Raw genomic sequence first — 57,671 nt, 5'->3', positions numbered from 1 at the left:
CATCAAATCATTGCTGGGTCGTCAAGATCATGGACGCGGTGTTGAGTTATCCGTTGAAGGTAATCAGATCAACGCTGATGTTTATGTCTATCTTAATTACGGCGTTTCTGTACCTAAAGTGGCCCTGGCAATGCAAGAGTTGCTGAAGGAACAGCTGTATTACATGACCGATCTTCAACTAAACGAAGTTAATATTCACGTCGATGGTATCATTCCAGAAAAAGCAGAGAAGATCGATCCTAGCACCTTTTTTGCGGATGCCATTAATGACCAGAAGAATCAAAAAGCCGCTGAACAAACGGCGGGTGAATAACTGATGCAATTAGATCGACATCAAGCACGCGCAATTGCGTTTCAAGCGTTATTTATTCTGACCAGTAATCCTGAACAATCCGCAACTGCAGCCATTCAGACGGCTCTGAGTGCCAATGTGAAGACGGTCAATTTGAAAGACGAGCCGCTCATTGAATTAAATGCCAACGATCCGAATCAAGTTTACGCCGAACAATTGGTGCGTGGTGTGACGGAAGAAGAGGCAGTCTTAGATGCGGCAATCGCACCGAAACTCAAGGGTGGCTGGACGTTGAAGCGTCTTTCAAAAACTGATCTTTTGATTTTACGTTTAGGTCTATATGAGATTCGTCACAGCAATGTCCCTGATTCCGTTGCTATCAATGAAGCTATTCAACTCGCTAAAGAGTTTAGTGACGAGCAGTCGGCTAAGTTTATCAACGGTGTGTTGGCGACTTTCTTGAGTACGACTAGTTCTAAATAAACATTTCACAGATAACTGCCACAATTTGGCTAGTGTAGACTTTTACGTTTACTGCGCTGAAGCGGCAGTTTTTATTTTTTAAGTAGAGGAATGAGCGTCATGAGTACGATTCTAGATGGCAAAAAAGTGGCGGCTGCTTGGCGATTGGAAACGCAAATTCGCGTCAGCCAACTGCTTGAACATCAAGTAGTTCCTGGATTAGCGGTTGTTTTAGTCGGACATGATCCTGCAAGCGAGATTTATGTTCGCAATAAAGTAAAACAAGCGACTAAAATCGGCATTTATTCGGTGGTCAAACGCTTGCCCGAAGACACCAGCGAAGTGGCATTACTCCAGGTGATTCGCGAGCTTAATGCGGATCCGGAAATCGATGGGATCTTAGTACAATTACCTTTACCGGATCAGATCGATGAAGAGACAATTTTACTTGCGGTGGATCCGAATAAAGACGTTGATGGGTTTCATCCCTACAACTTTGGCCGATTATGGTCAGGGCAACGCGGACTGGTTCCGGCAACTGCTGCTGGAATCATGAAGTTGCTGGCAGACTACCGGATTTCCGTTGCAGGCAAAAACGCCTTGGTGATTGGTCGTAGTTTGATTGTTGGTCGACCATTAGCTGCGTTATTATTAGCAGCCAATGCGACTGTGACGATTGCCCATTCTCAGACTCAAAACGTTGCCCAGCTGGCGCAGCAAGCCGATATTGTTGTTGCAGCTTTGGGCGTGCCTAAGTATGTGACGAGTGACTTCATTAAACCGGGTGCTGTTGTGATCGACGTCGGTACTAATCGTGTAGACGGCAAGCTGGTTGGTGATGTTGACTTCGATTCGGTCGCATCGAAAGCGGCTTTCATCACACCAGTACCAGGTGGCGTTGGTCCGATGACAATTGCGGCCTTACTGAGCCAGACGGTTGATCTAGCTCAGAAGCGCCAATGATTGTGTTTAAACCAGTGACATGGACAATGATATAATTTGGCGAGAAGAGGCGACAACTTATGGTGACTGATGATGAGTTTCTAACGGTCACGCAATTAACGACTTATTTGAAGCGTAAGTTTGATTTTGATCCTTATCTTCAGAGGGTCTATTTAACTGGCGAATTATCTAACTTTCGTCTACGGCCGAACAGTCACCAGTATTTCTCATTGAAAGATGAGCATGCAAAAATCAACGCAATTATGTTTAAATCAGCGTTTCAGAAGGTTAAATTCACGCCCGAAGAAGGTATGAAGGTTCAAGTTGTGGGTCGCTTAGGACTATATGAAGCTTCAGGTAGCTATCAAATCTACGTTGAGCGAATGGAACCCTTAGGTGTTGGTGCACTCTATCAAGCCTACGAACAATTAAAGAAGAAACTGGCCGCTGAAGGACTCTTCGACGTAAATAAGCGGCTATTATCCAATTATCCCCAACGGATTGCTGTGGTGACCAGTCGTTCAGGTGCGGTCATTCGCGATATTGTCACGACATCTCATCGACGCGATCCAAAAGTCCAACTTGTTTTGTTTCCAGCAGTTGTGCAAGGGGATGCGGCAGCACAATCTTTAGTTGACCGATTACACCAAATTTACCAATTAGGTGGATTTGATACGATTATCATTGGTCGTGGCGGTGGTTCAATTGAGGATTTATGGCCATTCAACGAAGAAAAAGTTGCGCGAGCAATCGTCGAGAGTCCAGTCCCAATTATTTCCTCAGTCGGTCATGAAACGGATACCACGATCGCAGACTTAGTTGCAGATGTTCGAGCTGCAACGCCGACTGCAGCTGCAGAATTAGCAACACCACAACTTAGTGAGCTATTATTGTCGATTCAACAACAGCGCTTTCGACTAATTCATAGTTTTCAACGTTCATTGCGTCTTTGGCGGCAACGGCTCACTCAACAACAGCAAAGTTTTCTATTTCAACATCCTGAGCGATTATATCAAGGCTATGCACAGCAACTGGATTTATTACAGCAACGTTTCGTTCGTGCGCAAGTCGATTATTTGCGAACACGGCAGCAACAACTTCAGCAAGTTCAACAGCGCTTGTTACGGCAAACGCCGGTCAATCGCGTCACTAATCTAACGTTACAAGTTGATAACTTGCAACAACGATTACTGCGGAGTTTTAAGACGGGCCTGCAACAGAAACGGCAAGACATTCAGCATCAAGTTGCTGCGTTGGATCAATTGAGTCCACTGAAGACCTTGGCACGCGGCTACACGTATGCAACCGACAATGAGGCACAGCCATTGACTAAGCGTGCTGACTTTGAGGTCAATCAGGAATTCCAGCTACATTTGCAAGATGGTAAGCTTCTAGCCAAAGTCGTCGAAAAAAACGACTGATAATTGAGTAAATGGCCAGTAATGGCCCTAATTTGAAGAGGTGTCGATCATGGCAACAAAACAACCAAATTTTGAAACAGACTTGGCAACATTGACGCAACTTGTCAATGAGCTAGAACAGGGCAATGTTCCGCTAGAAACTGCGCTAACAAAGTTTAAAGAAGGCATCGCACTATCGCAATCGTTAGAAAAGACGTTGAAACAAGCGGAGGACACCTTGACTAAAGTGGTCAATGAGCAAGGCGATGAATCATTGTTGGATGAGCAATCGTTACCTACCAGCGATGAAAATTAGTTCTGTTTAAGCCTTGAGGAGAGATAGCATGGATGAAAAGTTAACGCGGTTTGTACAGGCGCAGCGTCCTGTTCTCAATCAATTCTTGGAGGATCAATTAACACGTGATGTGGCTCAACCCACGCTTGCACGTAGCATGAGCTATTCGCTTTTGGCGGGTGGCAAACGTTTACGGCCACTCTTATACTTAGCAACAATCTTTTCCTTTGATCAGTCTGTTGATTTGACCCAGGAGTTGCCTATTGCTGGTGCCATCGAACTGATCCATACTTATTCATTGATCCATGATGATTTACCTGCGATGGATAACGATGATTATCGCCGTGGCCGCCTTACCAATCATAAGAAGTTCGGAGAGGCGATGGCTATTTTGGCCGGTGATGGTCTACTGACATTGGCATTTGAATGGGTCGCTAAATCACCAGTGGATCCTCTAGTGTTATCAGAAATGATTCGGGTGTTGGCGCAAGCAAGCGGACCTTCAGGGATGGTGGCAGGTCAAGCCATCGATATCGAACAGACAGGTCACCCTTTACATGAATTGGCTGCCATACAACAGCTTGACGCACTGAAAACTGGCCGGTTACTCACTGCACCGCTACAGATGGCATCGATCAAGCTCAAGCTCGACGAGCGATTGCGGCAGGCACTGGTCGAATTTGGCCAACATTTCGGAGTTGCTTTTCAAATTTACGATGATCTACTAGATTTGACGAGTACCCGAGCGGCTCAAGGTAAACAGGTTCACAAAGATGAGGCAGCGGGAAAGAATACTTATCCAGAACTTCTCGGAATTCCCCAAGCACGGCAGCAATTGCAAACGGAGCTGGACCAAGCACATTTAAGTTTAACTGCAGTTACTGAAGGAACGTCGTTTAATCCAGAATTATTGTTAAGCTTCTTAAGTTATTTTGATGAGGAACGTGAATCGTGAAAAAAGAACGTGTCGATATTTTACTCGTCCAGCAAGGTCTCTTTACATCGCGCGAACAAGCCAAACGTGCTGTGATGGCAGGACAAGTAGTTGGTAAAAATGAAGAACGACTGGATAAACCAGGAGAAAAAATTGATCCTGAAATTCGTCTGCGGGTTAAAGGTCAAGTCAACCCCTATGTTTCGCGGGGTGGGTTTAAATTAGCGAAGGCTTTAGATGTCTTCAAAATTAATCTCAAGGATCTATTAGTTCTTGATATTGGCGCGTCAACCGGTGGTTTCACAGATGTTTCACTTCAGCATGGTGCACGGATGGTCTATGCGCTTGACGTCGGTTATAATCAACTTGCGTGGAAATTACGCGAGGACGACCGAGTTAAGGTCATGGAGCGGGTAAATTTTCGGTATAGTCAGCCACAAGATTTCGACGAGGGGTTGCCGGATTTTGCGGTCACTGATGTCTCGTTTATTTCGTTGAAGTTAATTTTGCCACCATTGACGAAAGTCTTAAAACCTGACGGCGGGCTCGTTGCCTTGATTAAGCCTCAATTTGAAGCGGGTCGGGAAGCGGTCGGCAAGCATGGCATTGTTCGTGATCGTAGGGTGCACGAGTCGGTTTTGAATGAAATACTAACTTTTGCCGAGACAACCGGCTTTAAGGTTTGTGGACTGGATTTTTCACCCATCACTGGGGGCTCGGGAAATATCGAGTTTTTAGCGTACTTTAAACTGGAGCCACAAGCAATCGTGCAGAGATCGTTCGATGCGGAAATCAAACAAGTCGTTGATGAAGCTTGGCAAGTTCTCTTAGCAAAGTAATTGGAGTAGGTTATGGATAAAAAATTACGACATCAGCTGATCAAACAGGCCATTCGTGAGGAAGCGGTTAATAGTCAAAGCGACTTGGTTGATTATCTTGCCAAGCGCGGCTATCAGATCACACAAGCGACAATTTCGCGAGATATGCAAGAATTACATGTCGTGAAAACGACTCAAGACGATCAATTTATTTATCGACTACCAGAGCAACGACCAGAACAACAGGATAATGATAGCTTTCAGACGGTATTGAGAGAGGCACATGCTCGAATCGATCGCCAAGATAACTTGATCAATGTCGAGACATTACCGGGCAGTGGTAGCGTGATTGCAGATGCGATCAAACAGCGTCATTGGCCTGAAATTTTCTCCGTGATTCCAACAGATGATAGCGTGTTGTTGATTTTAAAACGGAAGCCAGCTGCGGTTGAAACGGTTTGGGAACGTTTGACGGAGATCTTGAAGTAAGGAGGGCCATTATGTTAGCGAGTCTTGTCATTAAAGATTTTGCGATTATTGAGCACTTAGAGGTTAACTTTGAACGTGGGATGACGGTTCTAACCGGAGAGACAGGTGCAGGAAAGTCAATTATTATCGACGCGCTCGGACTTTTAGTGGGTGGTCGTGGCTCAGCCGATTTCATTCGAACCGGTGTTAAGAAGACGGATGTTCAAGGCCTTTTTGTGGTGCAGAAGAATCCACACCTCATGGCACTGCTGACTGACAATGATATCGATCTGGATGGCGAGAATATTTTATTGGAACGCGAATTGAGCCATAACGGTCGTAATGTATGTCGCGTGAATAATAAAATTGTCACTACAACGATTCTGCGTCGCATTGGCGAACAACTTGTTGATATTCACGGTCAGAACGAACATCAAGAACTCATGAACGCCGAACATCATTTAAATATTCTCGATCAATACGGTCAAAAAACAGTTGCGACTAAATTTGCGTCCTATCAAGAAACTTATCGACAATATCGTCATTTAAACAAACAGTTAACCGATAAAAATGCCAATGAACAGGCTTACGCTCAACGACTCGATATGTTAAAATTTCAAATCGAAGAAATTAGTGCGGCCAACCTCAAGGCGAATGAAGATGAGCAACTCGAGCAAGAACGCGATAGACTAAGTAATTTTCAGCGAATCAATCAGGCCTTACAAAAAGCGTTGACTGTTCTAAGTGAAGATGATCCTAATGCCTTGGACCTCACGGGGATCGCGATGACGGAGTTAGAAAATATCGCGACACTCAGCCCCGATTACCAATCCATCTCTGAAAATGTGAATAGTGCTTATTACACTTTACAAGACGTGATTTCAAATACACAAGATCAGCTTGATATCTTGGAATACGATGATGCCAGATTAAATGAGATTGAACAGCGTCTGGAAATTCTTGGCAACTTGAAGCGGAAATATGGTCCGGACTTGGCAGACGTTTTAGCTTATTTTGATAAAATTTCGGCAGAGTACGACGAAATGACCCAGTTGACCGACGAATCTGATCAGATAGAAGCCGAGTTCGAGGCGGTTAAACAGCAGCTTGCAGACAAAGCGACTGAACTGACAAAGGCACGTCAAAAAGTTGCGCGCCAGTTAGAACAAAAAGTCCATGAACAATTAAAATCATTGTACATGGACAAAGCCGTTTTTCAGGTTGATTTTAAAACGCAAACCAGTGGTTTTACTCAATCCGGCCAAGATCAAGTCGCGTTTTATCTGCAGACCAATCCCGGCGAATCCTTGAAGCCATTAGTCAAAATTGCTTCCGGTGGTGAGCTTTCACGAATCATGCTGGCGATTAAAACAATTATTGCCCAGGGCGAAGGTGTGACCAGCATTATTTTTGACGAAGTCGATACCGGGGTAAGTGGTCGGGTTGCACAAGCTATTGCTGATAAAATCAGTGTGATTGCACGTCGTTCGCAGGTGCTATGCATCACACATTTACCACAGGTCGCTGCAATGAGTGATCATCAATATTTGATTGAAAAACGCGTTCACGATGGGCGAACGACGACTTCAGTTTCACCGGTAGCTGGTTCCGCGCGTGTGCTGGTGATTGCCAAGATGATTGCAGGTAAAGAAGTGACGCAACTGGCTGAAGAGCACGCGGCAGAATTACTTGCGCAGGCAGAAGAAACCAAGAAGAAATAATTGATTCATTCTCAGATTGAAAGTAACCGCCAATGACTAGTAAATCAAAAAATGGGTTCATTGAAATTAAGCTTAATTTCAATGGACCCGTTGATGTTTAGTTTTAGTTAAGACTGAACCAATCGAGTGTCTGTCGCAACAATTAAGCGGCTATTTTGACGATCTGGTCGACGTGGATCATTTGTATCATATTGCTGTGACTGAGTTCGAAAATAAAGGTATGATGATTGGCGGTTCGCTTGAAACGACCAATCAGAAAACGAGTTGTGTTGTCTTTTGAGGTAGGGTCTTTAATTTGAATAGAAACGATTTGATTAGTGCTTTGAAGTTGGCTGATTTCACGTTCCAAAACGGCACGGTCGAATTCTGCAAATTCTGAGTCTGACTGCGTTTCTGACGTTGCGAAATCTATATCGAAGAATGATTTTAACTGGTTAGTTAAGTGGTGACTCAATTGTTTCATAACTGTCATTTTATTTTCCTCCGAACATCTGTTTGCATCTCTTATTATACGAACATCTGTTCAAATTGCAAGAAAAATTAAAAAAATTCTCAAAAGATTCTTCTCAATCTTGTCGTTAATTGAGGCAAGACTGGTTCTAAATTGAGATAAGACTTGAAAAAAGTTCCAAAAAAAGGCATTATATATCTATTAAGTGATTTGTTTAGGAGCTTTTTCATGTCGGAAAAAGGAATGTTGATTGTTTTATCTGGACCCTCTGGTGTTGGCAAGGGAACGGTTCGCCAAGCTATGGTTAAAAAATATGGGCAACAATTTAAGTACTCGATCTCAATGACAACTCGTCAGCCACGTGCACGCGAGGTCAATGGGGTTGACTATTACTTCGTTAGTAAGGATGAATTCGAGCACGAAATCGCCAATGGTGGTATGCTTGAGTATGCCCAATACGTTGATAATTACTATGGTACACCTCTGAAGTATGTCAATCAGATGCTTGATAACGGTCAAGATGTCTTGTTGGAGATTGAAGTAAAGGGTGCCATGCAAGTTCGGAGTAAAGTTAGCAATGGCGTCTTTATTTTCTTAGCGCCACCTGATTTGCATAGTCTGCAACAACGAATCGAGAAACGTGGTACCGATGATTCAGAGACGATCAAGAAACGCATGATTAAAGCGCGTGAGGAAATCAATCTGATGACCAACTATGATTATGTGGTCGTGAATGACAAGGTTGATCTTGCTGTTCAGCGTATTGAGCAGATCATTGCCAGTGAGCATTTACGTGTTGCTCGCGTTTTGAGCTCTTACCAAAAGATGTTAGGAGATAACTAGAATGATTTCATACCCATCGATCGATAAACTATTATCCAAGGTTGACTCACGTTATTCATTGGCGATTCTTGCCGCGAAGCGTGCGCACCAGATTGAAACCGGCTCGTTTGAAATGCTAGATGATTATAAGTCATCAAAAACGGTTGGTATGGCTCTTGAAGAAATTTCAGCTGGTAAGATCACAATTGACCCACATTCTGATTTAAAGGAAGCTGAAGCCGAAGCCATCGACCAAAAGGCACAAGAAGACGAAGCAATTCAGGCAGATCGTGATGCCAAACAGAAAAAGCAAGCGTCAGATGATTCACAAGCAAACGAATAAATTTTGAGCCTTCTCAACTCGTTGCGAGTTTTCAGAAGGCTATTTTTTCATTGAGGTGATGACATGTTTTCTGGCAAAAAAGTGTTATTGATTGTGACCGGTGGCATTGCGGCATACAAAATGCCCCAGTTGGTTCGTTTACTGATCAAAGCTGGTGCAGAAGTTAAAGTCGTGATGACCGCTAACGCAACTGCATTTGTGACGGCTAAGACGTTGGCGACGGTCAGTCAGAATCCTGTTTATGGCGATGACTATTTAACCGAGAATCAAACTGAATTAAGTCATCTCGACTTACCTCTGTGGGCAGATTTGGTGATCGTCGCGCCAGTAACCGCAAACACAATTGCAAAGATTGCGATGGGGATGGCCGATAATTTAGCGACCACGGCGGTTTTGGCATCAGATAAACCTGTCTATCTTTTTCCTGCGATGAATGATGTGATGTATCGTCAACACGCCACTCAGCGCAATCTTTATCAGTTGAAAGAGAGCGGCTTTCAAGTTTTCGCACCGGAAGTGGGTCCGTTGGCTGAAGGCTACGAGGCGAAAGGACGCTTACCCGAACCCGAAACAATCGTGAAACTAGTTGGTGAAGCTTATTATCGTTTTTCCCATCCACAAGTTTTAGCGGGGAAACAAGTGATCGTTACGGCGGGTGGGACCCAAGAGGCTATTGATCCGGTTCGCTACATTAGCAATCGTTCCTCAGGTAAGATGGGGACCGAGCTTGCCAATGCCGCGAGTCTGCTTGGTGCAACAGTTACCCTGGTGACGACTCGGCCGGAGGTACAGCCGTTGCCTGGCATAGACGTTGTAAGCGTCATGACAGTTAGCCAATTACAAGAAGCAGTTGAATCACGCTTTGCTACCGCAGATGTTGTGATTATGGCTGCAGCACCTTCGGATTTTCGTGTTGCTAAACCTGCAACACAGAAGATCAAGAAGGTGGCAGGTCAAGATGAATTAACGTTACAACTCGTGAAGAATCCAGACATCTTAGCCGGATTAGGACAACACAAGAAACGACAATTCGTTGCAGGCTTTGCCGCCGAAACGGAGTCGTTGCAGGTCAACGCCGCTAAAAAATTGAACGCTAAGAATGTCGATCTGATTGTGGCAAATCAGGTGGGTCAACCGACGAGCGGATTTAATTCGAACAATAATGCCGGAACCATGTTCTTTAAGGATGGTCAGGTGATTGAGTTACCATTGATGACAAAATCGCAAATGGCGCTAAAAATCGTTCAAGAGATCGGTGAACGTCTGCAGTAAATGAAGTTTGGAGGGTTTATATGGCAGTTGCACAGGTCATCATTGATATTCCTGCACAGCAAACAAATCGCCCTTTTGATTATGAAATACCAGAAGAATTAAGTGATATCGCCGTCCCTGGTGTACGTGTTCTGGTGCCTTTTGGGCGTTCTGGACACTTGCGTCAAGGATTTATTTGGCGTACCCAAGACAAGTCGGAATTTGCGGGACGCCTGAAACCAATCGCACAGATTCTCGACCTCGATCCTGTACTCAACGCTGAAATGTTGGGTTTAGCAAGTTGGTTGGCTGAGGACACGTTCTCATTCCTGATCAGTTGTCTGCAAACGATGCTGCCGAGTGCATTACGGGCTAATTATCAACGCCGCTTTTATCTGACAGCACCTTTGGCAGAAAATGACCCAGTCAATCAGCTACTGGATCACGAGGCAAGTGGCTTGATTCCGGACAAGATTGATTCGGCTTTGTTAGCGCATCTTAAACGACTGGAGCAGTCTCAACAATTGCGGATTGAGTATCAAATCAAGCAAAAAACTAAAATTAAGCAAGAAAAGCAGTACTCAGGATGTTTGCAAATGACTGAGTATCAGGATCTTTTTAATCAGGCACGAGCTAATGCAGTCCAGCAACGGCAATTATTACAATTATTGGTCGCAGAACCTTCCTTTGCAGGCAATGTTAAAACTTGGCAGGCACAATTGCCTGAATTGAAGTCGTCAACATTGACTCAAGCCGTTCAAAAGGGCTGGCTTAAAGAGGCACTGGTTGAAGTTTACCGGCAACCAGAAGTTGAATCCGTCACGACGACTAAACAGCAGTTAACCGATGAACAACAGGCGGCATATGAAGCCATTATTGCGGCAATTAGCGATGCACAGAATCAGACCTTTTTGTTGGAGGGCGTTACTGGGAGTGGCAAGACTGAAGTTTATTTAGATGCGATCGCTTATGCACGGCAACAGGGGAAAACAGCGTTGATGTTGGTACCGGAAATATCGTTAACGCCACAGATGGTCGAGCGTGTTCAAAGCCGCTTTCCACATGAGGTGGCAGTATTACATAGTGGCTTGTCCATTGGTGAGCGCTATGATGAATGGCGACGCATCGAACGAGGTGAGGCACAAGTGGTTGTGGGCGCTCGTTCGGCAGCATTTGCACCGTTAAAGAATATTGGCGTACTGATTATGGACGAGGAGCACGAAGGAAGTTATAAGCAAGACGATATGCCTCGCTATCATGCCCGTGATGTGATTCTGAAGCGTGCAGAGACTTATCATTGTCCTGTTATCCTAGGAAGTGCCACGCCATCATTGGAGTCACGTGCCCGCGCACAAAAGGGACGTTACCAGTTGTTGAAGCTGACGAAACGGCCTAACCAGATCCAGATGCCTACGGTTAATGTCGTTGATATGCGCCAAGCTGAAAAAGTCGCGGGTAAGTCGGATTTTTCATTGCAATTGATCACTGAAGTCAAGAAACGACTTGAGCGTCACGAACAAAGTGTCTTATTACTTAATCGGCGTGGTTATGCAAACTTCATCATGTGTCGCGATTGCGGTCATGTGATTAAGTGTCCGAATTGCGATATCTCATTGACGCTGCATCGTGATATTCAAGCATTGAAGTGTCATTATTGTGATCATCAAGAACCAATTCCAGCGACTTGCCCAGCATGTCATAGTTCAAAGATTCGGGATTATGGTGTGGGAACACAAAAAATCGAGCAGCAGTTGCAGGAACTCTTCCCAGAAGCGCGCTTATTGCGAATGGATGTCGATACAACCTCTCGAAAGGGTGGTCATCAACGGATCATTCGTCAATTCGGACGTCATGAGGCAGACATCCTTTTGGGCACGCAAATGATTGCCAAGGGACTCGATTTTCCAGAGGTGACACTGGTTGGTGTGATCAATGCGGATACGTCATTGAGTTTACCAGATTTTCGTGCAAGTGAACGTACTTTTCAGCTGTTGACTCAGGTCAGCGGGCGTGCCGGGCGTGCGGCTAAATCCGGGCAAGTCTTCATTCAGACTTATAATCCGGATAATTACGCAATTCAACTTGCAGCCAAGCAAGACTATGAGACGTTTTACCAGACTGAGATGAGATTACGTCATCAGGGAGGCTATCCGCCGTATTTTTATACAGTTTTGATTTCGGTGAACCATGCGCAAGAAGATCAGGCCGTCAAAAAAGTTTACCAGATCCAGCGTTGGTTGCAGCCAAAATTATCGCCACAAGCCATTGTCTTAGGGCCGACGCCACGTATGATCACGCGCGTTAACAACCAATACTATTACCAATTGATCATCAAATATAAAAACGAACCGCGTTTGCTCATAGCCCTGCAGACCCTTATAATGAACATGCAAGGCAAAAACAATCGAGGGTTTCAATTACGCATCGATCGTGAACCGCTACAGTTTATGTAATTCGATTAAGGAGTTAAAACATGACAACAATCCTATTTATGGGTACCCCACAATTTGCTGTTCCAATTTTACGAGCACTGGACGGCAATCCAGACTATCAAGTCTTGGCGGTTGTGACCCAACCGGATAAACCGGTTGGCCGCAAGCGTACGTTGACGGCTTCACCAGTTAAATTAGCGGCACAGGAATTAAAATTACCTGTTTATCAACCTGAGAAGTTAACTAAAAGTCCAGAACTCGCACAATTAATCGCATTGGCACCGGATTTGATCGTCACTGCTGCTTTTGGCCAATTTTTACCTAAGTCACTCTTAGCTGCAGCGAAGATCATGCCTGTTAATGTGCATGGATCGTTGTTACCTCAGTATCGTGGTGGTGCGCCAATTCAGCGTGCAATCATGAATGGAGATACCGAAACTGGTGTAACGATCATGGAAATGGTCTCTAAGATGGATGCTGGCGATATGTTTAGCCAAGTTAAAGTTCCAATCGCACCGAGAGACACTAGTGAGGATGTCTTTGCTAAGTTGAGTCTTGCTGGACGCGATCTCTTGCTTGAAACGTTGCCTAAAATTATTTCAGGTTCAATCGTTAAGGTGCCGCAGGATCCTGAGAAGGTGACGATCGCACCGAATATTGCACCAGAAGAAGAACAGCTTGACTTGAATTTAACGGCGTTACAGTTGACAAATAAAGTTCGTGCTCTGAACCCAGATCCCGTGGCTTATCTTGCCATAGGCGACCAGCGAATCAAGATTTGGGCGAGTCACCAGGCTGACTTGTCAACGAGTTTGGAGCCCGGTCATGTGGTGAAGGCTGATAAGAAGAACTTGTGGTTAGCCGCAGGTTCAGGCTCTGTTTGGGCAATCGATCGACTACAATTGGCAGGCAAGAAAGAAATGTCTATTAATGACTTTATGAATGGGAATGGCCGCGAATTAGTCGCCGGCCAGAAGGTGATTGAAGCTTAATGCAAAAAAAATCAGCACGATATTTAGCCGTAACTTTACTTGAAGGAATTGAAAAACAGCATCGTTACGCAAACCTAAGTCTGAATCATCTCTTACAAAATGAAGATCTATCGGAAGTTGATCGTCATTTGGTCACGCGATTGGTTTATGGAACGATCCAATGGCAGCTGCGTCTTGACTATAATTGGGAGTCTTTTGTCAAAAGGTCAGAAGATTTGCCGCTATGGATCAAAGTGTTACTGCGTGTTTCACTTTATCAACTCTTTTTCCTCGACAAGGTGCCAGCACATGCAATTCTTAATGAAGCTAATGAAATCGCAAAGACGCGTGATCATGGGCGTTACACGAAATTAGTGAACGCCGTCTTACGTCACGTTCAGCGTCACGGCGAACAAGATTATCAACAAATTACCGACACGGAGCAGCGACTCGCAATCACGCATAGCATGCCCTTGTGGCTGACGCACCGTTTAATTGAACAATACGGAGCTGAAAAGACGGAATCCATGTTGGCACAAGTTAATCAGCCACCACGCGCATCTGCCCGAGTTAATACGGTTAAAGTGACACGTGACGACTTATTGACATCACTGGGTGAGGAACTTCCTGATTTAGCTACAAGTCGCCTCAGTCCAGTCGGGATCACGGCGGAGGGGGGCAACTTTGCCCAGCTCATTCAATTTCAGCAAGGTCAATTGACGGTTCAGGATGAAAGTTCAATGCTGGTTGCGCCAAGTTTGCAGCTGCGCCCCGGTGATCAAGTCCTCGATGCGTGTTCTGCGCCCGGGGGTAAAACCACGCACATTGCCAGTTACTTAGATCCACATTCTGGTGGCCGTGTGATTGCACTCGATATTCATCAACACAAACTTGATTTGGTCGATGATAATGCACGTCGATTGGGTGTTTCGGACCGGGTCGTGACGAAGGAATTGGATGCCAGACGTGTCGATAAGGAATTTAAAGATGCCTATTTTGATCGTATTCTCGTGGATGCACCTTGTTCAGGGCTCGGATTAATGAGACGTAAACCAGAAATTCGTTATGCCAAACATGAACAAGATATTGCAAACTTGCCCAAGATCCAATTAGACATTCTGTCTGCAGTCGCTCGTAAAGTTAAGGTTAATGGCTTAGTCGTGTATAGTACCTGCACGATTTTAGCTGCTGAAAACCAAGATGTGATTCAAGCGTTTTTGCAGAAACACACTAACTTTGAGTTGGTGCCAGTTAAGGCCGCGCAAGATATTCAGTGGTCCGGCGATCAAAAACAATTTCAGCTATTGATGGATGATTACCAAACAGACGGATTTTTCATAGCTTGTTTAAAACGAATAAACTGAGTGGTGCAAAAAATGGATATTGTATATTTAACAGATATTGGCAAGCGTCGTGCGAATAACCAGGATTTCGTCGCTGCTTTTAAAAATCAAGCTGATGTCATCTTTGCAGTTGTTGCAGATGGCATGGGAGGTCATCTCGGCGGCGATGTCGCTTCAGAAATGGCCGTCTCACAGATTGGCCATGACTTCACGCAGACCGATATTTCGACGGTTTTTGATCTCAAGGATTGGTTGCTTAAGGAACTGACCAACGAGAATAATCGCATCATTGAAGTCTCGAGTAAATTCTCGGATTTAACAGGGATGGGCACGACGTTTGTAGCGTTGATGATTAGTGGCAATCGATACGTGATCACGAATATTGGTGATAGTCGTGGTTATTTGTTGCGTCACGGTGAATTGCACCAGATCACCGAGGATCATTCACTGGTCAACGAGCTGGTCAAGTACGGCAAAATCAGCCCAGAGGAAGCACGCAGTCATCCGCAAAAAAATGTCATTACACGAACATTGGGCGTTTCTAAAGATGTCCAACCTGACTCGAATAATGATGTTTGGCATCAAGATGATTTGTTTCTACTCTGTAGTGACGGCTTGACGAACATGGTAACTGATGAGGTCATTCGAGAAATCTTGGTGACCGAAAATGTTTCGTTGAAGGAGCGTGCACAACGTTTGATCGTTCAGGCTAACGCCAATGGCGGCCGCGATAATATTAGCGTGTTATTACTGCAGCCTGGGGCACAATCAACGGAGGGACAAGACCAATGATGGAACGCGGCTATTTGGTTTCTGGCCGTTATGAAATCTTGGATACGCTTGGTGAAGGCGGGATGGCTAATGTTTATTTGGCTGAAGACACGATCCTTCACCGGCAAGTTGCTGTTAAAGTTTTGCGAATGGACTTACAGCATGATCAAGCGACAATTCGAAGATTTCAACGGGAAGCATCGGCGACTTGTGAACTTTCACATCCTAATATTGTCAGTGTTTACGACGTCGGCGAAGACCGTGGCATCCAGTATATTGTCATGGAATATATTGCAGGTAGTAATCTTAAGGCCTACATTGAGAAACATTATCCCTTCCCCTTGACCAAAGTAATCGAGATTATGACACAGATTTTATCTGCGGTTCAACTGGCTCATAGTAAGGGAATTATTCATCGAGATTTGAAGCCGCAGAATATATTGATGACTGAGGACGGGCAGAGTAAGATTGCTGACTTTGGGATTGCCGTCGCGTTAAGTGAGGAATCGGTGACGCAGACAAATTCAATGCTAGGGTCGGTGCATTATATTTCGCCTGAGCAAGCACGTGGCAGTTTACCGACGCCACAATCAGATATTTATGCGTTGGGTATTATTTTGTACGAGTTACTCGTCGGGAAAGTGCCGTTTGCCGGCGATTCAGCGGTCACAATCGCCTTGAAACACTTTCATGAAGATATCCCTTCGATTCGTGAAACGAATCCAGTAATTCCACAAGCGTTAGAAAATGTCGTCCTCAAAGCGACTGCGAAAGATCCTAAGCAACGTTTTCAATCGGCAGATGAAATGTCCGCAAGCTTGCGCACGTCACTAGATCCGGCTCGTAGGAATGAACCTAAGTTTGTGCCAATCGTCGACCAAGATCTTTTAGGCGAGACCAAGATCATGCCGAGTCATCTGGACGACACACGACCAATTCCGAAGACGAATCATGCGACGCAATCCGCGACATCTGCGCCCGCAGAAGAAGTTGCGCCACCTAAGAAGTTACCAAAGCCAAAACGTAAAATGCGCTGGCCACTTTTGGTTGGGATTGGCGTGTTGTTAATTGCGGTCATTGGTATTTTCGTCGCATTGATTGTGACCAATCGTGATGTGAAGGTACCAGACATGTCAGGCATGACGCAAAGTGAGGCTAGAGCTGCCCTAGAAAAGAGTGATCTCGAGCTAGGAACTTTGCGCTATGAATATAGTCAAAAAGTAGCTAAAGACCTAGTGATCCGTAGTTTGCCGGTTGAGAGTAGTTCTGTCAAGAATGGTTCAAAAGTCGGTTTAGTCATTAGTGAAGGTGCCAAAACTTATACGATTGGAAATTACAAGGGTAAGAATTATGATACTGTTGCGGAGAAGCTGGGGAATCTCGGATTCTTTGTGAAACGAAAAGAGCAGACTTCTGAAACAGTTCCTGCAGGTGAAATTATCAAGCAAAGCCTGAAGAAGGGGAAGAAGGTCGTTCCGAAAGATACGACGATCACCTTAACCGTTAGTACGGGACTACCAACGATGGTCCTAGAAGATTATCGCAATCAAGACTATGAAACTGTTGCGGCTTTGCTTCGTCAAAAGGGGCTGACGGTCGTTAAAAAGACAACCAGTTCGACAACTGTTGATACAGGCAAGATTGTCGAACAGAGCCCAGCAGCGGGCGAGGAAGTTGTCGTGTCTGAAACAACGATCACCTTAACCGTTAGCACGGGTCGTCCGAATGTTGAATTAGCAGATATGGTGGCCGGAAAATATAATCAAGAGAAGGCTAAGAGTTATGCGGATGAGCATAATTTGAAGTTGGTCGTCGAAAATGATTATTCTGATACGGTCGCGAGTGGGTTAGTGATGTCACAGTCTCCGGCAGCTGGCACGGCGATGAAATCAGGCGATACGTTAACAATTACGCTGTCTAAAGGTTCCGATCCAAATAAGGAAACGAGCTTCTCAAAGACAATCACGATTCCATACTTGGCTGCCAGCCAATCCTCAAGCTCGAACACGAGCTCATCAGCTACTAATACAGTTCAAGTTTATATCGGCGATGCGAAAAACAATATTAACAGTCTTTACCAAACGTTGACGATCAGTCATGATACTTCTCTGACTTTGCATTTTACCGTCAAAGATAATCAATCGGCACAATATCGTATCGTGCGGGATGGCACTCAAATTGCACAAGAAAGTGTTTCTAACTAATGCGGGTAAATTATGCAATCAGGTAAAATTATTAAGTCAATCAGCGGTTTTTATGATGTTCAACTTGCCTCAGGTGAAGTTGTGCGAACACGAGCGCGAGGAAATTTCCGAAAGCAAAAAATTAAACCGATCGTTGGCGATCTGGTTGAATTTGAATCGGCTTACTTATTGGCAGTCAAACCTCGACAAAACGCGCTTGTGAGGCCACCTGTAGCTAATCTCGACTTAGCAATCGTTGTGATGAGCGCAGTTGAACCGGATTTTTCGACAAATTTACTCGATCGCTACTTGGTTTATCTCGCCGAGAATCAGATCGAGGCTGTTATTTATTTGAGTAAGACAGATTTATTATCAGACTCACAACGTGCAGCAATCGAAGATAGGTTGGCCGTCTATCGACAAATTGGTTATACCGTTTGTCAAAATGATGGTTACGACCGTTCACAATTAGAGGCATTGGCAAGTCAGCAGACTTTAATCGTCATGGGCCAATCGGGTGCGGGTAAGTCGACCCTACTCAACCGGTTAATGCCTCAGCTCGCCTTAGAGACGGCTCAGATTTCGTCAAGTTTGAATCGTGGCAAGCACACGACACGAACCGTCACACTATATCCATTTGGTGCAGATGGTCTAATTGCAGATACGCCCGGTTTCTCTTCACTAGATTTGAGTGAGATCGACCCGATAACATTGGCGGATGACTTTTTGGAGTTTGCTCAAATTGCGGTCAATTGCCGATTTCGCGGGTGTCAACATCTGCAAGAACCTGATTGTGCAGTTAAAGCGGCGGTGGCAACGGGAGAAATCGCGCAGTTTCGTTACGATAATTATGTTCAGATCTCTCAGGAACTCAGTCATTTGCGCCCCGTTTATCGTAAATCTTCTAAACCAAATTGAGGTGTTATCATGCGTCAACGCGTCGTTAATCTGTGTCTCGGTGGGCCGGTGGATCGATTACCAATCGAGGAAATGAACCATCGTCACGATGAAATTTGGTTAGGTGTCGATCATGGCAATATCGTGCTCCTGGATCATCAAATCGTGCCAGCAATTGCTGTGGGCGATTATGATTCATTGTCACCAGTGGACCGTCGTCGTGTTGAGTCGACGGTTGCTGATATTCGATACGCCCAGGCGGAGAAGGATTTTACCGATTCTCAATGGGCAGTTGAAACGGCTTTTCGTGATTTGAATGCCACACAAGTCAATGTTTATGGTGCGACCGGTGGACGGCTTGATCACGAATTAGTCAATCTCTTCATGATGACCGATCCACACATGCATGCTTGGATTCGGCAAGTGCGAATCATCGACCAACAGAACCAGATTGACTTTTACGAGGCAGGAAGCTATGAATTACCTTTTCAACCGGATTTTAGCTATCTAGCCTTCGTCAATTTAACAACGGTCAAAAATTTAAATCTATGGCAACTCAAATATCCCTTATCGGATTTTTCGGCGCCGTATCCGGTATCGTGGTCGAGCAACGAATTTATCCCTGGTCAGTCCGCACACTTCAGTTTTGAACAGGGGATAATCGCTGTTATCTATAGTCGTGACGCGATCGAAGAATGACAGGCAATATTTTGCCAGTGGGCGTTTGAACCAGCTATTTTAAGCTCGGATTTAACTAATTCCAGATTTATCATGATTAAACTTCAAGTTTGGCTTGTAAAATGTGATTATCTATGATAAATTAATTCAGTGAGATTTATTAAGAAAACATAACCAAAGGAGGTTCACAAATGGCTAAGGATTTTATTACAGGACGTAAGACAAGTTTTGGTAACAAGCGTTCACACGCTTTAAACTCATCTCGCCGTACTTGGAAGCCAAACCTTCAAAAGGTTCGTATTTTAGTTGACGGCAAGCCTAAGCGCGTTTGGGTTTCAGCACGCGCACTTAAATCAGGTAAAGTTACCCGCGTCTAATAATTTGAACAACTTTGAACAGTGAAAAGATCAGCCAGGTTGAATGGTTGATCTTTTTTGGCGTTTAGGGCAGGGGACATGACTGTCGACGTTGGTTGCTGAAGTGTTAGTTTACCTTCGTTCGGGAATTGGTTGGGTGAGATTTGACCGACTGATTCGTACTCTTATTTTGAAATCTCTTTTTTCTATGCTAAAATAAATGAAATAGATAGATTTGTTACTGAATTGCTAATAGGAGGCCACTCATGGCAGTTAAAATTAAATCAAAGTATGGCGAGATTGACATCGCAAATAATGTCATCGCCACGGTTGTTGGTGGTGCAGCGACGGATATTTATGGCATCGTCGGAATGGCTAGCAAGAATCAAATACGTGATAACCTAAATGAGATTTTGAGACGTGAGCACTATTCGCGCGGCGTCGTAGTACGGCAAGAGGATTCAGGTGTCGCTGTCGACGTTTATATTATTATTGCGTATGGAACGAAGATTTCTGAAATTTGTCGTAATGTTCAAGACAAAGTGAAATACAATCTTGAGTCGATGTTAGGTATGGCAGCAAACTCAGTCAATGTATTTGTACAAGGTGTTAAGGTGATTGGTGAGCTAGACTAGCCATTATCAGCAAATTGTCCTCAGGAGGAATTAATTATCGTGGAGTTAAAAGAAATTCAAGGCAAACAATTTCAAGATATGATCAGAGTTGCGGCGCATCGTTTGGGTCGTAATGCTGAATTCGTCAATTCATTAAATGTTTTTCCCGTTCCAGACGGGGATACTGGGACCAACATGAATTTAACCGTTAAGTCCGGCGCCAAAGCCGTTAACGAAACAACGAGTGATGATGTTGGTCAGTTGACCAAGAAGTTTGCAAAAGGATTGTTGATGGGGGCGCGGGGTAACTCAGGCGTCATCACCTCACAACTTTTCCGTGGATTTGCCAAAAGTACTGATGGAAAAAAACAACTCGATGCCAAAGAACTTGCCGGTGCATTCACTGGTGGTGTTGAGACGGCTTATCAAGCGGTTATGAAACCTGTTGAAGGGACAATTTTGACGGTAGCCCGAGAAGCAGCCAAGGCGGCATTGCTAAAAGCCAATGATTCCGATGACATCATTGAAGTCGTTCGCGCGTTAGTCGAAGCTTCGAAGAAGGCACTGGCTTCGACACCAGATCTACTTCCTGTTTTGAAAGAGGTCGGTGTCGTCGATTCTGGAGGCCAAGGGCTCGTTTTTATTTATGAAGGGTTCCTGGAAGGACTCACTGGTGAGACGTCTGAGAAGGATGTTTACGTGCCAGATGAGAGCGAAATGGATGAGATGGTCAATGCGACACATCATCAATCTGTTCAAAGTCAATTGTCGACGGCGGATATCCAATTCGGATATTGCACCGAAATGATGGTGGAATTAGGACAAGGTGTAAAGCCGACTGAGAAATTTGATTATCAGACCTTCCGCAATCATCTCAGTGACTTGGGTGATTCGTTATTGGTTGTGGCCGATGATGAAGTCGTCAAGGTGCATGTGCATACCGAACATCCCGGCCAAGTTTTAGGTTATGGGCAGAAGTTTGGTGCGCTTGCTAAAATCAAGATCGATAACATGCGTATCCAACACGAGAGCATTATTGAAAAAGATGAGCCGAAGCCTGATGAAGGACCGAAAGAATGGGGTATTGTGGCAATTGCTTCTGGCGAAGGTATTGCTGAATTGTTCCGTAGCTTAGGTGTGACTTATGTTTTGAGTGGTGGTCAGACCATGAATCCAAGTACCCAAGACATTGCTGAAGCAATTAAGGCAACGAATGCGAAAAAAGTTTTAGTTTTACCAAATAATGGCAATATCTTGCTAGCCGCTAAGCAGGCACAAGAAGTCGTTGACCAAGAAGTGGGTATTGTACCAAGTAAGTCAATTTCTCAAGGGATGACGGCGTTATTGTCATTCAATCCAGAGTCTGATGTTGAAGCAAACGTTGCTGAGATGACAGATGCCTTAACTCTGGTGAAGAGCGGCCAAATCACGGAAGCTATTCGCGATACTGAAATTGACGGCTTACAGATTCACGAAGGTCACTTCATGGGTATTGTTGACGGTAAGATTTTGGTTGATCATGAAGATCGATTGCAAGCTGCCATAGAAACCGTGACAAAGATGCTCGATGATGATAGTGAGATCGTCACGATTATTATCGGTCAGTCCGGCAACGAGCAAGAAGCTCAACAAATCGCAGATGCTGTGAGTGCGGTTGACGACGAGATCGAAGTTGAGATACATCAGGGTGATCAACCGGTATATCCATATCTAATTGCCGTAGAATAAGTGATTAAGTGATGCAACTATGATCAGGGTAGGGACAGCAAACATGAGTTAAATGCTGTTCTGCCCTGTTTTTTTGGAGGTGAGTCTATGCAGCTGAATGATTCGGTTGGAACGCTTGCTGGCGTCGGGCCCAAAACCGCAACCGGATTAAATGCGCTCGGCATCTTTTCAATTCGGGATTTACTGTTCTACTTTCCCTTTCGCTATGATGACTTGCAGGTGCGGCCACTTGCAACGCTGGCCGACCAAGAGAAGGCAATGTTTAAGGGTACCGTGATTAGTCCGCCGGTCGTTAGTTACTTCGGCCCACATAAAGTGCGGCTGAATGTGCGCTTGCTGATTGAACAAACCGTCGTCATCGTCACGTTCTTTAATCAACCTTGGTTGAAGGACAAGTTTGTTCAAGATGAAGAAATTGCCGTTTATGGGAAGTGGGACCACGCACGAAAGAACGTCGTGGGTATGAAGGTGCTCATGCAAAATACTGCCAATGACTTAGACCCGATTTATTCAGTGAACAAACAGATTCGTCAAAAAAAGTTGATCGAACTGATTCATACCGCCTTCGAGACGACAGGAGATCAGCTACAAGAAGTGATTCCGGCACCAATTCGAAATCATTATCGTCTCTTGACTGATCATGATTTGGTGCAACAGATGCATTTTCCCAAGACAATTCAAGAGAGCGATGCGGCAAGACGAACCGCAATTTTTCGTGAGTTCTTCTTATTCGAGGCAAAGATCCAGCGACTGCGGCAGGATAATACGCAGGCCGGGGATGGCTTGCAGCTGAGTTATGATCTGTCCGCACTAAAGTCATTTATCTTGACTTTGCCGTTCGCCTTAACCACGGCTCAGAAACGCGTCGTCAATGAGATTTGTGCGGATCTGAAGTCACCACAACATATGAATCGTCTCCTGCAAGGTGATGTGGGTTCGGGAAAAACAATCGTTGCTGCAATTGCAATGTTTGCGGCTGTGACAGCAGGTTACCAAGCTGCCTTGATGGTGCCAACAGAAATCCTGGCCGAGCAACACGCCAAAAAATTGACTAAATTATTTACGGTGATGCAGGTTCGAGTCACACTATTGACCGGCTCGATGACGGGTGCAGCACGCCGAGAAGCTCTGTCGGAGATTGAGGGCGGTCGTGCGAACATTGTGATTGGTACCCACGCACTCATTCAAGATGCCATCAATTTTGCCAAGTTGGGCTTTATCGTCATCGATGAGCAACATCGATTTGGCGTTAATCAACGTCGAGCCCTGCGTGAAAAGGGGCTTAATCCCGATTTACTGGCGATGACGGCCACGCCGATTCCGAGAACGCTTGCCATCACAACTTATGGTGAAATGGCGATTTCAACCATCGACGAGTTACCTGCGGGCAGGCGTCCAATTGAGACGAGTTGGTTGAAGATCAATCAAGCAGATAAGGCTCTCGCCTTGACTCGAGATCAGCTTAGTCACGGTGATCAGGCATTTGTGGTTGCTCCCATGATCAGCGAATCAGATCAGATGAGCTTAAAAAATGTCGAAGATCTCTATGAACAACTCGCTGGTTATTTTGAGCCTAATTATCATGTTGCCTTATTGCATGGTCAGATGACATCAGATGAAAAAGCGGCGACGATGGCGGCATTCAATCGGAATGAAATTCAAGTTTTGGTCGCAACGACAGTCGTGGAAGTCGGTGTAGATGTGCCGAATGCGAATATCATGTTGATCTACAATGCGGATCGGTTCGGACTTGCTACGCTACATCAACTACGTGGCCGCGTCGGACGGGGTGATCGTCAAGCTTATTGTTTCCTGATTGCCGATCCACAAAATGAAGTTGCCGTTAAGCGAATGGAAATCATGACTCAGACGAACGATGGGTTTAAGCTCGCGGATGCCGACTTGAAATTACGCGGACAAGGTGATATTTTTGGAGATAAGCAGTCTGGTTTGCCAGACTTCAAGATTGGTGATCCTGTCAGTGACAACAATAGTTTGGTCACTGCTCATCAAGTTGCGCTTGACTTGTTTCGCGTTGACCCACAGTTGGCAGCCCCCGAAAACTTACCGCTGAAACGATATTTAGCAACGTTACAAGATTCAGAAAATTTTGATTAGGAGATTACAAATATGAAGATTGCAGTAGATGCCATGGGTGGCGATCATGCCCCCAAAGTTGTGGTCGAGGGTGTTATGAAGGCACGCGATCAATGGCCTGATCTTGAATTTATGATGTTTGGTGATCGCGAAAAAGTGGCACCTTATCTGACAGACGAAACTCGAATCGAATTTATCCAAGCGAATAGCGTCATTACTAACGAAGATGAACCAGTCAAAGCCGTGCGTCAAAAGAAAGATTCTTCAATGGTGATGGCTGCTCAAGCAGTTAAAGCAGGGCAAGCCGAGGCACTTTTTTCCTTGGGGAATACCGGCGCATTATTGGCGACGGGTATCTTCGTAATCGGCCGGATCAAGGGGATTGAACGTCCCGCGTTGATGCCAACTTTACCGACGGTTAACGCAGGGCGCGTTGTGAATTTGCTCGACTGCGGCGCCAACGCAGAGAGTAAAGCAAGCTATCTTGAACAGTGGGCAATTATGGGATCGATTTACGCGCGTGATATTCGCCAAATCGCGTCTCCACGCGTCGCACTTTTGAACAACGGCACCGAGTTTGATAAAGGCGACCCGTTACACCAGGAAGTTTATCAACGACTTCAAAATAACCCAGCTTTGAATTTTATCGGCAACATTGAAGCGGGTAACTTACTGCAAGATCAGGCTGATGTCATCGTATCAGATGGTTTTACTGGGAATGCCGTCTTGAAAGCAACTGAAGGAATGGCCAGCCTATTATTAAACCTAATCAAAAGTACTTTATTAAGTGGTGGTTTTAGTGTTAAACTAGGTGCTGCCATGATTAAACCTGCTTTAGGGGAAATCAAGGGCCGTTTCAGTACTTCAGATAATGGTGGCGCCGTGTTATTAGGCGTTAATGCACCAGTCATCAAGACACACGGTGGTTCGGACGAAGACGCGGTTATCTCGACAATTGTTCAGATTCGTGAGATGTTAGCTAAACAGACGATTCCACAAGTGATTGATTATTTGAAGACGCATGACATCAAGTAAATGAACGGGCACAGAGCTGATGATTGTTGATTGCTTGGCCGATTTCAGGAGGAAAATATGACAGAAACAGAAGTATTTGAGAAAATTGCTGGCTTGATTGCCGATCGTTTCGACGTTGAACAAAGTACGATCACACGCGAAACGAATATTAAGAATGATCTTTCGGCGGATTCAATTGATTTAGTTGAATTTGTCCTGGAATTAGAAGATACATTCGATGATGAAATTCCGGATGATGATGCTGAAAAAATCGTCACAGTGGGCGATGCAGTTGACTATATCAACGCTCATCAGGATAAATAATAATAATCATTGCAAGAATCAAATCGCGCACTGGCTTGTCGAATTTCTAGAGACGTTAGGGTTTCATTTCAACTTCTCGCTGAGTTCGTTCAAGCAAGTGCGCTTTTTGTTTTGGTAAATGAAAATTGCTCGATTTTTAGCCATGAGAATTTGCCAAACTGGCTCAGGGAAGTTTGTTAACTGGCCTGTTTTTGCGGTATAATGTTATTTGTAGTATTTTGCATTTAAACTGCATCAATGTGATTGAACTCGATGTCTAAGTGATTAGTTCGAGATATTAATAAATTTAGCCATGGCTTTCAATTGCGTTCGATAGCTTAATTTAGGAGATGACCAACTTGGTAGCAGCAGAATTTGTGAGTGACTTACGCGCAAAATATGGCGTTGAGTTTAAGAACCTCGCTTTGTTAGATGCCGCATTCACACACGCCTCATTTGCCAATGAGAACAAGGAACTGGGCTACGGGAACTATGAACGGCTAGAATTTCTCGGTGATGCCGTTTTAGAGTTAGCTGTTTCTGACTATTTATTTGAGAATTACAAGCATCTTCCAGAGGGTAAGTTGACTCGTTTACGGGCAGCAATCGTGAAGTCCTCAAGCTTTTGTCAATTATCGATCGATTCAGGATTCCAACCTTACATTCGTTTGGGTGTTGGAGAAGAAAAAATGGGGGCGCGTTCACGAGCCGGTTTGCTTGAAGATATTTTTGAAGCCTTCAACGGTGCACTCTACTTAGATCAAGGAATGCCGGCTGTTGTTTCATTTTTGCAGAAGGTTTTGTTTCCAAAAATCGATGCTGGTCAATATTCCTATGATACGGATCATAAAACCAGATTGCAGGAATATTTACAACGTAATGGTGAACGGAAGATCGAATATGTGGTTCTGAAGTCAGATGGCACCTCCAGTGAGCGTGACTTCTTGGTTGAGTTACGGGTCGATGATGAGCCACTTTCGCAAGGAATTGGACGCAATAAGAAGGCTGCGGAGAAGAATGCAGCTGAAAAAGCGTTGAAGAGTTTACAAGAACATGAGAATGGGTAGGAAAATCAATGCCGTTAAAATCACTGACGATCAACGGATTTAAATCATTTGCAGATAAGACGACGATTGAATTCACAACCGGAATCACGGGTATTGTCGGTCCAAATGGCAGTGGTAAGAGTAACATCACTGAAGCAATCCGCTGGGTGATGGGGGAGCAATCGGCGAAAAGTTTACGCGGCAGTCACATGCCTGACATTATTTTTGCCGGGAGTGCATTGCGCCCTGCGTTGAATCGTGCCGAGGTCAAACTGGTTTTCGACAATCATGATCATGCGTTGAAAACAGCGCAGGATGTCGTTGAGATTTCCAGACGATTATTTCGTGATGGCACCAGTGATTTCTTGCTGAATCATCATAATTGCCGTTTGCGCGACATTAGCAATCTTTTCTTGGACTCGGGTCTTGGCAAAGAAGCTTTCGCGATTATTTCTCAGGGACGAGTTGAACAAGTCTTCAACAGCAAACCCGAAGATCGCCGAACAATCATCGAAGAAGCTGCGGGTGTTTTTAAATTCAAGCAACAGAAAAAGCAGGCTGAAGCTGAACTTGCGGTGACGAATGATAATTTGAATCGAATCGCGGATATTGTTTCTGAACTTGGCGGGCGTGTGGAGCCATTACGCAAACAAGCTAGCTTAGCAAGAGACTATCAGCAACAAAAAGCAAAATATGATGGCTTGAATCAACAAATTTTAGCCTTAGAATTGGCCGATCTGCAACAACAGCATGATCAGCACGTTGAACATCAAAATGAGCTCCATGAGATCTCAGAACGAATTGACCAGCAAACTGCCGAGGTCAGTGAGCAACTTAAGTCTACACGACGCGAATCTGATCAAATCGATCAAACCATCGAGCAACGTCAGAATGATTTGGTGAAACTCACTCGCGAGCAAGAAACATTAAATGGTCAGATCTCGCTTTCCAAAGAACGTAAATCATACCATCAAGCTAACGAATCTGCCTTAACACAGCAATTAACCGAGAATGAAACTGCGATTGGTCAACAACAAGAAGTTTTGGCGGCGACTGAGGCTAAATTAGCACAAATTCAGGCGGAGAATCAGCAATTAGCTAAACAATTGGCAAACTTAGAAGCACAACAGGGTGAAAATCCGGAAGATCTTGCCAAGCAAGTCAATGATTTAAGAGCTGATTATATTGAGCAATTACAACGACAAGCGACGGTGCGTAATGAACTCGTTTTTGGGCAAGAAAACCTCAATAAATTGATGGCGCAACAAGGCCAAGCTGAGGAACAGCTGACGAAGCTGCAAATGCAACAGCAAGCGATTCAGACGAAGGTGCACGAGCTTCAGTCGATCGCCCATCAACGTGCTGACGAGTTACAAGTTCAACAGAATCAATTGCATGCGAATGATCAACAGGCGGCTGAATGGCGACAAAAAATTACCGATCAAGAGCAAGCTTGGTACCAAGAGCTCGAACGTTTTCAACAACAAAAAGCGCGCTATCAAAGTTTGAAAGAGTTGACTGAAGATCATAGTGGCTTTTACCAAGGCGTTAGAGCAGTCTTGAATGCGAAACCAGCATTGCCGGGCTTGATTGGTGCAGTGGCAGACCTATTGAAAGTGCCAGCTAAATTGCAATTTGCGATTGAACAAGTTCTTGGTTCACAGTTGCAACAGATCGTCAGCGAAGACACACAGAGTGCGGAACAAGCCATTAATTATTTAAAAACCAAGCGCTTAGGTCGGGCAACTTTCTTGCCATTAACAACGATTCGACCGTATCATTTAGATCGGCAAGTTTTACAGACTGCCCAGCAAGCCCCTGGTTTTGTTGGGGTCGCCTCAGAACTAATCGAATTTGAACCCCGGGTCAAGAATGTCATCGATCATTTATTAGGCAACATTTTGATCATGGATCAATTGCCACAGGCGACACAGCTTGCAAAACAAATCCATTATCAAACCCGAATTGTGACACTCGACGGCGATATTTTGACACCAGGTGGCGCGATGACTGGTGGGAAAACAAAGCAACAACATCAAAGCTTACTCAGTCGTCAACAAGAGTTGACTCAGTTACAAGTGACCATCAAAAAACAACAAGTCAGTTTAAACACAATGCAAGCCGCAATTACTGAGGGCAAAGAGGCCACGAAACAACTCAGCTCACAACGTGTTCAGCTCGAGAAAACTGTTCAAGCGGCTGCAGATAACGCCAATCAAGCGAAACAAGATGTTGCGGCTCAGACGCAAAATTTGCAACGCTTGGAACGTCAGCTTCAAGCCGAGCAACTCGAGCAAACACGTCATCAGTCTGAAGTCGCCGATCTGCAAAAGCAGCTTCAACAGAAAACACAAGAGCAGCAGTCTTTGAGTAAGCACATTGATCAACAGAAGGCTTCCATCGCAGCACTTCAAGAGCGTCTCACCCATTTCACGACACAACGGGATCTTCTGACTGGTCAAGTTAGTGAGCTCAAGACCAAAGTGGCGGTTGCACAAGCTTCATTGACGAATGCAATGGATCAGAAAAAACGTCAACAACGTGAACTGGAAACATTACAGGCGCAACAAGCAAATCTCCAGACCACGCTAAAAAAATTGGAAGCAGATCAACAATCTACCCAATTGGACGAGCACCAAGTGACTGCACAGCTCGAAAGGTTGAGTACACAGTTGGCCGAATTAACGGCAACCATGGCAACACTGAAGGAGAAACGACAGGCCTTAAGTCAAAAAATTGAGGAACTTGAGCCTCAGACTCAGCGACAGTATCAATTGCAGAAGCAAACCGCCAAGGAACAAGAGCAAGTTGCCGTCGCGTTGAACTCGTTGAAGTCAGAAATGGCGTCACGTTTAACGGCCCTACGAGAAGATTATCAACTGACTTTTGAAGCCGCCTATCAGAATTTACCGACAGACCATCCGTCGCTGGAGTCGTTGCAATCCGCTTTGAAATTAGTGCGGATGGCGTTGCGTGATATTGGTTCTGTTAACTTAGATGCAATTGCGGAATTTGATGAAGTGAATGAGCGCTACGAATTTTTGTCAAAACAGCAAGATGATCTCATTACTGCACGCACCGAATTATTGAAGACAATGTCAAAAATGGATCAGGAAGTTTCCCAACGTTTTGCGACCACATTCAAAGCGGTCGATCAAGCGTTCACTCAGATTTTTCCGAAGATGTTTGGTGGTGGTCAGGCTAAGCTTGAACTTACCGATCCTGATAACTGGTTGACAACTGGCATTGAGATCAACGCACAGCCGCCTGGTAAGAAATTACAGAGCTTAAGTTTGCTCTCTGGTGGGGAACGGGCATTGACCGCAATCACGTTGCTGTTCGCGATTTTGAAGGTAAAACCGGCACCATTTAGTATTTTGGACGAAGTTGAAGCTTCATTGGATGATGCGAATGTTGACCGTTTTGCTAATTATTTACGGCATTATGAAGACCAGACGCAATTCATCGTGATCACGCACCGTAAGGGGACAATGATGCAAGTTGATCGGCTTTATGGTGTGACGATGCAGGAATCTGGTGTCTCTAAGATGATCAGCGTCTCGTTGACCGATGTTGATCAAGAGAAACTCGTCTCCGGTCAATAATCGTCATCAGATGATCCAATAGCCAGCTAGATCGAGCATGATTAAACATACAAGGAGGTCTATCGATGGGATTTTTTGATCGAGTGAAAAAAGCCTTCGGTGTCAAACCAAAGACACCGGAAGAACAGGCAGCAGAAGAAACTGCTAACCAAACAAAAAAAGACCAGGATGAAGTTGCCGAATCATCGGCAGTGACAGCACCCAGCGAGAATGACTCACGAAACACGTCGGAAACGCCAGACATCGAACCACAATCGCAATCAGTGCAAACAGACGAATCGGAGCATGCTGCGGTTCTCTCAGAAGAAGTCGTTCAGAAGCAAGCAACGCCAATCCAAGAATCTGAGAATCATGCAAATGATGACACTAACTCGGTAGCTGAAACTGATCAAACAGACACGCTCGAGTCAACCTCAGTAGCGGATCAAGCATCACGTTCAACCCTCTCAGCCAAAACTAAAACTGATATTGAGTCTGAGGTCACCACACCGGATGATCAAGCTCAAAAATTGGCTTCAACTTTCACAGAGGACTCATCGATGAGCGACGTTACTTCGAGCGAAAGTACGGCTGCCGAAACCCGTCGAGCGATTCCAGCGCAAGTCACTGACCAGGATGCCACATCACCTGAGTCTGATCAATCTGCAGATACGGCTGCCGTCGCTGAATACGATCAAGGTTTAGCGAAGAGCCGAACGGGGTTTGCTGCACGGCTGAATCGCTTCTTGGCAAATTTTCGGGCAGTGGACGAAGATTTCTTCGAAGATCTTGAAGAGATGCTCATTGAAGCCGATGTTGGGTTTGAAACCGCAATGCAGATCAGCGAGCAGTTGCGTGAAGAAGTTAAACTGCAGAATGCCAAGTCTAAGAAGCAGATCGGTCAAGTCATCGTCGAAAAAATGGTCGATATTTATGGCGAGGCGGGTGAGCAAGAGGATAATAGTCTGCATCTATCTGAAAACACCGATCCAACCGTTTATCTGTTTGTTGGCGTCAATGGAGCCGGTAAAACCACGACGATCGGTAAATTGGCGGCACGCTATCATCAAGCTGGTCAGAAGGTGCTTTTGGCTGCCGGCGATACTTTCCGCGCGGGTGCTATCGAACAGCTTGCAGAGTGGGCACGGCGGACGAACACAGACGTAGTGACTTCTAAGGCTGGCGCTGACCCGGCATCAGTTGTCTTCGAAGCCGTCAAAAAAGCAAAGGCAGAACATTACGACATTTTATTAGTTGATACCGCCGGTCGACTACAGAATAACGTTAATTTGATGAATGAGTTGGCAAAAATCAAGCGAGTCATCGTTCGCGAATTACCGAGTGCGCCACAGGAAGTTCTGTTAGTTTTAGATGCCTCAACGGGACAAAATGCGCTTAATCAAGCCAAACAATTTAGTCAAACCACGGATGTGACTGGTTTGATTTTGACAAAGCTCGACGGCAGTTCTAAAGGTGGCATCGTGATTGCGATTCGTAATGAGTTGCATTTGCCGGTCAAATTAGTTGGACTTGGCGAAAAAGTCACGGATCTCCAAGACTTCGATGCTGCCAAATTTGTCTATGGCCTCTTCAAAGATTTGATTGAAGCATAATGGATAAACGAGGGGTAAGTCATGGCAATTGAATTAAACGAACAAATCAATGAGTTGTATGATTTTTATCATCAGCTGCTCACGAAGAAGCAGGCGACTTATCTGGATCTTTATTATAGTGAAGATTATTCACTCGGTGAGATTGCTGAACAGTTCAACGTGAGTCGACAAGCCGTCTATGATAATATTAAGCGGACTGAGAAAACATTGATCAAATACGAGGAAAAATTACAATTGATTGCTCATTTCAAGCGAGAATTAGCGTTGGTTAATCAATTGAATGATTTGGTCGCACAGTGCTATTCAGATGATTCAGAACTCAATCAATTAGTCGCTGAATTTGAAAATTTAGTAGATGCCCAATAAGGATGGTAGAAAATGGCTTTTGAAGGTTTAACACAACGACTGCAAAATGCGTTCAACGGTTTGAGACGCAAGGGAAAAGTTAGCGAGAGTGACGTTCGCGATGCAATGCGCGAAATTCGTTTGGCTTTACTCGAAGCCGACGTCAACTTTGATGTGGTCAAACAATTTGTTAAAACGGTTCGCAAGCAAGCAATTGGTAGCGAAGTCCTGAATAGTTTGACACCAGCACAACAGATCATCAAGATCGTCAATGATGAGTTAGTTAAGGTGATGGGAGATGCGGCCGTCCCACTGAACAAATCCGCTCATATTCCAACGATTATCATGATGGTTGGTTTGCAAGGTGCCGGCAAAACCACGACAGCGGGTAAATTAGCTAAACGTTTAATTGCCCAAGAAAAAGCACGCCCATTAATGATCGCGGCCGACGTTTATCGCCCAGCCGCAGTTGATCAATTGGTGACAATTGGGAAACAGTTGGAAGTCCCTGTTTTCGAGATGGGCACCGATCATGATCCTGTTGACATCGTTAAAGCTGGACTTGCGGAAGCAGCCGAGCACAAGAATGATTATGTGATCATCGATACGGCCGGACGCCTTGAAATTGATGAGCAACTCATGCAAGAGTTGAGTCGAATCAAGGCTTTGGCACAACCAGACGAAATTTTGCTGGTCGTTGATGCAATGACCGGTCAAGTGGCGACTCAAGTAGCTGAAGGTTTTAATCAGCAGCTTGATCTCACTGGTGTTGTCTTGACGAAGTTAGATGGGGATACTCGTGGTGGTGCCGCACTGTCGATCCGAACGGTCACAGGTAAGCCAATCAAGTTTGTTGGTCAAGGCGAAAAGCTAGATCAATTGGATGTCTTCTACCCTGATCGTATGGCCAACCGAATCTTGGGTATGGGCGATATGATGACCCTGATCGAGAAGGCACAGACTGATTATGACGAACAGCAAGCTGAAAAAATGGCGCGCAAGATTCAAGAGAACAGTTTTGACTTTAATGATTTCGTCGATCAGATGAGTCAGATTCAAAACATGGGTCCACTGGATGAATTGATGAAGATGATTCCAGGCATGGCCAATAATCCAGAACTTAAAAACGTCAAGATGAATCCCAAAGACATTGACCACCTGAAGGCGATCGTTTATTCGATGACACCAAAAGAGCGGGAAGATCCCGACTTGTTGAATCCAAGTCGTCGCCGTCGGATTGCTGCTGGTTCTGGACGTAGCGTCCAAGAAGTCAACCGTATGATCAAACAATTCAAGCAGTCACGCGAGATGATGACGAAGATGTCGAAGGGTAATTTCAACGGCATGGAGAATATGTTTGGAAATGGAATCCAAGGCAAAATGGGTAAGATGGCGATGAATCAGATGGTTCGCAAACAAAAGAAGAATAAGAAAAAGCGTCTGAAGAACGCCAAACATTTTCATGGGTAGACTGATTTCGAAGACTGTAAAGAAAAAAGTCTTTACATTCATTTGCAATGCTGGTATATTATTTATGTTAGTTATTTTTAGGAGGAAATTTATTTATGGCAGTTAAAATTCGTATGCGTCGCATGGGTTCAAAACGTAAACCTTTCTACCGTCTTGTTGTTGCTGATTCTCGCGCACCTCGTGATGGCCGTTTCATTCAAGAAGTTGGTTACTACAACCCAATCAGTGATCCTATCCAATTAAAGTTAGACGAAGATGTTATTCTTGACTGGTTACAAAAAGGGGCACAACCTTCTGATACTGTTCGTAACTTACTCTCTTCGAAAGGCATTATGAAGAAGTATCACGAATCACGTTTCGAGAAGAAGTAGTCGACCATGAAGTCAGCAGATGTCAGTGAATTAATCGGCGCAATCGTCAAGCCACTGATCACGATGCCGAATGAATTGGCCATCAATACCGTTGAGGATGAGCGATTTACGACTTTTAATCTCTCACTTGATCGTAAAGATATTGGCCGAATTATCGGCAAACAGGGACGAGTCGCTCAAGCTATTCGTACTTTGATTTACGGCATTCGTTTAGATAATGGCAAGCGGATTCGCTTAAACATTGTAGACAAGTAAGATTCTAGGGCTCATCTCGGTATGAGTCCTTTTATTATGGTGAGGTTTAAAATGGAGAATTATGATGAAGTTGGTCAAGTCGTCACTACCCACGGTCTTAAAGGTGAGGTCAAGGTGATGGTGACAACCGATTTTCCGAAGGAACGTTTCAAGAAGGGCGCCACATTATTCGTGAAGCGTCCGGATGGTTGGCAGCCGTTGCATGTTGCCTCAGCACGTGTCCATAAGGGCATGTATCTGCTGACGTTTACGGAGTATACAGATATTGATGAGGTACAATTCCTACGGCAACAGAAGTTATGGGTCAACGAATCTGACCAACATGAGCTTGCGGCTGGGGAGTATTATTATCGAGATATTGTGGGCATGACGATTATTGATCAGGCGACGAATGAGGCCATTGGTAAAGTTCGTGAGATTTTATCGCCAGGTGCGAATGATGTTTGGGTCGTTGCGCGTCCAGGACAGAAAGATCTCTTATTACCATTTCTAAAGACCGTCATGTTGAAAATTGATGTTGAACACCAAACCACATTAGTAGATATTCCTGAAGGATTAGATGATTGATCATGCAAATCGATATTTTAAGTTTATTTCCAGAAATGTTCGACGCGATGAACTATTCTTTGATTGGCCGTGCTCAAGAAAAAAAACTGCTCAACATTGATGTCACGAACTTTCGTGATTTCACTAAGCGTAAACATCATAGTGTTGATGATACGCCATATGGTGGTGGTGCCGGGATGTTGTTGCAGGTGCAACCAATTGCGGATGCTTTGGCTCATGTTGAAGCATTGCATGGTCAGGCGGAACGAACAATTATTCTGGATCCTGGTGGTCGTCCATTTGATCATCAATACGCGGTTGAGTTAGCTCAGTGCCAGCATCTGACATTTATTTGTGGGCATTACGAAGGTTTCGATCAACGCGTGTATCAGATGGCGACCGATCAAATTTCGTTAGGCGATTATGTCTTAACCGGTGGGGAACTACCTGCAATGGTGATGATTGATGCCATTAGCCGCCAGATTCCTGGTGTTTTAGGTAGTCAAGAGTCTGCGGCCACTGATTCGTTTGCCCAAGGTTTGTTAGAGTATCCCCAATATACGCGTCCAGCGGATTATCAGGGTCAACAGGTGCCTGAGGTATTGACCAATGGCAATCATCAGTTGATTGCTGAATGGCGTTTAAAGGCGGCCGTTTGGCGAACACTTCAACAGCGCCCGGATTTATTGGATCAGATTGAACAAACACCGGAAATTAAACGTCTGGTTCGTGAATTGAATGCGCGTGAGGACTTGTCAGACTTCACCGATCTGTGATAAAATATATTCTTGGAACTGCTGTCGACTGACTTTGCTGTCGGTGGCAGTTCCATAACAACGGTATTCCGCTGTGTTGACCTCATTGCAACATATGAATATCAGTGAAAGAGGAGAAATGATATGAATCCATTGATTCAAGAAATTACCAAGTCACAATTACGTACAGACATCCCAGATTTTCGCCCTGGCGATTCTCTTCGGGTACACGCACGGGTTGTCGAAGGTACGCGTGAACGTATCCAGATTTTCGAAGGCGTTGTGATTAAGCGTCACGGTACCGGCATTAGCCAAACATATACAGTTCGTAAAATCAGTAATGGTGTCGGCGTTGAACGTACTTTCCCAGTTCATAGCCCACGTGTTGCTGAAATTGAAGTGACTCGTCATGGTCGTGTACGTCGTGCAAAATTGTACTACTTACGCGCATTACGAGGCAAGGCAGCTCGTATCAAGGAAGCACGGCGTTAATTCGTCTGCGCCGAAATGGCCTGTCAGGACTGAATCCAATTTTTGGGTTCGGTTTTTTTTTGTTTGAATTGTTTTCATTGGAGATTGCTTGACGCTGAAGATTAGCTACTTGGCGGAAAGTTCGTTATAATTAACAACATGAGACACCAGAGAAGAAACATACTGTGAGGGATTCGATTGAGTTATTCTGAAGAAATGTTAGCCGCCTTGGATGATCAAGATTTAGTTGAGGCTAAGAAGAAATTTGCTTCTGCATTACGTTACGATGATGATGAAACGTTATTTAGCTTGGCTGAAGAGTTGCAAGCTTTGGGGTTTAGTCAGCAGACGCGCCGAATCGCGGACAAGCTGCTCGCAAAATATCCTGATGCAGATGATGTGCGCTTAATTTTGGCAGAGTTGGATATTAGTGATGGTCAAACAGATCAGGCACTCTTGAGATTGGATCAGATTTCGGAGGAGTCGGCGGTTTATCCGCAGAGTTTGTTAAGTGCTGCTGATTTATATCAGTCGATCAACCTGCCAGAAGTTAGTGAACGAAAACTGTTGGAAGCCAAGGTGCTACTCCCAGATGAGCCTGTCGTCGATTTTGCGCTAGGTGAGTTGTATTTGAATCAGGGACGCTATCAAGAGGCCTTAAGTTACTATCAGTCGCTAACAACGCAAGGCGTGGACTTTTTAGCACAAGTCTCGATTCAGCAACGGACAGCAGAAGCTTTGTCTGGGCTGGGTGATTATGAAGAAGCGATTGCCATTGATGAGAAACTGACCGAGAGTATTGCGACGGATGAACAGCTCTTCGAATTGGGAGTGCTCTATCAGCAAACTCATCAAGACGATAAAGCCATCCAGACTTTGACACGTTTACAACAACAAAATTCAGATTACAGTGCACTGTATCGGCCATTGGTACAAAGTCAATCTGAGCTTGGTCGTTACCAACAGGCATTACAAACCGCGCAAGTCGGATTAGGTTATGATGAATTTAACCTTGATCTCTATCGCCTTGGTGCCCAAGCTGCGTTGAAGGTAGGCGCCAAGCATCAAGCAGAAGCGTTACTCAAAAAAGGATTGCAACTCGATCCCGAGGCACAATCCTTACGATTAATGTTAGCACAACATGAACTTGAAACGGGGCAAGACCAAGAAAGCGTTGATTTGTTAGCCGCATTAGCTGATCAAGATGAAGCAGATCCGCAGGTCAACTGGCTTTTAGCACAAGCGTATGATCATCTTGACCAACCAGATCTAGCGAAGCAGAACTACTTCGCCGCTTATCCTAACCTGAAGGATAATTCGCAGTTTATGCGGCAGATGGCAATTTTCTTGCAATCGCAGGCAATGATTCCTGAATTAAAACTTGCCTTGAAGCAATATCTGAAGTTAGTCCCAGATGATGCTGATTTTGAGGTGCTGCTACTCGATCTTGAAGCCGATGATCCTCAGGATTAGTCAGCCTATTTATTGCGTCGTAAGCCTAGGAGATTCCGAGTAGGTTTGCGCAGATACGTGAAGCCTTCACCAACGGCCTCGTGGACCTCATGTATCGAAATGAAGGCATGTGGATCGAGTTTCATGATAATCTTTTTAGCTTGGATCAATTCACTCGGGGCGACGACACAATAAACCACAAGGCGCTTGTCGTGTTGATAGGCGCCCTCTGCGTTTAGAAACGTCGCGCCACGTTCTAGTTCGTTCATTAGTTGTTTCGCAATCGCCTCGGATTGGTCGCTGATGATCAGCATTCCTTTTGCTGAGTAGCTTCCGTCTTGCGTGGCGTCAACGATCCTTGAGAAAACAAAGGATGAGAGCAGGGTGTACATCATGTGCTCAATGTCGAGATAAGTTAATGAAGTTAGCAACACGATCACGTCGATGGCAAGCAATGTTTTACCCATTGGGATACCACGTTCTAGCTCGAGAATGCGAGCAATGACGTCGCTTCCGCCAGTGGTGCCACCGAAGCGATAAATTAAGCCAGAACCAAAGCCGCCAAAGATACCGGCTAGGACGCCCGCAATGAACAGATCATTATGCAGATTAAGTGTTTGGGTAAAGTTAACGCGCTGCCAGATCCAAAGTGAAGCGGAGAGCGCTAGTGTACCATAGATGGTATAGATTAGGCCCTTGCGTCCGAGGAAATGATAACCTAAGATAATCAGTGGGATGTTTAGAATAAGGGTCGAGTAAGCTGGATCAAAATGCCACCAGGCGCGCAAAATCAGAGTAACCCCGGTCATACCGCCTTCAGCCAAATTATTTTTAATATTTACGGCAACTAAACCGAAACCGTAGATCAAAGCCCCTAACGTGATCATGATGAACTCTTTAATTGTCGTGGGCCAATCGAATTTTTCGACGTCAACTTTTTGCATCAGTGTTACCCCTTAATCGTTCGTTGATTTGGCGAAGATCGCCATGAGTTTCAAGAAGCTATTTTCAAGATAATTTTAAAGAAATAGGTGTTCGAATGTATTTACAAGAATTTCCGTCAGAGTTTCAACAAGCCTTACCCATTCTACAGCAGATCGAAGCGCATGGATATGAAGCCTATTTTGTGGGTGGCTCTGTCCGTGATTTCTTATTGGGCAAGGCAATTGCAGATGTCGATATTGCCACTAGCGCCTTTCCAGCTGAAATCAAACAGATTTTTCCAAAGACGATCGATACTGGAATCAAGCATGGTACCGTGACCGTTCTCGTCGATGGCATCGGTTATGAGGTCACGACGTTTAGAACAGAATCTGGTTATCAAGACTTTCGACGACCCGATCACGTGACATTTGTGCGTTCACTTCAACAAGACCTGCAACGACGGGATTTCACTATTAATGCATTAGCAGTGCGTGCAGATGGTCTAATCATCGATGATTATCACGGTCTGAATGATCTTGCAGCCCAAGAAATTCGTGCAGTTGGAATCGCCGATGAACGCTTTCACGAAGATGCCTTGCGAATGATGAGAGCGGTTCGATTTGCAAGCCAACTAGGGTTTACGATTACTGCAGATACTTATACCAGCTTACTACATAATGCGCCATTATTGCAAAAAATCGCAGTCGAGCGCATCCATACGGAATTTGTTAAAATGATGTTGGGCAAAGATTGGCGAATTGGCTGGCAATTATTTGTCGACAGCGGATTGATCAAGCAAACGCCGTTCTTTAAGGCAAATGAGCTGAAGTTCCCACGGTTCACAACGTCGAAATCGACATTAAAACTGCTTGATGAGCCGGCAATTTGGGTCTTATTGGCAGAAGGGTTAAACTTAACATCAACACAACTTAAACAGTTACTCCTCGGATGGAAGTCCGCAAATGATGTTATTGCGGAGAGTTTAAGGACGTTAACGTTTAGTCGCCAATTGCAGGTAACGACCGCATTAACGGCTAAGCAGCTTTATCAGGCAGATACGCAGATCATCGAACGGGCCGCAACAATTTGGCCGCTATTGCAATGGTCCGCCGACTTTGATCAGATTGCGCTTGATTATCAGCAATTACCAATCAAGAATCGGCATGAATTACAGCTGAACGGCGTTGATTTGATTCAAAAAGTGAAGCTCAATCCTGGGCCACAAATTGGGGACTGGCTAGATCGAGCTGAAACTGCAGTGGTTGAAGGACGGATTGAAAACCAGAACGCAACGCTTATTCAATGGGTCCAGCAGCAAAGCCGTTGACTCTTATCAATTATTCTGCAGCAGTCATCGTTTACATTAAAAGGTGGAACAACAAATGACAATCAACACGAACGAAGAAACCTATCTTCATTTTATGAAGACGGTTTTGGAAAAAGGACATCAAAAGAACGATCGCACGCAGACAGGGACTTATAGTCTGTTCGGCTATCAAATGAGATTTAATTTGCAAGCAGGGTTCCCATTGTTAACGACCAAACGTGTGCCTTTTGGCTTGATCAAAAGTGAATTGTTATGGTTCTTACGTGGGGATACCAATATTCGTTTCTTACTCGAGCATCATAATCACATTTGGGATGAATGGGCGTTTCAACAATATGTGCGTTCAACTGAGTATCAAGGGCCAGACATGACGGATTTCGGTCATCGTGCCCTGCGTGACCCTCAATTTGCAGCTGCCTATCAAGAACAGCACGAGCTATTCTGTCAACGTATCCTGACAGATGACCAATTTGCAGCCAAATACGGCGAATTGGGTCCAATCTATGGACGACAGTGGCGTGCATGGCGGACCTCACAGCAGCAAACGATTGATCAGTTACAAGGTGTGATCGACCAAATTAAAACTAATCCTGATTCACGCCGCTTGATTGTTTCGGCTTGGAATCCAGAAGATATTCCCACGATGGCCTTACCGCCTTGCCATACGCTCTTTCAATTCTATGTGAATGATGGTCGACTATCCCTGCAATTGTACCAACGAAGTGCAGATATTTTTCTAGGCGTGCCCTTTAATATCGCAAGCTATGCCTTATTGACGCACCTGGTCGCAAAACAAACCGGTTTAGAGGTCGGTGAGTTTATTCACACATTTGGAGATGCGCATATTTACGATAATCACGTTGAACAAGTGAAGCTTCAATTAGAACGTCCGATCCATGCCGCGCCTAGACTGCAGCTGACTTCAGAAGTGCGCAGTGACCTTAGTGACTATCAAATGAAGGACATTCAACTCTTAGACTATCAACCCGAATCTAGCATTAAGGCGCCGATTGCCGTTTAGTTGTGCAGACTTCTCGGAGTCGGATGATCAGCGAAAGTGAGTGGATGAAACGATGTTAAGTTATATTTGGGCCGAAGATCGAACAGGCGTCATCGGTGATCGTGGCCGATTACCGTGGCACCTCCCAACGGAAATGCATCATTTTACGGTCTTAACAACAGGTCACCCAATCATTATGGGAGCTAGAACGTTTCGTTCTTTTCCAAAAGGGCCGTTGCCGAATCGACGTAATCTTGTTCTGACGCATCAACCCGCGCATCTTCTTGGTCAGGGGATTGAAGTGATTCATGATGTCGAGTCAATTTATCGCATGATAGATGCCGAACCGGCGGAAGAATTTTTTGTGATCGGGGGGAATTCGTTGTTTGAATCGCTGCTGCCATTGGTGGATAAACTCTATCAAACCCAAATTGACCACGATTACCGTGGTGATGTGCGCATGATACCGATTCCTTGGAATCAGTTCGAACTCGTGAGACAAAGACAATTGCCAGCCGATGGACAGACACCAGCCCTTACTTTTAACGAGTATCGACGGATCAAAGGTAAAAGCAAAGTCGAACTTTAAAAATCGTCAACTGATTTTTTTGTGGGGAATTTCTAATGTCCATGTTATAATGAGAAATGTTACCGATTTTAATTGAATATAGCAGGTACGTTTAGGCGTGATAATTATCGTTGTTAGGGGAAGTACGAGGGAGTTTTGACAACGTCACCAACAACTTGATCGTGAACGTACATGGCGCTTTGAACAAGTGAATATTTAGGTATTTCGATCCAACTTATCGGAAGGAAGTCTAGGCATGACAAGCAAAATCAAAATCGTGACCGATTCGTCGGTGCAATTATCTGCAGAAGAAATTAAACAATATGAGATTCATATCGTTCCGCTGACGATTGTGATTGATAAAATGATTTATACAGATGGCGTCAACCTGACGCGGCCAGAATTTATGTCAAAGATGGCGGCGGCTAAAAACTTGCCACAGACAAGTCAGCCTTCAATTGGCACGTTCATGGATATGTACGATGAGCTCTCGGCAGATGGCAGTGAAATTTTGTCGATCCATATGTCTAAGACCTTAAGTGGCACCGTTAACGCAGCCCGCCAAGCGGCACAGATTTCTAAGGCAAAAGTCACGGTAGTCGATAGTGAGTTCATCGATCGTGCGACGGCATTTCAGGTGATGGTTGCCGCGCAATTAGCTCAAGCGGGCAAATCTGTCGATGAAATTATTGCAGCCATGCAAGAGGTTAAAAACCACACTCAATTGTATCTTTCTGTCACCAATTTAACGAACTTAGTTAAGGGTGGTCGTCTTAGTCGGGTTTCCGGAATTTTGTCCTCACTATTAAATATCAAGGTTGTCTTGCAGTTCCATGATAATACCCTCGAACCGATTCACAAGGGCCGTGGGATGAAGATAATCAATAATTTTTATCGAGAGCTCATTGAGCAGATGCAAAAATTAGGTCATCCTATTAAGATGATTGGAATTTCTCACGCGGATGCTTTGCCAAGTGCGCAACAAGTGCAAGCCCAATTGCAGGTGATCTTTCCTGACGTCGCGATTCTAGTTGCGCCGACGAGTCCAGTTGTTGCAACGCATACTGGCGCTGGTGCAATGGCGGTTATGTTCTATACCGAGTAATCAAAAAGTGGGACGATATCGTGTCCCACTTTTTTTAGTCGTATCTGACGATAGACGTTGTTATTTATTTATGGGTGGTGAATCAATTGAAAAAAATGACAAAAGTGCTGTTGATGGTGTTGGTCGTGCTGGTTGTTGCAGGGGGCACTTATGTCGGCCTCAACCAATGGCTGAAGACGCCTAATTTCAAAACGACCCAGGCTAAATCAATTCAGCAGCAAGCACAGAAAAAAATAAAGAAAAGCGTCCATTTGACGGCAATTGGGGATTCGCTGACCTTCGGCGTGGGTGATGCCACATCGAGTGGCGGTTATGTTCCACTGATCAAAAAAGAGATTGAGTTAAGCGACCAAACTTCGTTAACGACTCAAAATTTTGGCGTGAGCGGAGATACCTCTGTTCAAATTTTGAAACGTATTCAGAAGCAAAAAAAGGTGCAGGCGGGACTCGCCGCTGCAGATTTAATTACGATGACTGTGGGTGCTAACGATCTGATGCATACCATTCGTAATAATATTTCCGATATCGATCTGGCAAAGGTCAATACGGCGAGCGCAACTTACAGGAAACATCTGAAACAATTGCTCACTGCGATTCGTTCAGAAAATCCGAAAGCACCCATCGTCGTTGCCAGTATCTATGATCCATTTTATGTCTTCTTTCCCAAATTGACGGCATTACAACAAGGGATGACCAAATGGAATGAGACAACACAATCTGTTCTCAAAACGTTCGATCATACCTATTATGTCGATATTGATGGTGTCATGACCCAGCCTAAAGGATCGGTGTTGGCAACTGGCAAGAAGAATCAAACGGCTAGCAATCCATTCTTATACACCACCGATCACTTTCACCCGAATAATCGGGGCTACCAAGCCATCGCAAATCAATTGATCAAGCAGATTCAGTCAATCAAGTCGACTTGGCTTTATGAAAAATAACGCTGAAGTCATCGGCGAGGAGGTTTTATGATGCAAGAACATAATAAGCGAGAAACTCGTCAGATCCACGCGGTAAACGTCTGGAAGTGGCTCTTCCTGGTTTTACTTGGCCTACTTTTAGGAACCGGTGCGTTCTTAGGAACCAAGTTGTTGAAGACGCCAACGCCAACGACGAGCGCGAAGACAGTCTCACGCGCAAATGATCCAGTATTTACGGTTGAAATGACTAAGGATCAGGTTAATCGACTGATCGATTATTATTTAAAACACTACTTGAAGAACGATGCGCTGAAGTATCAGATCTCGCTTTCTGACACGGCTATTCTTTCTGGACAGTTCAAGTTTCTTGGCGCCAAGATTCCGTTCACGCTCAGCATGGATCCCTTCGTATTGGAAAATGGTGATGTGCAGCTGAAGGCGAAGAAGTTAGCCGTTGGCGCGCTTCCGGTGAACGTCAGTACCGTCCTTAATTTTGTTGGCAACGATTATCATCTGCCCAAATGGGTGGCGCTCGACACCAAGAAAGAAACAATTACGCTGCATCTCAGCAAATTTAAAACTGAGAATGGCATGAGTTTTCGAGCCGATCATATTGATTTAGACGCCGACAAGATTGATTTCAGTGCTTTTTTAGCAAAATAGATGCCATTTGATTTGCTTATAATGAATAGGAGACTCGCATGGAATTACGACGTTCTTTTTATCAATATTTAATGACTCAACGCAATCCGAATAGTCATGATGAAGTTGCCGAATTTGCAAACAACGCTTTTTTTGATCAGACCTTTCCCAAGCAGGAGAAGGATTATGATCGACTCTCGCGCTATTTAGAATTGAACGGTAATTATCTTCCTAGCATGACCGTATTCGATCTTGCATATCAACACTATCTTGATAGTGAAGCCTAGGTGAAATAATTTGAGCACAAAAAACGAAACAGAAAAAAATGAGCCATTAGTTTCCGATGAACCTGCCAATGATGCGAAGGAAGCCCCAGTCATTCATTCAAGCAAACCACACTCACCGAAACGTTTCACGCGTCTGACCTACTGGTTTAGTTTATTATGCGCGTTGTGTGTGGGACTTATTCTTGGCGTTCTCCTGATGTTGACCCGCCTTCAAGGCACGATTAGTACTAACGCCGAACTAAGTCAGGTAATCAATGTCTACCACAATATTCAGGATAATTATTATCAAAAGGTCAGCAAGAAGAAACTCATCAATGGTGCAATCGACGGGATGCTGACCAGCTTGGATGATCCGTTTTCACAATATTTGCAGAGCGATGAATCGACCAGTCTGAACGATTCTGTCTCTGGTTCATTTCAGGGAATCGGTGCTGAAGTTCAGCAAGGCAAGAATGCCATCGAAATTGTGTCACCAATCAAGAATTCTCCCGCAGCCAAAGCTGGTTTGAAGTCTAAAGACTTGATTCTTGCCATCAACTCGAAATCTACCGCTAAGATGACTGTCGACCAGGCGGTCAGCCAAATTCGAGGCGCCTCAGGAAGCACTGTGACATTGAAGATTCAACGGGGAACTAAGACGTTCAACGTGACGGTCAAACGAGCGAGAGTCGATCAGGCAACGGTTAATGGCGAGTCACTTGCCGGCGATCGCACCATTGGGCACATCCAGGTGACGACCTTTGCCGAAAACACGACTAGTGGGATGAAGCATGTCATCAAATCGCTGCGTAAACAGGGAGCAAAGAAATTTATTATCGATGTTCGCGGCAATCCCGGTGGTCTGATGAATGCGGCGTTATCGCTGAGCAGTCTCTTTTTGAAAAACAAACAAGTCATTATGCGTGTTGATAATCGTCAGGGTAGTGAAGAAGTCTATCGCGCCGGAAAGAAGTACGATAATGGGTTCAAGGTAACCGAGCCCGTCGAGATTCTCGTCGATAACGGCAGTGCCAGTGCGTCAGAAATCTTCAGCGCTGCACTTCAAGAGAACGGCCGTGCCAAATTGGTGGGTTCAAAGACCTATGGTAAGGGGACTGTTCAAACTGTCGTCCCATTATCAAGCGAGAGTGAAATGAAATTTACGGTCGCCAAATGGTTGACACCAAATAAAACTTGGATCAATAAAAAGGGAATTACACCTGATATTAAGGCGGATTATCCAGCGCTGGCTAACTATGCCTTAATTTCCAGTGATGAAACCCTGAAACCAGGTGCGGTTGGTAATGAGGTGAAATTATTACAGGAAAATCTGCACGATCTCGGTTATGAAGTGAAGGAAACTGGTCTCTACGATCAACAACTCGTCAATGCAGTCAAGCAAGTTCAGACCAAAGCTAAATTTGCCGATCCAACCGGTGAGTTTGACGAAAAGACGCGAGACGCACTCTATCGCGAGGTTAGTGTTTACCTTCTGAATCATGACAACGCATTGAATGCCGCCGTGAAGGACATTCAAAAGTAATCCTGAGGTTGAAATCTATTTGGGTGCATGTTGAAGTCTATAATTCGCAAAAAATGTAGGTAACTTCTGATGATCGGCTGACCATCACGGTTCCTACATTTTTTATCATTATCGCCACACACGGTTAATTGCGTACGCCAGATCGATGATTGTTTCCGACTCTCGAGATCAGCCCGTGCGTTTTTTAATTAGAATCCGTGATACGCTTCAAACTTGCTTTCAAAATGTTAAAATAGAACTTATTCAACTGTACTTAAACCGCGTTCGAAGTTAAACTTGGCAGGAGCTATTTTGATGACAAACAGGACGTGATCAATTCGTACTCGAAACGATAAATAATGATGTTAGCTTTCGAGATGAAAGGAGTTCCAACACATGGCAACAATTCAATGGTTTCCTGGTCACATGGCCAAGGCCCGCAGAGAAATTCAAGAACAATTAAAATTAGTCGATCTGGTGATCGAGATCACGGATGCGCGTATTCCGGAGAGTTCTCGAAATCCAATGTTGAACGAATTGGTTCAACAGAAGGCGCATCTGTTAGTCTTGAACAAGATTGATTTGGCGGATGATAAAATGACACGCGCTTGGCGGCAATATTATGAGAATGAAGGTCTTGCGGTTTTGACCGCTGATTCACAGCACAAACAACCGCTCGAACCGCTTCTCAAAGTTGCAAATGAACTCTTAAAGGACAAACTTGAGCGACAACATGAACGAGGAATCAAGTCTTCGGTGATTCGGGCCATGTGTATTGGCATTCCTAATTCGGGCAAGTCAACATTTCTGAACCGATTAGTCGGACGTAATGTGGCCGTGACCGGTAACCGTCCCGGTGTCACTAAGAATCAAAATTGGCTGAAGACGAAACAGAATTTAGAGATTTTAGACACACCGGGTGTTTTGTGGCCGAAGTTTGAAGACGAATTAATTGGACAACGCCTGGCACTGACAGGCGCAATCAAAGAAGGACTCTATCATGTCGATGATATCGCGTTGTTCGCGCTACACTTTCTCAAGTTGAGCTATCCGCAGGTGCTTCCGAAAGTATACGGGTTGACTGAAGCGCAATTGTCACTGGATGATCCAGATCTATTACTCGCTATGACGAAAAAATTTGGTTATCGGGATGATTATGAGAAAATGTCGACGAAACTGATTCTCGATTATCGGAAGGGCCATCTGGGACGCCTGACGCTCGAGCAACCACCTGTTGATGCTGAGGTGACGAAATAGTGGCAAGCGAGTCGATTGCTGAAATCAAGGCTGAATTATTGTCGTCACCTAGTTTGGCACGTTTAGAGGCACTGGCAGGCGATCCGCGGAAGGGCGTTCAACTAGCCCTGAAGCAATTTGAACAACGTCAGCGACGCCTGCAAGCCCGCCAACAGGCTGCTGAGCAACGCCTCCAATTCGAAAGAAGTCTATGGTCAGACTATCCGTTAATTGCCGGTATCGATGAAGTTGGACGAGGACCGCTTGCCGGTCCTGTCGTAACGGCAGCCGTAATTTTACCACATGACTTTGAGTTACTGGACGTTAATGACTCCAAGCAATTATCTGCTAAAAAACGTGAGGCGCTTTACTTGCAGATTGTGGGGATGGCAATTGATCTCAGTATCGGTATTTGCGATGCACAGACGATCGATCGAGAGAATATTTATCATGCGACCGAACTGGCAATGGCACAGGCTGTCCATAATCTCCATTTCCAACCACAATATTTATTAGTTGACGCGATGACCGTTCCTGTTGAGTTACCACAACGGAAATTGATCAAGGGTGATCAAAAGTCTGCTAGCATTGCGGCCGCCAGTATTGTTGCCAAGCAGGTTCGTGATCATTTGATGACGATGTATGATCGTGTTTATCCTGGCTATGATTTTGCGGATAATGCGGGCTACGGTACTCAAAAACATTTGGCTGGGCTCGCAAACTTAGGACCAACGCCAATTCATCGTCACAGCTTTAGCCCGGTTCAGCAGTATTTGTAATATGAATTGAAGACGAATCAAATCTAAATAGAGGCTTAGATATTGCTCTGAGTCATTCAATGTGAAGAATGTTTATTTAAAGTAATCAGTTTCGCGATGACAAGAAGACGCCTTGAAAGTGGGGGCGTCTTTTTTAGTCGTCCTCGACGGCTGGATTATTCCATTTCAGCCGCTTTAGAAGCACTGACCGTGGGTGAAACATGCGCTTTTGAGTTTGTTGTTGCTGGTGAGTCGAGTCGCTGGTGTAACTTTTTGTTTTCGTTGTGATAATACACTTGTTGATTCTCAAGAAACATCACCCGTTGCTGATAATAATTCTCCATGCAGCCGATTAGGAGCAGAATCAATGTGAGCGCCGTCAAGGTGAGCAGGGTGATGCTGCCGGCAACTTTGTTACGTCGTGTCATCTGACACCTCCTTGAGGACCGGTTCGATGAGGAATGTTGTCACAATTGTTTTTGATTGACCGAAACGTTTTAGCGTGATCGTCAATAGAGGTGCGCGATAGTTGAAGTGGCAGTCTTGTACATTAGCCCAAAGTGGCATGTAACCTTCGCCACTCTGATTTGAAACGACGACTTCATTTCTCTCCTGACGATAGGCGACTTTGTAGGCAACCGGCTTGCCATTCGCATTGGTCCCCTTGTAGTAAAAGCAGTCATCGTAACGACCTGGTTCGCCACGAACATCGGCCATATCTTGTTCCAGTTGAATGATTGCAACTTCCGGTGATTGCCGACTATCTTTGATTTTGTCCGCGAGGGAGCGGCTTGTGTGGGTCAATTCTAACAATAATTGACAAGCCAAGACGAGAATTAGTAAGCTAAAGGCGGTTTCCAGTAGTGTAAATGCGTTTAGTCTGGTCGTAGCGCCTCTATGTGTCATTTTGAATAACCCATTCACGTTCTGCAATTTCCTGCTTATATTGTCGATTCTTGGTTATCTCGCGGTCTACCTTGATTTGGGAGGCTTTAACGTTGGCTTCACCTTGAAGCATCGTCTGTGAAAGATACAAGCTCATCGTACATAGACTAAATAGACATAAACAACTTTCGGCCAGTAGAAATCCACGCGTTTGTTTCTTGGATTGACTATTTCTCATCTAAACGCCCCCAATGCATCTGTGCAGTTAATGATGTGGTCTTCTGACCAGATTTGAATTCGATGATTTGTGGCTTGAGTAGATTGCCGTTTCTGATGTTGATCACAGGACTGCCGTTTTTAGGCTGAATGGTCATTTGTTTCGGATAGCGCACGTAGCGACACCACTTTCCGTTGCCACTGAGAAAGCGGACGTAACCTTTACTCTGATAGAAGCTGATTGCCACTATGGTGTGTCTGGTTAGACTGTAGCTGAGTGCGTTATCCCATGTCTCTTTAAAATGGTTGATGACCATGTGTTCTTGCCAGTCTTGGAATTGTACGGGTTGATAACGTCCGCCAAGCACCAATGCACCAGAAATTAAGAATAACGTTAAGCTCATCTCTAGTAAGGTAAATCCAGATGGACGCTTATTTCTTGGCGCCATTGATTGTTACTTCTCCGGTCAAGTGATCAATGGTCATGCCAATCGTATCTATTTTTTCTTTTTGAGCGGCAGAAATGTATTTTTCAGTGAGCAACTCTTCAACCGTTGGAATTTTTTCTTTTTCACTCTGATAGAGCATGACCTGGGTTTCCATATTTTTAACGAATGCACCGTTAACTTTGCTATCGGCGTTATTTTTTTGATGGTTCAAATTTGGCAGCATCACCAACAACAACAGTGAAATAATCAGCAGAACTAGACTCATTTCAATTAAGGTAAAAGCGCGACGTTTACGGGAGCTTAATTGTTTTTTCATGGCTTAAAATCCTCTCATAATTTGATAAATAGGCAGTAAAATTTGTAAATATAAAACCGCGATGATGACGGCGATGACGATGAAAAGTAATGGCTGAACCTGCTCAATCAGTCTTTTCAGATTGCGATTGAGGCTGTGAAAGTTACGCTGGGCTAGAATTTGTAATTCCATGGCTTGAAATTGTCGCTCTTCACCTTTCGCTAATAAAATTAACAGCTCGTTGGGTAAGAGAGGTTCGCGATGTATAATCTTGCGAAGATCTTGTCCAGCGTTGATCTCGTCTTCAACTTTACGGGCTAAAAAAACCTGAAGTGATTTGGAATCGAATTTGCTGACATAACCCAGAATTTCTTGCAGGGACAAGCCACTCTGAATCAAATGGGCGAGATCTGTGAACAAGAGATAATGATAATAGGATGACCAAATCTGATGAACGATCGGCATTTTGAGATGATAATAGCGACGCTTTTCGATTGGCAACTTGATCCAAAAGATAGTCAGCATTAATAACAGTGCCAATCCGACAACAATCGGCCAGAAGGTTTGACGTTGGCTAGTTTGTTCTGGCATCAGACTATTGAGTTGTGGCTTTAAAACCAGTTGAATAAACGCCAGTAGCGCCATCATCATGATAATCAAAAAAATAGGATAGGCGAGCAATCCTCGTAATTGCTTGCTTTGTTCCTGGCGTTCTCTCAAAAATTGCGCGTTCTCACGACAACATGTGGCCAAGTTCCCATGCGCTTCGGCAATTTCCAGCTGAGTGATCAAATTTGGCTGGCGAACTAATGGCGCCATGGCTTGTGCGAGAGGCTGACCTTCTTTGAACGCATCTGCGAGGAGGCCGACTTGTGGCTGAGAGAGGACTTTTAGTGACGGTGCCAAAACAAGCACATTCTGGACTGGGTAGCCGTTTTTGAGTAGCTCGCCACATAACTCTAAAAATTCGGTCAGTTGCTCGGCTTTGAGTGGACGTGGTTTAACCGAATTGATACTGGTCAAAGGTATGTTCGGTGATTTCTCCATGTCGTTGCGCCTCCTTTAGATCTGTTTGCCAATGCGATAGAAATGACGTTGGGTGTTCGATCAATTCAACCAATTGATTGGGTAACAACACGTCCAATATTACTTTCACCTGATTCATCGAAGTGAGCAGTAGTCGTTGATAGCAACAACTTGTTAGTGCGTTGAGTAGGGCAGACTTGCTGACGCCTAAGCCCAACATTCGCTGAATTACTCCGCCGGATGTGCGCGCATGAATCGTCGCCAGTACCAAGTGACCACTCAGTGCGGCTTGGACGGCCATCTCTGCGGTTTCTGTATCGCGTATCTCTCCAATAATGAGAATATCTGGGCGCAGGCGCAGGCTGATTTTGAGCAATTCTGCGTAACTCATTTTTGCGGCTTCATTAACTTGTAACTGGGTGAATTGGTCGACAACAATTTCGGTGGGATCCTCAATTGTCATCACCAGTTGTTGTTGACTTAACTCTTGTGCAAGGTGATACATTAATGTCGTCTTGCCAGAACCCGTTGGACCAGCAAATAAAAACAGTCCTCGTTGTGGTAGTAATGCCTGTAACTCATGGTACCGTTGCGGATTGATGAACAGAAAATCACCGTCCGTCACTTGGCGAACAAGCAGTCGGATAACCAGCGTTTCGTGATTTAAATAATCACCGACACTTGCTAAACGTAAATCGACAGTGCCGTGATCCGTTTGATAATGCCAGGCGCCAATCTGTGGCCGGCGATGCTCGCTCAGATCCATCTGAGCGTTGAACTTAAAATAGTTGATCAATCCTTGTGCATGCGCGACAGACAATTGGTCAATCAGGCGTGTTGCTGCTGTTGAACGTCCGAAAAGTTGCCAGCCGCTTGTTGCAGGTTTGAAAAACAAATCACTGTACTGGCAGTCTATGCCGAGCGCGATTAATTGTTGGGCATCATTTGCAATCGTCACAATTTCACCTCCTTCACTCTCTAGTTACCCCGAATGAGTTAGAATTCCCCGCTATCTTTTGAAGTCGTTGTCTTGGAAGTGTAAATCATCTTGCTCGAGTGAGATGCAATCATCTGTTGGAAGATGTCAACTTGGATAGCACTCTGAAAATGCTTGCATATCTTAAAACTTATCGGTAAAATTGTTCGTAGGTGTGAGTGATTGGAGTGAAGCTTTTGGAACCACAAAAAATACAGCAACTTTATCAGCAACTCGATCAATCAGTGGGTGTCTTACAAACCAATTTGAAGAGTACTTATGTGGATGCCTTGACGGAAACCTTGGATAACTTGATTCGTCAGGAAGTGCACGTTGAAAATGGTGCGCCAACTGCTGACGTCGTGACTCAATTAACGCAGGCATACGCAGGTATGGACTTACAGGCGCTCACTAACGCCGAAAGGTTCAATTTGATCCAGCTCTTGCTAGTGCGCGCGCAAAAAGCCGATCGCCTGCATGCTAATCTGCAGGCGACACCCAATGCGGTTGGGTTATTATTCAGTTTGTTAGTCAATACGTTCATCTCAACGGAACAAAAAGAGCTGACAATTGTTGATCCAGTCGTTGGTGCTGGCAATTTGTTATTTGCTATTGCGCAACAATTGGCGTTTGAACAACGACAGCTGAATCTTTATGGCATCGACAATAACGAAGACCTGCTCTCATTGGCATCGACATTCAGTGAGCTGTTAGGAAAAGCCGTGACATTTTTGCACCAAGATGCGTTGACGCCTTGGTTGCTGAACCAGCAGCCAGATGTTGTGGTTGCTGACTTACCGGTCGGTTATTATCCGGTTGATTCTCGCGCAGAGAAGTTTGAATTGCGAGAGAAGAGTGGCCATTCTTTTGCCCATGATCTGTTGATCGAACAAAGTATGAAGTCGCTCAAGTCAGGCGGGCTTGGCCTCTTCATCGTGCCGGCTAATTTATTCCAACAATCTAATGGTGCTGACCTGACCCACTGGTTAACGACAAAGGTTTATTTACAAGCGGTGATCAGTTTACCTGCTAAAGTTTTCGAAGCGGATGTTGCTGAAAAAGCAATTTTAGTCTTGCAGAATCATGGCGGCCAGGCAAGACAGGCGAAAGAGGTCTTATTGACGAGCGCACCAGATACACAGCAGATCAGCGCGTTGCGCGAATTTTCGGTTCAATTACAGACTTGGGCACAACAAAACTTTGCTTAGATTATCTTTTGAACCAAGCTACAATCATTTCATGAGTGCTTCAGTCAGTATTGTGTGTTTACATGTTAATTCATGCTAGGCCGATTTAAGTTCGGTCGCCTCAGACGAGATCAGTGAATGGAATAGGAGAATATTAAATGGTTAAAATTTTAGCGGTCAATGCGGGGAGTTCAACTTTCAAGTGGAAGCTGTTTGAAATGCCACAGGAACAAGAAATTGCGTCGGGAATGGTCGATCGTTTAGGCTTGCCTGGTTCGACTTTCTCGGTGAAGTTTAATGGCAAGAAGACCAAAGATAAGGTAGACGTTCCGACGCAAGAAGTAGCCGTGAATATGCTGTTACACCGTTTATTCGATACGGGCATTATCAAAGACGTTGATGAAATTAAAGGTGTCGGCCACCGTGTCGTTGCGGGTGGTGAATTCTTTAAAGAATCCGCTGAAGTAACACCGGAGAATCTCCAGAAAATCATTGATCTCGGTGATTATGCACCCTTACACAATCCGAATGAGGCAAAAGGGATCCAGGCCTTTGAACATCAACTGCCAAATGCAAAAGAAGTCGCGGTTTTTGATACGTCTTTCCACACGTCAATGCCAGAAGAAAACTACCTTTACAGCGTACCGATGGATTACTATCGTCGCTTTGGCGCACGAAAATATGGCGCACACGGCACGAGTCATCGCTACGTTTCTCAACGTGCTGCAGAAATTTTGAAGGTTTCGTTGAAGAAGCAACGGATGATCACGATGCATTTAGGTAGTGGGGCTTCGATTACAGCAATTAAGAACGGCAAGTCTTTCGACACGTCAATGGGCTTCACGCCACTTGCTGGAGTTACGATGAGTACGCGTTCGGGTGATATTGATGCATCGTTAGTGGCTTATCTGATGAAAAAGCTAGAGATCACGGACATGGATGACATGATCGAGATTCTGAATCAGAAATCCGGCTTACTAGGTTTATCTGGTTTGTCGCCGGATATGCGTGATTTGATTGCTACTCGCGACGATCGGCCTGAATCTGCGTTGGCAATCAAAATTTTTGTCAATCGTATCGTCAAGTATATTGGTAGTTATGTCGCAGAAATGGGCGGCGTGGACACGCTGGTCTTCACTGCAGGTATGGGAGAAGGCTCGGTGCCGGTTCGTAAGATGATCGTTGATAGTCTTGGTTTTATCGGTGCGAAACTCGACGAAAAAGCCAATGATGTGATGGCCGAGGAGCGAATTATCTCAGCACCAGATTCTAAGGTCAAAATTTTGATTGTGCCAACGAACGAAGAGTTGATGATCGTTCGCGATACGTGCAAGATTACCGGTTTAGCTTAATAAGGAGCAGTTATGGCACAACTATATTTGTGGTTACTGGCATTCATTGCCATTTTTGATCTTGTGGTCTTGGTTCTGAATCTAACTCGCTTACGTTATCGGACGCGTTTTTCCCGGCTTCGCTTGGTGATCGGACTCGTTTTAGCGGCGTTGCTGATCACGGGTATTTTTCGTCCGAGTGCTGTGGATCTGACCGATAAATTAATGCTGCTGATCTTTGCGTTGACCGCTGTAACTTGGGCTGTGATTCGTAAGGGGGTCGGGGAAACTTATGTGCTACTCTCTTTGGGAACGGCAGGCTTGATGGATTGGCGTAACTTCAAATCGTACGTCGTCGAATCCACCACGGCCAACAGCGTGACAATTAACTTCACGAATTATCTCAAACGTACGCGAACATTGACGTTACTTGGTGATTCTCATGAGATTCAAAGTTTTATCCAGACAAAAATGACTCAAAAACGTTAAAGACAATAAAAAAACTGGTCAACTTCCGAAATGATTGAGGAGGTTGATCAGTTTTTGTTTGAAGATCAGTGACCGATGGTTGGAGATTGATTTAGCGGTCGAATAAACCTAACAGGTCATCGTCGTCGATGAAAGGGAGAAACGCGTGAAACGTGTTGTTGCGAACCTCAGCATCGTGAATCTCTGGCAATCTATCTCTGAGATAATCGACAATGTTCTCAGAATCGACAAATGGTGCAAGTGACTTCAGGGTATCCAACTGTTCAGGATATTTATCAGCGACGCGATCGAAGAGATCGTCAACCTGATCATCATCTAGAAATGGTGCAAAAGTCGTGAGACTCTTGAAGTCGGTGATGCGATGACTCATCAGGGTATCATAGATAGCGTCCGTGTCTACGAATGGCAACAGTTCTTGTAATTGTTTCTGCGAGAAACGTGAATCCGCCCATAGTTGCGAGAAGGTTTCACCGTTGGCATCTTCATCGCGGAAAGGCGCTAATTTGATGAGTGTTGGCAAACTATCAGGTAGTTGGTTGAGCAGTTTATCTTGGATAAATTCCTCTAGATCATCTTCATCAAGATATGGCGCAATACCAGGTAATTCTTCCACAAAATCGGGACTGCTGTCTAATGCGCGCAGCATTTCAATTAACGTCTCGTCAGAGAGGTAAGGTGCAATCTCCTTTAATTGATGCAGTGTGATTGGGTGGTGGCCGATTTTTTCTTCGACTTGTTTGGGCTTCATAACTGGTGCCGCATCAATCACAGTTTCAATCGGGAGTGGCGCTTCAGGATCTTGAATTTTCTGAATAGTTTGTTCACCGGATTCGGATCCTAAAAGGTCATTGATGGAGATACCTAAGACCTCCGCCAGTGTCGCGTATTTATCAATGTCAGGCATCGATTGACTACGTTCCCAATTGCTGACGGCTTGATAGCTGACGCCTAAGCGATCGGCGAGCTCCATTTGGGTCATATTTTTGGCTTTGCGTGCGTCCGCAATTCTCTTGCTCAGACGATTTGAATTAAAAATAATCATGTGAATTCCTCCAGCATTTCTAAATGTATTTTTGCGTTTTAGTCATGACTTGAAAACATTATCAGTTTATGGCAGTGCCCCATAAATGTCTATCAAGTATCGCTCGAGCAGCGTCTTTATTTAAAAATCAACAACTCAAGCGTTAGTTGAGTTGTTGATTTGACGCGGTTATGAGTTGCTTTTTATTCGGAAAGTCTGTGGTGCACGTCGAGAGATAATAACGGCACCGATGACGACGTACGCGAAAGCCACGAGGGCTAAAATCAAGGCGTAACGATAAGTGCCAGTTGCAATTCGGAGGTTGAGGTAACTGATCCAATAGAGGATCCCAGAGACCACCTTGTATATCGGGTTGACGACATGCATGTCGCCTGTAAAAGGTTGGAGCAGATAGTAAACAAATAATTCATGGAACGAAAATAACAGTGTGAGGCTCACTAGTACTAGGGCCAACAAGCGTAGAATGGGCCACGAGAGACCAGAATTGGAAACACGCATCACGAGCACAAGCATTAACCAAGTTAGTCCAGAGATAGCACCGTTATAACGCAGAACTTGTCCGAACCGATAGAAGAGGCCTGCACGAATCACATGACTCTCTCGATAAAACGGATAGTATAACATGGCACGATCACAATTTACAAAGCACATTTGGACAATGTTTTTACCATAGGAGGCAAGATACATGAGAAAAAAGAGCGCGGGGATGGTTTTGATAAAATCCGCTGACGTGGTGTGTACCACACCCAAAGCTTCCGCAATCGTCAGTCCAATACCAATGATCGAAATCAATTCGAGGCGTATCAAAAATCCTTTCCGCAAAACGGGTCGGTAACGTTTAAAGAGTAACTGATTGATGCTTTGATTGCCATTGAGGGCTGTCATTGAAGGTTGATCGGGCGCGAGTTTGAGTTCTTTTTGTAAAGTCAGTCCTTCTGCGAGATATTTATTGTCCTTTTCATTCTCAACCCCAGTTGTTTCTGGCTGGTCACTCTCAATCAGATAGGTGATATAAGTCGTATTAGAGGTATGTTTGCGCACCCCAAAATAGCCCAATATCAATAATACCATCAGACCAGTGACTGGATAGGTCCCCAGGAGAAGTGGTGCCTGTTGATAATCTTGGAAAATGAGGAAAGCGATCATCAAGATGACGAGTGGCACAAACCACAAGAGTTCAAGGTAGGATTGGTTATGACCATGATATTTTTGCGCGACGAGTCGTTCACGTCCTTCACCCGCTAAGCTGAGTGCAAGTAGGGCGCCATAACTGTTCCAAAGTAACGTTGATGAGACCGGCGTGAATATTGCAAGTAAGATGAAACTCGGCAAGTAGCTGACCATTGTGAGTGCCAGATCTAGATAGCTCTGGCCGGCAAAGAAGCTAAAGCGGTCCAGTCTAAATGCGGTCATTGTCTCTGAACTCTGTTTGTCAATCGAACGGAATAGACTCGTTAGACCATGTGCCAACACCGGGGAAAGAATAAACCAGAAGCCAATCGTCAAATCAAGTGTTGCGGTGTTTTTACTGAATAAAGAGGCTGAATGATTAAACAGACCATTATCTAGAAGCGTCGCACCTAGGTAGCAAATCCCCAGTGTGAGGGCGGCACTAAATGGTCTCCAAATCAGCTGCAATCCAAGTAGGACACCATTCCAGACTGTCTTGAGGGCGATGGCATTATAGAAGCGGTTAGGCAGATGTTTGCCAATTAACGGCAGTTTTTGTAAAAAGTCATAGATGCCGTTCAGTTTTTTTACACGTGCGATTTTTTGAACGAAGATATAATCTCGTAATACGACGCTAATCTTCATCTGCTGATGCCTCCGAATCGGTCTTATCACTTAACATTGAAACCACTCGAGCTTCGAAGTAGCTCGTATGAATGTGCTTCGAGTCGACAGGTTGGAGTTGGTGATCATGAAGCAACACGATTTCATCGCAAAGTTCCTGCGCCAGCTCAAGAATATGAGTCGAGAAGATAATAATGGCATCTTTTTTGAGACTTA

At 44.7% G+C, this 57,671-nt stretch carries 60 protein-coding genes and 1 pseudogene (2 of these 61 cut by a window edge); 49 read left to right on the top strand and 12 right to left on the bottom strand.

Annotated features, from left to right (window positions below):
- The 9 genes from FC15_RS01030 to recN form a co-directional block, all read left to right on the top strand.
- Nucleotides 1-313, top strand: the 3' portion of a protein-coding gene (locus tag FC15_RS01030) for an Asp23/Gls24 family envelope stress response protein (protein ID WP_057823040.1). Its footprint begins 149 nt before the window's first position; the window shows 313 of its 462 coding nt (coding positions 150-462); the start codon falls outside the window, past its left edge; the stop codon is at nucleotides 311-313.
- Between the two features lie 3 nt (nucleotides 314-316).
- Nucleotides 317-775, top strand: coding sequence for a transcription antitermination factor NusB (nusB, locus tag FC15_RS01025; RefSeq protein WP_057823038.1), 459 nt, complete (start codon nucleotides 317-319; stop codon nucleotides 773-775).
- Nucleotides 776-874: 99 nt separating this feature from the next.
- Nucleotides 875-1,717, top strand: a complete 843-nt coding sequence (gene folD / locus FC15_RS01020; RefSeq protein WP_057823035.1) for a bifunctional methylenetetrahydrofolate dehydrogenase/methenyltetrahydrofolate cyclohydrolase FolD — start codon at nucleotides 875-877, stop codon at nucleotides 1,715-1,717.
- 59 nt (nucleotides 1,718-1,776) lie between these two features.
- Nucleotides 1,777-3,117, top strand: a complete 1,341-nt coding sequence (xseA, locus tag FC15_RS01015) for an exodeoxyribonuclease VII large subunit (protein ID WP_057823033.1) — start codon at nucleotides 1,777-1,779, stop codon at nucleotides 3,115-3,117.
- 49 nt (nucleotides 3,118-3,166) lie between these two features.
- Complete coding sequence (locus tag FC15_RS01010; RefSeq protein WP_057823031.1) at nucleotides 3,167-3,412, top strand: exodeoxyribonuclease VII small subunit; 246 nt, start codon at nucleotides 3,167-3,169, stop codon at nucleotides 3,410-3,412.
- A 28-nt stretch (nucleotides 3,413-3,440) separates the two neighbouring features.
- Nucleotides 3,441-4,346: a polyprenyl synthetase family protein gene (locus FC15_RS01005; RefSeq protein ID WP_057823029.1), complete on the top strand. Its 906-nt coding sequence runs from the start codon at nucleotides 3,441-3,443 to the stop codon at nucleotides 4,344-4,346.
- Nucleotides 4,343-5,164 carry a TlyA family RNA methyltransferase gene (locus FC15_RS01000; RefSeq protein WP_057823027.1) on the top strand — a complete coding sequence of 274 codons (822 nt, stop codon included), beginning with the start codon at nucleotides 4,343-4,345 and terminating at the stop codon, nucleotides 5,162-5,164. The genes FC15_RS01005 and FC15_RS01000 overlap by 4 nt, the downstream gene beginning before the upstream one ends.
- Nucleotides 5,165-5,176: 12 nt before the next feature.
- The gene (locus FC15_RS00995) at nucleotides 5,177-5,632 is read left to right on the top strand and encodes an arginine repressor (RefSeq protein WP_057823026.1); all 456 of its coding nucleotides are present in this window, start codon (nucleotides 5,177-5,179) and stop codon (nucleotides 5,630-5,632) included.
- Nucleotides 5,633-5,643: 11 nt separating this feature from the next.
- Nucleotides 5,644-7,332, top strand: coding sequence for a DNA repair protein RecN (gene recN, locus FC15_RS00990; protein ID WP_057823024.1), 1,689 nt, complete (start codon nucleotides 5,644-5,646; stop codon nucleotides 7,330-7,332).
- Nucleotides 7,333-7,474: 142 nt separating this feature from the next.
- On the opposite strand, the gene FC15_RS00985 is transcribed toward recN, so the two are convergent.
- On the bottom strand, nucleotides 7,475-7,804 hold the full coding sequence (locus FC15_RS00985; protein ID WP_057823022.1) for a hypothetical protein: 330 nt from the start codon (nucleotides 7,802-7,804) through the stop codon (nucleotides 7,475-7,477).
- A gap of 207 nt (nucleotides 7,805-8,011) precedes the next feature.
- On the opposite strand from FC15_RS00985, the gene gmk reads away from it, so the two are divergent.
- The 27 genes and pseudogenes from gmk to FC15_RS00850 all read left to right on the top strand — a co-directional run bounded on the left by gmk (nucleotide 8,012) and on the right by FC15_RS00850 (nucleotide 37,515).
- On the top strand, nucleotides 8,012-8,626 hold the full coding sequence (gene gmk, locus FC15_RS00980) for a guanylate kinase (RefSeq protein WP_057823020.1): 615 nt from the start codon (nucleotides 8,012-8,014) through the stop codon (nucleotides 8,624-8,626).
- Between the two features lies 1 nt (nucleotide 8,627).
- A pseudogene (gene rpoZ / locus FC15_RS00975) lies at nucleotides 8,628-8,873 on the top strand (DNA-directed RNA polymerase subunit omega); the annotation flags it as partial.
- 138 nt (nucleotides 8,874-9,011) lie between these two features.
- Nucleotides 9,012-10,220, top strand: coding sequence for a bifunctional phosphopantothenoylcysteine decarboxylase/phosphopantothenate--cysteine ligase CoaBC (gene coaBC, locus FC15_RS00970; RefSeq protein WP_057823018.1), 1,209 nt, complete (start codon nucleotides 9,012-9,014; stop codon nucleotides 10,218-10,220).
- Between the two features lie 20 nt (nucleotides 10,221-10,240).
- The gene (gene priA / locus FC15_RS00965) at nucleotides 10,241-12,652 is read left to right on the top strand and encodes a primosomal protein N' (RefSeq protein ID WP_057823016.1); all 2,412 of its coding nucleotides are present in this window, start codon (nucleotides 10,241-10,243) and stop codon (nucleotides 12,650-12,652) included.
- 20 nt (nucleotides 12,653-12,672) lie between these two features.
- The gene (fmt, locus tag FC15_RS00960) at nucleotides 12,673-13,623 is read left to right on the top strand and encodes a methionyl-tRNA formyltransferase (RefSeq protein ID WP_057823014.1); all 951 of its coding nucleotides are present in this window, start codon (nucleotides 12,673-12,675) and stop codon (nucleotides 13,621-13,623) included.
- Nucleotides 13,623-14,966, top strand: a complete 1,344-nt coding sequence (gene rsmB, locus FC15_RS00955) for a 16S rRNA (cytosine(967)-C(5))-methyltransferase RsmB (RefSeq protein WP_057823012.1) — start codon at nucleotides 13,623-13,625, stop codon at nucleotides 14,964-14,966. Before fmt ends, rsmB begins: the two co-directional genes overlap by 1 nt.
- Nucleotides 14,967-14,978: 12 nt before the next feature.
- Nucleotides 14,979-15,737, top strand: a complete 759-nt coding sequence (locus tag FC15_RS00950) for a Stp1/IreP family PP2C-type Ser/Thr phosphatase (protein ID WP_057823009.1) — start codon at nucleotides 14,979-14,981, stop codon at nucleotides 15,735-15,737.
- A complete protein-coding gene (gene pknB / locus FC15_RS00945) occupies nucleotides 15,734-17,920 on the top strand; it encodes a Stk1 family PASTA domain-containing Ser/Thr kinase (RefSeq protein ID WP_057823008.1) in 2,187 nt (728 codons plus the stop codon). The genes FC15_RS00950 and pknB overlap by 4 nt, the downstream gene beginning before the upstream one ends.
- A 12-nt stretch (nucleotides 17,921-17,932) precedes the next feature.
- Nucleotides 17,933-18,817 carry a ribosome small subunit-dependent GTPase A gene (gene rsgA / locus FC15_RS00940; protein ID WP_057823006.1) on the top strand — a complete coding sequence of 295 codons (885 nt, stop codon included), beginning with the start codon at nucleotides 17,933-17,935 and terminating at the stop codon, nucleotides 18,815-18,817.
- A 9-nt stretch (nucleotides 18,818-18,826) separates the two neighbouring features.
- A complete protein-coding gene (locus FC15_RS00935) occupies nucleotides 18,827-19,495 on the top strand; it encodes a thiamine diphosphokinase (protein ID WP_057823004.1) in 669 nt (222 codons plus the stop codon).
- 170 nt (nucleotides 19,496-19,665) lie between these two features.
- On the top strand, nucleotides 19,666-19,851 hold the full coding sequence (rpmB, locus tag FC15_RS00930) for a 50S ribosomal protein L28 (protein WP_057823002.1): 186 nt from the start codon (nucleotides 19,666-19,668) through the stop codon (nucleotides 19,849-19,851).
- A 245-nt stretch (nucleotides 19,852-20,096) separates the two neighbouring features.
- Nucleotides 20,097-20,465 (top strand): Asp23/Gls24 family envelope stress response protein, encoded by a 369-nt coding sequence (locus FC15_RS00925; protein WP_057823000.1) that lies wholly within the window; start codon nucleotides 20,097-20,099, stop codon nucleotides 20,463-20,465.
- Between the two features lie 39 nt (nucleotides 20,466-20,504).
- Nucleotides 20,505-22,172: a DAK2 domain-containing protein gene (locus FC15_RS00920; protein ID WP_057822997.1), complete on the top strand. Its 1,668-nt coding sequence runs from the start codon at nucleotides 20,505-20,507 to the stop codon at nucleotides 22,170-22,172.
- Between the two features lie 87 nt (nucleotides 22,173-22,259).
- Entirely contained in the window at nucleotides 22,260-24,290 is a 2,031-nt protein-coding gene (gene recG, locus FC15_RS00915) for an ATP-dependent DNA helicase RecG (RefSeq protein WP_057822995.1), read from the top strand.
- 12 nt (nucleotides 24,291-24,302) lie between these two features.
- The gene (plsX, locus tag FC15_RS00910) at nucleotides 24,303-25,304 is read left to right on the top strand and encodes a phosphate acyltransferase PlsX (RefSeq protein ID WP_057822994.1); all 1,002 of its coding nucleotides are present in this window, start codon (nucleotides 24,303-24,305) and stop codon (nucleotides 25,302-25,304) included.
- 57 nt (nucleotides 25,305-25,361) lie between these two features.
- On the top strand, nucleotides 25,362-25,607 hold the full coding sequence (gene acpP, locus FC15_RS00905; RefSeq protein ID WP_057822992.1) for an acyl carrier protein: 246 nt from the start codon (nucleotides 25,362-25,364) through the stop codon (nucleotides 25,605-25,607).
- A 338-nt stretch (nucleotides 25,608-25,945) separates the two neighbouring features.
- A complete protein-coding gene (rnc, locus tag FC15_RS00900; RefSeq protein WP_057822990.1) occupies nucleotides 25,946-26,653 on the top strand; it encodes a ribonuclease III in 708 nt (235 codons plus the stop codon).
- Between the two features lie 8 nt (nucleotides 26,654-26,661).
- Nucleotides 26,662-30,237, top strand: a complete 3,576-nt coding sequence (gene smc / locus FC15_RS00895) for a chromosome segregation protein SMC (protein WP_057822988.1) — start codon at nucleotides 26,662-26,664, stop codon at nucleotides 30,235-30,237.
- A gap of 65 nt (nucleotides 30,238-30,302) precedes the next feature.
- Nucleotides 30,303-31,829, top strand: a complete 1,527-nt coding sequence (gene ftsY / locus FC15_RS00890) for a signal recognition particle-docking protein FtsY (protein WP_057822986.1) — start codon at nucleotides 30,303-30,305, stop codon at nucleotides 31,827-31,829.
- 21 nt (nucleotides 31,830-31,850) lie between these two features.
- Nucleotides 31,851-32,195 (top strand): putative DNA-binding protein, encoded by a 345-nt coding sequence (locus tag FC15_RS00885; RefSeq protein WP_057822984.1) that lies wholly within the window; start codon nucleotides 31,851-31,853, stop codon nucleotides 32,193-32,195.
- 12 nt (nucleotides 32,196-32,207) lie between these two features.
- Nucleotides 32,208-33,644, top strand: coding sequence for a signal recognition particle protein (ffh, locus tag FC15_RS00880; RefSeq protein ID WP_057822982.1), 1,437 nt, complete (start codon nucleotides 32,208-32,210; stop codon nucleotides 33,642-33,644).
- A gap of 95 nt (nucleotides 33,645-33,739) precedes the next feature.
- A complete protein-coding gene (gene rpsP / locus FC15_RS00875; RefSeq protein ID WP_057822980.1) occupies nucleotides 33,740-34,015 on the top strand; it encodes a 30S ribosomal protein S16 in 276 nt (91 codons plus the stop codon).
- A gap of 6 nt (nucleotides 34,016-34,021) precedes the next feature.
- Nucleotides 34,022-34,270 (top strand): KH domain-containing protein, encoded by a 249-nt coding sequence (locus FC15_RS00870; RefSeq protein WP_057822978.1) that lies wholly within the window; start codon nucleotides 34,022-34,024, stop codon nucleotides 34,268-34,270.
- A 51-nt stretch (nucleotides 34,271-34,321) separates the two neighbouring features.
- Complete coding sequence (gene rimM, locus FC15_RS00865) at nucleotides 34,322-34,837, top strand: ribosome maturation factor RimM (protein ID WP_057822976.1); 516 nt, start codon at nucleotides 34,322-34,324, stop codon at nucleotides 34,835-34,837.
- A gap of 2 nt (nucleotides 34,838-34,839) precedes the next feature.
- A complete protein-coding gene (gene trmD / locus FC15_RS00860; protein ID WP_057823113.1) occupies nucleotides 34,840-35,592 on the top strand; it encodes a tRNA (guanosine(37)-N1)-methyltransferase TrmD in 753 nt (250 codons plus the stop codon).
- Nucleotides 35,593-35,715: 123 nt separating this feature from the next.
- The gene (rplS, locus tag FC15_RS00855) at nucleotides 35,716-36,063 is read left to right on the top strand and encodes a 50S ribosomal protein L19 (RefSeq protein ID WP_057822973.1); all 348 of its coding nucleotides are present in this window, start codon (nucleotides 35,716-35,718) and stop codon (nucleotides 36,061-36,063) included.
- A gap of 177 nt (nucleotides 36,064-36,240) precedes the next feature.
- A complete protein-coding gene (locus tag FC15_RS00850) occupies nucleotides 36,241-37,515 on the top strand; it encodes a tetratricopeptide repeat protein (protein WP_057822971.1) in 1,275 nt (424 codons plus the stop codon).
- Between the two features lie 5 nt (nucleotides 37,516-37,520).
- On the opposite strand, the gene FC15_RS00845 is transcribed toward FC15_RS00850, so the two are convergent.
- Complete coding sequence (locus FC15_RS00845; protein ID WP_057822969.1) at nucleotides 37,521-38,438, bottom strand: YitT family protein; 918 nt, start codon at nucleotides 38,436-38,438, stop codon at nucleotides 37,521-37,523.
- A 95-nt stretch (nucleotides 38,439-38,533) separates the two neighbouring features.
- On the opposite strand from FC15_RS00845, the gene FC15_RS00840 reads away from it, so the two are divergent.
- From FC15_RS00840 to FC15_RS00795, 10 genes are all read left to right on the top strand, one after another.
- On the top strand, nucleotides 38,534-39,745 hold the full coding sequence (locus FC15_RS00840; protein WP_057822967.1) for a CCA tRNA nucleotidyltransferase: 1,212 nt from the start codon (nucleotides 38,534-38,536) through the stop codon (nucleotides 39,743-39,745).
- Between the two features lie 55 nt (nucleotides 39,746-39,800).
- Nucleotides 39,801-40,766 carry a thymidylate synthase gene (locus FC15_RS00835; RefSeq protein ID WP_057822965.1) on the top strand — a complete coding sequence of 322 codons (966 nt, stop codon included), beginning with the start codon at nucleotides 39,801-39,803 and terminating at the stop codon, nucleotides 40,764-40,766.
- 52 nt (nucleotides 40,767-40,818) lie between these two features.
- Complete coding sequence (locus tag FC15_RS00830) at nucleotides 40,819-41,334, top strand: dihydrofolate reductase (protein WP_057822963.1); 516 nt, start codon at nucleotides 40,819-40,821, stop codon at nucleotides 41,332-41,334.
- A 235-nt stretch (nucleotides 41,335-41,569) separates the two neighbouring features.
- Nucleotides 41,570-42,418 (top strand): DegV family protein, encoded by an 849-nt coding sequence (locus tag FC15_RS00825; RefSeq protein ID WP_057822961.1) that lies wholly within the window; start codon nucleotides 41,570-41,572, stop codon nucleotides 42,416-42,418.
- 95 nt (nucleotides 42,419-42,513) lie between these two features.
- Nucleotides 42,514-43,362 carry an SGNH/GDSL hydrolase family protein gene (locus tag FC15_RS00820; protein ID WP_235803301.1) on the top strand — a complete coding sequence of 283 codons (849 nt, stop codon included), beginning with the start codon at nucleotides 42,514-42,516 and terminating at the stop codon, nucleotides 43,360-43,362.
- 30 nt (nucleotides 43,363-43,392) lie between these two features.
- Nucleotides 43,393-44,004 carry a YpmS family protein gene (locus FC15_RS00815; protein ID WP_057822957.1) on the top strand — a complete coding sequence of 204 codons (612 nt, stop codon included), beginning with the start codon at nucleotides 43,393-43,395 and terminating at the stop codon, nucleotides 44,002-44,004.
- Between the two features lie 38 nt (nucleotides 44,005-44,042).
- Complete coding sequence (locus tag FC15_RS00810) at nucleotides 44,043-44,270, top strand: YozE family protein (protein WP_057822955.1); 228 nt, start codon at nucleotides 44,043-44,045, stop codon at nucleotides 44,268-44,270.
- 10 nt (nucleotides 44,271-44,280) lie between these two features.
- A complete protein-coding gene (locus FC15_RS00805; protein WP_083479017.1) occupies nucleotides 44,281-45,792 on the top strand; it encodes a S41 family peptidase in 1,512 nt (503 codons plus the stop codon).
- A gap of 375 nt (nucleotides 45,793-46,167) precedes the next feature.
- The gene (gene ylqF, locus FC15_RS00800) at nucleotides 46,168-47,028 is read left to right on the top strand and encodes a ribosome biogenesis GTPase YlqF (protein ID WP_057822953.1); all 861 of its coding nucleotides are present in this window, start codon (nucleotides 46,168-46,170) and stop codon (nucleotides 47,026-47,028) included.
- Nucleotides 47,028-47,786, top strand: a complete 759-nt coding sequence (locus tag FC15_RS00795) for a ribonuclease HII (RefSeq protein WP_057822951.1) — start codon at nucleotides 47,028-47,030, stop codon at nucleotides 47,784-47,786. The genes ylqF and FC15_RS00795 overlap by 1 nt, the downstream gene beginning before the upstream one ends.
- Before the next feature lie 155 nt (nucleotides 47,787-47,941).
- Here the strand turns inward: FC15_RS00795 and FC15_RS00790 are convergent, their stop codons facing one another.
- Genes FC15_RS00790 through comGA form a run of 7 tightly spaced genes read right to left on the bottom strand, consistent with a single transcriptional unit; the run spans nucleotide 47,942 to nucleotide 51,594 of the window.
- Nucleotides 47,942-48,193, bottom strand: a complete 252-nt coding sequence (locus FC15_RS00790; protein ID WP_057822948.1) for a hypothetical protein — start codon at nucleotides 48,191-48,193, stop codon at nucleotides 47,942-47,944.
- Nucleotides 48,180-48,671 (bottom strand): hypothetical protein, encoded by a 492-nt coding sequence (locus tag FC15_RS00785; protein ID WP_057822946.1) that lies wholly within the window; start codon nucleotides 48,669-48,671, stop codon nucleotides 48,180-48,182. Before FC15_RS00785 ends, FC15_RS00790 begins: the two co-directional genes overlap by 14 nt.
- On the bottom strand, nucleotides 48,661-48,888 hold the full coding sequence (locus tag FC15_RS00780) for a hypothetical protein (protein WP_057822944.1): 228 nt from the start codon (nucleotides 48,886-48,888) through the stop codon (nucleotides 48,661-48,663). Before FC15_RS00780 ends, FC15_RS00785 begins: the two co-directional genes overlap by 11 nt.
- Entirely contained in the window at nucleotides 48,878-49,315 is a 438-nt protein-coding gene (locus tag FC15_RS00775; protein WP_057822941.1) for a prepilin-type N-terminal cleavage/methylation domain-containing protein, read from the bottom strand. Before FC15_RS00775 ends, FC15_RS00780 begins: the two co-directional genes overlap by 11 nt.
- Nucleotides 49,299-49,631, bottom strand: coding sequence for a competence type IV pilus major pilin ComGC (gene comGC / locus FC15_RS00770; protein WP_083479016.1), 333 nt, complete (start codon nucleotides 49,629-49,631; stop codon nucleotides 49,299-49,301). Before comGC ends, FC15_RS00775 begins: the two co-directional genes overlap by 17 nt.
- A 3-nt stretch (nucleotides 49,632-49,634) precedes the next feature.
- Nucleotides 49,635-50,657: a type II secretion system F family protein gene (locus FC15_RS00765; RefSeq protein ID WP_057822939.1), complete on the bottom strand. Its 1,023-nt coding sequence runs from the start codon at nucleotides 50,655-50,657 to the stop codon at nucleotides 49,635-49,637.
- Nucleotides 50,611-51,594 (bottom strand): competence type IV pilus ATPase ComGA, encoded by a 984-nt coding sequence (comGA, locus tag FC15_RS00760; protein ID WP_057822937.1) that lies wholly within the window; start codon nucleotides 51,592-51,594, stop codon nucleotides 50,611-50,613. Before comGA ends, FC15_RS00765 begins: the two co-directional genes overlap by 47 nt.
- Before the next feature lie 215 nt (nucleotides 51,595-51,809).
- Here comGA and FC15_RS00755 point away from each other — a divergent pair, with 215 nt between their 5' ends.
- The 3 genes from FC15_RS00755 to FC15_RS00745 all read left to right on the top strand — a co-directional run bounded on the left by FC15_RS00755 (nucleotide 51,810) and on the right by FC15_RS00745 (nucleotide 54,619).
- Nucleotides 51,810-52,820, top strand: a complete 1,011-nt coding sequence (locus FC15_RS00755) for a class I SAM-dependent methyltransferase (RefSeq protein ID WP_057822935.1) — start codon at nucleotides 51,810-51,812, stop codon at nucleotides 52,818-52,820.
- Nucleotides 52,821-52,957: 137 nt separating this feature from the next.
- A complete protein-coding gene (locus FC15_RS00750; RefSeq protein ID WP_057822934.1) occupies nucleotides 52,958-54,151 on the top strand; it encodes an acetate/propionate family kinase in 1,194 nt (397 codons plus the stop codon).
- A 12-nt stretch (nucleotides 54,152-54,163) separates the two neighbouring features.
- Nucleotides 54,164-54,619 carry a hypothetical protein gene (locus tag FC15_RS00745; RefSeq protein WP_057822932.1) on the top strand — a complete coding sequence of 152 codons (456 nt, stop codon included), beginning with the start codon at nucleotides 54,164-54,166 and terminating at the stop codon, nucleotides 54,617-54,619.
- A 91-nt stretch (nucleotides 54,620-54,710) separates the two neighbouring features.
- Here FC15_RS00745 and FC15_RS00740 read toward each other — a convergent pair whose 3' ends face one another.
- From FC15_RS00740 to FC15_RS00730, 3 genes are all read right to left on the bottom strand, one after another.
- Entirely contained in the window at nucleotides 54,711-55,661 is a 951-nt protein-coding gene (locus FC15_RS00740) for a helix-turn-helix domain-containing protein (RefSeq protein WP_057822929.1), read from the bottom strand.
- A gap of 168 nt (nucleotides 55,662-55,829) precedes the next feature.
- Nucleotides 55,830-57,476, bottom strand: a complete 1,647-nt coding sequence (locus tag FC15_RS00735) for a hypothetical protein (protein WP_057822927.1) — start codon at nucleotides 57,474-57,476, stop codon at nucleotides 55,830-55,832.
- Nucleotides 57,466-57,671: the end of an ABC transporter ATP-binding protein gene (locus FC15_RS00730; RefSeq protein WP_057822925.1), read on the bottom strand. Its footprint extends 529 nt past the window's final position; the window shows 206 of its 735 coding nt (coding positions 530-735); its start codon lies beyond the right edge, outside the window; the stop codon is at nucleotides 57,466-57,468. The genes FC15_RS00735 and FC15_RS00730 overlap by 11 nt, the downstream gene beginning before the upstream one ends.

Source organism: Lapidilactobacillus concavus DSM 17758 (assembly GCF_001435835.1).
Taxonomy (GTDB): domain Bacteria; phylum Bacillota; class Bacilli; order Lactobacillales; family Lactobacillaceae; genus Lapidilactobacillus; species Lapidilactobacillus concavus.
This window is presented reverse-complemented; position numbering and strand designations above follow the sequence as displayed.

Bases quoted from the DNA above. Each gene is read 5' to 3' on its own strand.
- trmD (WP_057823113.1), top strand. From the start codon at position 34,840: ATGCAAATCGATATTTTAAGTTTATTTCCAGAAATGTTCGACGCGATG.
- FC15_RS00790 (WP_057822948.1), bottom strand. From the start codon at position 48,193: ATGACACGACGTAACAAAGTTGCCGGCAGCATCACCCTGCTCACCTTG.
- plsX (WP_057822994.1), top strand. From the start codon at position 24,303: ATGAAGATTGCAGTAGATGCCATGGGTGGCGATCATGCCCCCAAAGTT.
- recG (WP_057822995.1), top strand. From the start codon at position 22,260: ATGCAGCTGAATGATTCGGTTGGAACGCTTGCTGGCGTCGGGCCCAAA.
- FC15_RS00780 (WP_057822944.1), bottom strand. From the start codon at position 48,888: ATGAGAAATAGTCAATCCAAGAAACAAACGCGTGGATTTCTACTGGCC.
- FC15_RS00745 (WP_057822932.1), top strand. From the start codon at position 54,164: ATGGCACAACTATATTTGTGGTTACTGGCATTCATTGCCATTTTTGAT.
- FC15_RS00815 (WP_057822957.1), top strand. From the start codon at position 43,393: ATGCAAGAACATAATAAGCGAGAAACTCGTCAGATCCACGCGGTAAAC.
- fmt (WP_057823014.1), top strand. From the start codon at position 12,673: ATGACAACAATCCTATTTATGGGTACCCCACAATTTGCTGTTCCAATT.
- FC15_RS00765 (WP_057822939.1), bottom strand. From the start codon at position 50,657: ATGGAGAAATCACCGAACATACCTTTGACCAGTATCAATTCGGTTAAA.
- FC15_RS00825 (WP_057822961.1), top strand. From the start codon at position 41,570: ATGACAAGCAAAATCAAAATCGTGACCGATTCGTCGGTGCAATTATCT.
- FC15_RS00735 (WP_057822927.1), bottom strand. From the start codon at position 57,476: ATGAAGATTAGCGTCGTATTACGAGATTATATCTTCGTTCAAAAAATC.
- smc (WP_057822988.1), top strand. From the start codon at position 26,662: ATGCCGTTAAAATCACTGACGATCAACGGATTTAAATCATTTGCAGAT.
- FC15_RS00835 (WP_057822965.1), top strand. From the start codon at position 39,801: ATGACAATCAACACGAACGAAGAAACCTATCTTCATTTTATGAAGACG.
- recN (WP_057823024.1), top strand. From the start codon at position 5,644: ATGTTAGCGAGTCTTGTCATTAAAGATTTTGCGATTATTGAGCACTTA.
- coaBC (WP_057823018.1), top strand. From the start codon at position 9,012: ATGTTTTCTGGCAAAAAAGTGTTATTGATTGTGACCGGTGGCATTGCG.
- FC15_RS00840 (WP_057822967.1), top strand. From the start codon at position 38,534: ATGTATTTACAAGAATTTCCGTCAGAGTTTCAACAAGCCTTACCCATT.
- FC15_RS00845 (WP_057822969.1), bottom strand. From the start codon at position 38,438: ATGCAAAAAGTTGACGTCGAAAAATTCGATTGGCCCACGACAATTAAA.
- FC15_RS00985 (WP_057823022.1), bottom strand. From the start codon at position 7,804: ATGACAGTTATGAAACAATTGAGTCACCACTTAACTAACCAGTTAAAA.
- FC15_RS00925 (WP_057823000.1), top strand. From the start codon at position 20,097: ATGGCAGTTAAAATTAAATCAAAGTATGGCGAGATTGACATCGCAAAT.
- FC15_RS00870 (WP_057822978.1), top strand. From the start codon at position 34,022: ATGAAGTCAGCAGATGTCAGTGAATTAATCGGCGCAATCGTCAAGCCA.
- FC15_RS00785 (WP_057822946.1), bottom strand. From the start codon at position 48,671: ATGACACATAGAGGCGCTACGACCAGACTAAACGCATTTACACTACTG.
- nusB (WP_057823038.1), top strand. From the start codon at position 317: ATGCAATTAGATCGACATCAAGCACGCGCAATTGCGTTTCAAGCGTTA.
- FC15_RS01005 (WP_057823029.1), top strand. From the start codon at position 3,441: ATGGATGAAAAGTTAACGCGGTTTGTACAGGCGCAGCGTCCTGTTCTC.
- FC15_RS00810 (WP_057822955.1), top strand. From the start codon at position 44,043: ATGGAATTACGACGTTCTTTTTATCAATATTTAATGACTCAACGCAAT.
- FC15_RS00935 (WP_057823004.1), top strand. From the start codon at position 18,827: ATGCGTCAACGCGTCGTTAATCTGTGTCTCGGTGGGCCGGTGGATCGA.
- xseA (WP_057823033.1), top strand. From the start codon at position 1,777: ATGGTGACTGATGATGAGTTTCTAACGGTCACGCAATTAACGACTTAT.
- FC15_RS00740 (WP_057822929.1), bottom strand. From the start codon at position 55,661: ATGATTATTTTTAATTCAAATCGTCTGAGCAAGAGAATTGCGGACGCA.
- FC15_RS00995 (WP_057823026.1), top strand. From the start codon at position 5,177: ATGGATAAAAAATTACGACATCAGCTGATCAAACAGGCCATTCGTGAG.
- ylqF (WP_057822953.1), top strand. From the start codon at position 46,168: ATGGCAACAATTCAATGGTTTCCTGGTCACATGGCCAAGGCCCGCAGA.
- FC15_RS00750 (WP_057822934.1), top strand. From the start codon at position 52,958: ATGGTTAAAATTTTAGCGGTCAATGCGGGGAGTTCAACTTTCAAGTGG.
- FC15_RS00950 (WP_057823009.1), top strand. From the start codon at position 14,979: ATGGATATTGTATATTTAACAGATATTGGCAAGCGTCGTGCGAATAAC.
- priA (WP_057823016.1), top strand. From the start codon at position 10,241: ATGGCAGTTGCACAGGTCATCATTGATATTCCTGCACAGCAAACAAAT.
- FC15_RS00820 (WP_235803301.1), top strand. From the start codon at position 42,514: ATGACAAAAGTGCTGTTGATGGTGTTGGTCGTGCTGGTTGTTGCAGGG.
- ftsY (WP_057822986.1), top strand. From the start codon at position 30,303: ATGGGATTTTTTGATCGAGTGAAAAAAGCCTTCGGTGTCAAACCAAAG.
- ffh (WP_057822982.1), top strand. From the start codon at position 32,208: ATGGCTTTTGAAGGTTTAACACAACGACTGCAAAATGCGTTCAACGGT.
- rimM (WP_057822976.1), top strand. From the start codon at position 34,322: ATGGAGAATTATGATGAAGTTGGTCAAGTCGTCACTACCCACGGTCTT.
- acpP (WP_057822992.1), top strand. From the start codon at position 25,362: ATGACAGAAACAGAAGTATTTGAGAAAATTGCTGGCTTGATTGCCGAT.
- FC15_RS00775 (WP_057822941.1), bottom strand. From the start codon at position 49,315: ATGGCGCCAAGAAATAAGCGTCCATCTGGATTTACCTTACTAGAGATG.
- pknB (WP_057823008.1), top strand. From the start codon at position 15,734: ATGATGGAACGCGGCTATTTGGTTTCTGGCCGTTATGAAATCTTGGAT.
- comGC (WP_083479016.1), bottom strand. From the start codon at position 49,631: ATGAAAAAACAATTAAGCTCCCGTAAACGTCGCGCTTTTACCTTAATT.
- folD (WP_057823035.1), top strand. From the start codon at position 875: ATGAGTACGATTCTAGATGGCAAAAAAGTGGCGGCTGCTTGGCGATTG.
- FC15_RS01010 (WP_057823031.1), top strand. From the start codon at position 3,167: ATGGCAACAAAACAACCAAATTTTGAAACAGACTTGGCAACATTGACG.
- rsgA (WP_057823006.1), top strand. From the start codon at position 17,933: ATGCAATCAGGTAAAATTATTAAGTCAATCAGCGGTTTTTATGATGTT.
- rsmB (WP_057823012.1), top strand. From the start codon at position 13,623: ATGCAAAAAAAATCAGCACGATATTTAGCCGTAACTTTACTTGAAGGA.
- rpsP (WP_057822980.1), top strand. From the start codon at position 33,740: ATGGCAGTTAAAATTCGTATGCGTCGCATGGGTTCAAAACGTAAACCT.
- rpmB (WP_057823002.1), top strand. From the start codon at position 19,666: ATGGCTAAGGATTTTATTACAGGACGTAAGACAAGTTTTGGTAACAAG.
- FC15_RS00885 (WP_057822984.1), top strand. From the start codon at position 31,851: ATGGCAATTGAATTAAACGAACAAATCAATGAGTTGTATGATTTTTAT.
- gmk (WP_057823020.1), top strand. From the start codon at position 8,012: ATGTCGGAAAAAGGAATGTTGATTGTTTTATCTGGACCCTCTGGTGTT.
- FC15_RS00830 (WP_057822963.1), top strand. From the start codon at position 40,819: ATGTTAAGTTATATTTGGGCCGAAGATCGAACAGGCGTCATCGGTGAT.
- rplS (WP_057822973.1), top strand. From the start codon at position 35,716: ATGAATCCATTGATTCAAGAAATTACCAAGTCACAATTACGTACAGAC.